This window comes from Streptomyces sp. NPDC002018 (assembly GCF_042890865.1).
Taxonomy (GTDB): Bacteria; Actinomycetota; Actinomycetes; order Streptomycetales; family Streptomycetaceae; genus Streptomyces.
The window spans coordinates 57,672-115,342 of the sequence record NZ_JBIASO010000024.1; the positions used below are offsets into that span (position 1 = coordinate 57,672).

The following is a 57,671-nucleotide window of genomic DNA, read 5'->3' on the forward strand; positions in this document are numbered from 1 at the left end:
ACCTCGTACGGCGGCGCCCCGACGGCAACCTGGACTTCCTCGGCCGTACCGACGACCAGGTCAAGGTGCGCGGATACCGGGTCGAACTCGGTGAGATCGAGACCGCCCTGACCCAGCACCCGCAGGTCGCCCAGGCCGCCGTGATCGCGCGTGAGGACCCGTCCGCGCCCGGCACCCAGCGTCTGGTCGGCTATGTCGTCCCGGCCGAACTCGGCGCCGAGCGGCGCGAGGAGGCCGAGCGCGAGCAGATCGGCGAGTGGCAGGAGATCTACTCCGCCGAGTACACCGAGATCAGCACCGCCGTCTTCACGGAGGACTTCGCGGGCTGGGACAGCTCGTACGACGGCACGCCCATCCCGCTGGAGCACATGCGCGAGTGGCGGGCCGCCACGGTCGAGCGCATCACCGAACTGCGGCCGCGCCGGATCCTGGAGATCGGCGTCGGATCCGGTCTGCTGCTCTCCCAGCTCGCCCCGGCGGCCGAGGCGTACTGGGCCACCGACTTCGCCGAACCCGTCATCCGCAAGATCGGCGAGGACCTGCGGCAGGACCCCGCGCTCGCCGCCAAGGTCGAGCTGCGTGCCCGGCCCGCCCACGACCTCGACGGGCTCCCCACCGGATTCTTCGACACCGTCGTGATCAACTCGGTGATCCAGTACTTCCCGAGCGTCGGCTATCTGACCGATGTCATCACCCGCGCGATGGCGCTGCTCGCCCCGGGCGGGGCGCTGTTCGTGGGCGATGTGCGAAACCTCCGGCTGGCGCGTGCCTTCCAGTCCGCCATCCAGCTCACCAAGGCCGAGGAGGGCACCGACCCGCTGACCGTACGGCGGGCCGTGGACCGGGGCATGGCGCTGGAGAAGGAACTCCTCGTCGACCCGGACTACTTCACCACCCTGGGCTTCTCCGTCGACCTGCGGACCAAGGCGGGACGCCACCAGAACGAACTGACCCGGCACCGCTACGACGTCGTCCTCCACCACGGCCACGGCGACGCCCTGGAGCTCGCCGACGCCCCGGTGACCGCGTGGACGGGGCAGGACGCCCTGGCCGCGCTGCTCGAAGAGCGGCGCCCCGAGCGGCTGCGTGTCGTCGACGTGCCCGACGCCCGTACGGCGGGCGAACTGGCCGCCGCGCGCGCCCTGGACGAGGGCCGCCCGCACGGTGTCGTGGAGGAGGGCGTCGAGCCCGACGCGCTGCGCGAGCTGGGCGCCCGCCTCGGCTACCGCGTCCTCACCACCTGGTCCGCACGGCTCGGCAGCTACGAAGCCGTGCTGGTGCGGGAGGGCGACGCCGGATTCCGGGTGACCACCGGTCTCTACCGCCCGGCGGAGGGTGTCGCCCCGTACGCCAACGAGCCCACCACCGCGCGCGGTGCGAACGGCCTCGTACGGCGGCTCCGGGAGGACCTCAAGCAGCGGCTGCCCGACTACATGGTGCCGGCCGCCTTCACCGTGCTGCCCCGGCTGCCGATGAACGACAACGGAAAACTCGACGTGCGGGCGCTGCCCGAGCCCGAGCCGGCCGTCGCACAGGGCTCGGGACGCGGTCCGCGCACCCCCCGGGAGGAGATCCTGTGCCGGCTGTTCGCCGAGGTGCTCGGCCTGCCAGGGGTCGGCGCGGAGGACAACTTCTTCGATCTCGGCGGCCATTCCCTGCTCGCCACCCGGCTCATCAGCCGCGCCCGCAACGAGCTGGGCGCCGAACTCGCCATCCGTGATCTCTTCGAGGCCCCGACCCCGGAACTGCTCGCGGACCGGACCGGCGGCGCACAGCCCGTGCGCCCGGCCCTGGAGCCGGCGGCGGCGCGGCCCGAGCGCCTTCCGCTGTCGGCCGCGCAGCGGCGGCTGTGGCTGGTGCGGCGCATCAGCGAGGACGACGGCGTCGCGTACAACTTCCCGCTGGTCGTCCGGTTGCGCGGCACGCTCGACCTGGCCGCGCTCAGGGCCGCGCTGCGCGATGTGGCGGGGCGCCACGAGGCGCTGCGTACCCGGTTCGAGGAGCACGAGGGCGAGCCGTACCAGCGGATCGTCCCGGCCGACGAGGCCGAGCCCGCGTTCACCGTGACCGACTGCGCCGAACAGGACGTGGCCGCACGTGTCGAGGAGATCCAGCGGCGCCCGTTCGACCTCAGCGCCGAACTGCCCCTGCGGGCCGAGGTCCTGCGGCTCGGCCCCGCCGACCAGGTGGTGGCCCTGGTGCTGCACCACATCACCACCGACGAGTGGTCGGACCGCCCCTTCCTCGCCGATCTCGCCTTCGCCTACGCCGCACGGGCCGCCGGCCGGGCGCCGGAGTGGGAGCGGGACCTGCCCGCCCAGTACGCCGACTACACGCTCTGGCAGAACCGTCTGCTGGACGAGGTCGGGGAGCGGCAGCTCGCCTACTGGACCGAGACCCTGAGCGGTCTGCCCGAGCGACTGGAACTGCCGCTGGACCGCCGGCAGCCGGACCGGTTCACCGGCCGGGCGGGGACGGTACGGGTGGAGCTGCCCGCCGCCACCGGCACCGCCCTGCGTGAACTGTCCGGCGCCCAGGGCGTCAGCATGTTCATGCTGTTCCAGGCCGCGACCGCCGCTCTGCTGCACCGGCTCGGCGCCGGGGACGACATCCCCCTCGGGGCCCCCATCGCCGGCCGCACGGACTCCGCCCTGGACGATCTGGTCGGCTTCTTCGTCAACACACTGGTCCTGCGCACGGATCTGTCCGGCGACCCGACCTTCGTCGAACTGCTCTCCCGGGTCAGGGAATCCGCGCTGGCGGCCTTCGAGCACCAGGACATGCCCTTCGACCGGGTCGTCGAGGCCGTCAACCCGACCCGGGTGGCGGACCGCAACCCGCTGTTCCAGGTCATGATCGGCTACCACTACCGCCCCGACGGAGACCCGGACCTCTTCGGCCTGGACACCGAGTGGTTCGACATGGACACCGGCATGGCCAAGTTCGACCTGGACTTCACCTTCGTCGATCACGGCGGTGACCGTCCTCTGACCCTGCTCCTGGAGTACGCCGCCGACCTGGTCGATCCCGGCACCGCGGACCTGCTGGCCGAACGGCTGGTGGCCCTGCTGGAACAGATCGCGCGGACCCCCGAACGGCCCGTGGGGGCGCTGCGGGTCCTCACCGACGCCGAGGACCTGGCCGCACGGACCACCTGGAACGACACCGGGCGGCCGGTCGAGTCCCGTACGGTTCCCGAGCTCTTCGCCGAGACGGTACGCGCCAGGCCCGACGCCACCGCCCTGGTCACCTCCGGCGGCCGGCTGACCTTCGCCCAACTGGCCGCGAGGGCCGACGGCATCACCCGTGCGCTGCGGCGCCGGGGAGCCGCTCCCGAGACGGTCATCGGCCTGGCGCTGCCGCGCGACGAGATGGTGCCCGCGATCCTCGGCGTGCTCGCCTCGGGCGCCGCGTATCTGCCGCTCGATCCCGACTATCCCGCGCACCGGCTGGAGTTCATGCTGTCCGACGCGGCGCCCCGGTGCGTGCTCACGACCGCCGCCCTCGCGCGCAAACTGCCGGACGGGCAGGAACTCGTCCTGCTGGAGAGCCTCGGGGAGGACGAGCCCGACGGGACCGGAGGCGCAGCGGCGCCGGCGCCGCACCCCGCGTCGGCCGCGTACATCATCTTCACCTCCGGTTCCACCGGCACCCCCAAGGGCGTGGTCGGAACCCATCGCGGCCTCAGCAATCTCTACGGCTCGCACCACGAGGACCTGATCCTGCCCGCCGAACGGGCCACGGGCCGGTCCGCCCTGCGCGCGCTGCACGCCGCCTCGTTCAGCTTCGACGGCTCCTGGGAGCCGATGCTGTGGCTGCTCGCGGGCCATGAACTGCATGTCGTGGACGAGGCGACCATGACGGACCCGGCCGCGCTGCTCGGCCGTCTGACGGCCGACCGGATGGACTTCGTCGACTTCACCCCGACCTATCTGGGCGAGCTGACCCACCACGGATTCCTCGACCCCGGTGGGTATGTGCCCGCTGTCGTCGCGGTCGGCGGCGAAGCCACCCCGCCCCCGGTGTGGGACCGGCTGCGCGCGCTGCCCGGCACCACCGTCCACGATCTGTACGGGCCCACCGAGTGCGCCGTCGACTCCTACGGCTGGCACGGGGAGGCGGACGGCGGCACCTGGGCCGCGCCGCTCGCCAATATCCGCGCCCATGTGCTGGACGCGGCGCTCCGGCCCGTCCCGGCCGGAGTGGCCGGCGAGCTGTATCTCGCGGGGGAGGGCCTGGCACGTGGCTATCTCAACCGGCCCGCGCTGACCGCCGAACGCTTCACCGCCGACCCGTCCGGCCCTCCCGGCAGCAGGATGTACCGCACCGGTGACCTCGCCAGGCGCCGCGCCGACGGCACCCTGGAGTTCCTGGGCCGGGCGGACGACCAGGTCAAGCTGCGCGGGCTGCGTATCGAACTGGGCGAGATCGAGTCCCGCGTCGGAGCGCACCCCGGTGTGGCCACGGCGGCCGTGATCGTACGGGAGGACACCCCCGGCGCGCCCCGCCTGGTCGGGTACGCCGTCCCCGCGCCCGGACACACCCTGGACCCGGCCGAGCTGCGCGCCCACACCGCCGCCGCACTGCCGGCGCACATGGTCCCCGCCGCCTTCGTCACCGTGGCGGCACTGCCGCGGACCGTCAGCGGCAAGCTCGACCGGGCCGCCCTGCCCGCGCCCGACCTCACCGCGGCCCCGGCGGGCCGACGGCCGCGCACCCCGGCCGAGGAGATCCTCTGCGAGCAGTTCGCCGAGGTGCTCGGCGTCGAACGGGTGGGCATCGACGACAACTTCTTCGAACTCGGCGGCCATTCGCTGCTGGCGATGCGTCTGGTGGTCAAGGTCCGTGCCGCGCTCGGCGCGCACATCTCCCTGCGCACGGTCTTCGACGCCCCGACCGTGGCCCGGCTGGCCCTGGCCCTGGCCGAGGCGACCGGCGGGCAGCGGCCCGCGCTCACCGCGGGGGAGCGGCCCGAGCGGCTGCCCCTGTCGTCCGCGCAGCGGCGGCTCTGGGTGCTGTACCAGGTCGAGGGCGCGGGCCCCACGTACAACATCCCGTCCGCCTGGCGGCTGTCCGGCGCGCTCGACACCGACGCGCTGCGCGCCGCCGTGGGCGACCTGGCCGAGCGGCACGAGACACTGCGCACGGTCTTCCCCGAGGAGGCCGGCCAGGCGTACCAGCGGATCCTGCGCCAGGGCGAGTACGAGATCCCGGTGGAGGTCGTCCCCGCCGACGAGGGGAGCCTCGCCGGACTGCTGGCCGACGCGGCGGCGTACGGCTTCGCGCTGGACCGCGAACCGCCCCTGCGGGTGGGGGTGTTCCGGCTGGCCGAGGACGAACACGTCCTGCTGGTGCTGGTGCATCACATCGCGGGGGACGAGTGGTCCGAGCAGGCCCTGACCAGGGACCTGGCCACCGCCTACGCCGCCCGCGCGGCGGGCCACGCGCCGCAGTGGGCTCCCCTGCCCGTGCAGTACGCCGACTACACGCTGTGGCAGCGGGCCGTCCTGGGCGACGAGAAGGACCCGGACAGTCTCGTGTCCCGGCAGCTCGCGTACTGGAAGGAGACCCTGGCCGGTCTCCCCGAGGAACTGGCGCTGCCCACCGACCGGCCGCGCCCGGCGGAGAGCAGCTACCGGGGCGGCGCCGTCGACCTGTCGCTCTCCCCGGAGCTCGCCGGTTCGCTCCGTGAACTGGCGCGCGGCGCCGGGGTCAGCATGTTCATGCTGATGCAGGCCGCCGTGGCCGCCCTGCTGACCCGGCTCGGGGCCGGGACGACCATCCCCGTCGGCAGCCCGATCGCCGGACGCCAGGACGAGGCGCTGGAGGACCTGGTCGGGTTCTTCCTCAACACCCTGGTCCTGCGCACGGACACCTCCGGCGATCCGGGCTTCCGCGAGCTGCTGGCCCGCGTCAGGGACGCCGACCTCGCCGCGTACGACCACCAGGACGTGCCCTTCGAGCGCGTGGTGGAGGTGCTCAACCCGCCGCGCTCACTGGCCCGTCACCCGCTCTTCCAGGTGATGGTCGTCTATCTCGCGGCGGGCCCCGCGGGCCCGGCGCTGCCCGGACTCGACTCGCGCGAGGAGGAGGTGGGCCAGGGCACCGCGAAGTTCGACCTGTCCTTCGACTTCGTGGAGCACGCGGAGGGCGGCGGTGTCCACGGAGTGCTGGAGTACAGCGCCGATCTGTACGACCCGGCCACCGCGGAGGCGATCGCGGAGCGTCTGCACCGGGTGCTGCGCGCGGTCGCCGCGGAGCCGGACCTGTCCATCGGCCGGATCGACATCCTCGGCGGGGACGAGCGGGACCGGATACTGCGGCGGTGGAACGCCCGTGAGCTGACCGCCGCGCCGGCCACCGTGCCGGAGCTGTTCGAGCGGCAGGCGCGGCGCACCCCCGACGCCCCGGCCGTGGCCTCCGACGGGATCGAGCTGACCTACGCCGAACTCGACGCGGAGGCCAACCGGCTGGCCCGGCTGCTGATCGAGCGGGGAGCGGGGCCCGAGCGGATCGTCGCACTGGCGCTGCCCCGTTCCGCCCGTACGCTGCTCGCGATCCTGGCCGTGCAGAAGGCGGGGGCCGCGTATCTGCCGGTCGACCCCGATGTCCCGGCGGCGCGCACCGCAGGCATGCTGGCCGACGCGCGTCCCGTACTGGTCCTGACCACCCGGGCGCTCGCCCCGCTGCTGCCCGGATCCACGGTGCCGGTGCTGGCGGTGGACGATCCGGAAACCGTGGACGCGCTCGCCGCCCACGACCCCCGGGAGGTGACGGACGGGGACCGCACGAGCCCGCTGACCCCCGGCCATCCCGCCTACGTGATCTACACATCCGGCTCGACAGGCCGGCCGAAGGGGGTCGTCATCACCCATGAGACGGTCGGCAACCTCTTCCACAGCCACCGGGAGACCCTGTACGAACCGGCCGTCGCGGCCACCGGCAGGCGGCGGCTGCGAGCGGGGCACGCCTGGTCGTTCTCGTTCGACGCCTCCTGGCAGCCGCAGTTGTGGCTGCTCGACGGGCACTGTGTCCATGTCGTGTCCGAGGAGACGCGACGCGACCCCGAACTGCTCGCGGCGGCCGTCGTCGAGCACGGCTTCGACTTCCTCGAAGTGACACCGTCGTTCTTCGCGCAGATGGCCGACACGGGCCTCGTCTCGGACGGCGCCTGCCCCCTCGCCGTGATCGGCGTCGGCGGTGAGGCCGTACCGCAGGCGCTGTGGGAGAAGCTGCGCGGACTGCGCGGCACGGAGGCCTTCAATCTGTACGGGCCCACCGAGTCGACGGTCGACGCCCTGGTGGCGCGCGTACGCGACAGCGACCGGCCCCTGGTCGGCCGCCCGGTGGCGGGCACCCGGGCCTATGTGCTCGACGACTTCCTCCGGCCCGTACCGCCGGGAGTGCCCGGTGAGCTGTATCTCGCGGGAGGCGGTCTGGCCCGGGGCTATCTGAACCGGCCGGCACTGACCGCCGAACGCTTCGTGGCCGACCCGTTCGGTCCCCCCGGCTCCCGGCTCTACCGTACGGGCGACCTCGCCCGGTGGACGGCGGACGGGACGCTGGACTATCTGGGCCGGGCGGACGACCAGGTCAAGGTCCGTGGATTCCGGATCGAGCTGGCGGAGATCGAGGACGTACTGGCCGCTCACCCCGAGACCGGGGAAGTGGTGGTGACGGCCCGTCAGGACGGTTCGCGCACCCAGTTGGTGGCGTATGTGGTGGCGGCCGCCGGGCAGGCGCCCGACGCGGGCGCACTGCGCGCGCATGTGGCGCGGCATCTGCCGGACTACATGGTTCCGGCGGCGGTGGTCCCGCTGGACCGGCTGCCCACGCTCCCCAACGGCAAGCTCGACCGCAAGGCGCTGCCCGCGCCCGACTTCACCGCCGTCTCGTCGGGGCGCGCACCCCGCACGCCTCGGGAGAAGCTCCTGTGCGCCGTCTTCGCCGAGGTCCTGGGACTGGAGCGGGTGGGTGTGGACGACGACTTCTTCACGCTCGGCGGCGACAGCATCATGGCGATGCGACTCGTCAGCCGGGCACGCGCGGCCGGGGTGCGGATCACGCCCCGGCTGGTCTTCCGGCACCGCACCGTGGCGGGCCTGTGCGCCGTCGCCGCCGAACAGAGCGCCGTCACGAAGGACGCGGCGCGCACCCCGTACGACGGCACGGGCAGCGTCCCCCTGACCCCGGTCATGCACTGGCTGCGCGAGCTGGGCGGCCCCTTCGAGGGCTACCACCAGGCGGCGCTCGTGCAGACCCCGGCGGCGCTGGACCGCCCGAAGCTGGTGAGCGTGGTGCGGGCCCTGGCGGACCGGCACGACATGCTGCGGGCACGACTGGTGCGGACGGGCCGGGACGACTGGCATCTGGAGGTCCCGCCCGTGGGCACGGTCGACGCGGCCACCTGGATCGAACGGGTCGACGCGACCGCCATGGACGGGGACGCCCTGCGCGCGTCCGTCGCGGAGCGGGCCCGCGCGGCCAGGGAGTCGCTCGATCCGGAGGCCGGCGAGGGGGTCAGGGCGGTGTGGTTCGACGCGGGCGAGCGTCCTGGCCGACTTCTGCTGATGGCCCATCACCTGCTGGTCGACGGTGTCTCCTGGCGGGTGCTGCTGCCCGATCTGGCGGTCGCCTGGCAGGACGTGTCCCAGGGCCGGCCACCCGCGCTCGCCCCCGTCGAGACACCGTTCCGGCAGTGGGCGAACCACCTCACGGAACTCGCCGGGCAGCCGGACCGCGAGGCCGAACTGCCCTTCTGGACCGGTCTTCTCGACGGCGCGCAGCCGCTCCCGCTGGTCCGCCCGCTGGACCCCGGGCGGGACACGGCGGGCACCGTGCGGGAGCTGGAACTGCGGCTGGACCCGGAACGCACCGGGCCCCTGCTGTCCACCGTGCCCGCCGTCCTCGGCGGCAGCGTCAACGACGTCCTGCTGACGGGGCTCGGGCTCGCGCTGACCGACTGGCTGCGGCGCCGCGGCACCGGCGCCGAGAGCGGGGTGCTGGTCGATCTGGAGGGCCACGGCCGCGAGGAGGAGCTGGCCGAGGACGCCGATCTGTCCCGTACCGTCGGCTGGTTCACCAGTGTCTTCCCGGTCCGGCTCGACCCGGGCCCGGTCGACCTGGCCGACGCCCTCGCCGGCGGCCCCGCCGCCGACGAGGCACTGCGGCGCGTGAGGGAACACCTGGGCTCCCTGCCCGCCAACGGTGTCGGCTACGGCATGCTCCGCCATCTCAACCCGCGGACGGCACCGGTCCTCGCGGCACTGGAGGCACCGCGGATCGAGTTCAACTATCTGGGACGCTTCGACGTTCCCGAGGCGACCGACTGGTCCTACGCGCCCGAGGAGGACGCGGCGGACATCGGCTCGGAGCCGGCGATGAGGGAGGGCCACGCACTGGGCATCAATGTCGTCACGGAGGACCGCCCCGGCGGTCCGGTCCTGGCCGCCAACTGGTCCTGGCCGGCGGCCGTGCTGGAGGAGAAGGACGTCAGGGACCTCGCGCAGACCTGGTTCCGGGCACTGGAAGCGCTGGTGGCTCGCGCCACGGCACGTAACGAGGAGAAGTGAACATGAGCAGCAACCCGTTCGAGAACCCCGACGGCGTCTACTCGGTGCTGGTCAACGACGAGGGACAGCACAGTCTGTGGCCCGACTTCGTGGACGTCCCGGCCGGCTGGACCCGCGCCCACGGTCCCGCGCCGCGTCAGGAATGCCTGGACTACGTCGAGACCAACTGGACGGATCTGCGCCCCAGGAGCCTCCACCAGCAGTGAGATGAGGCGCGGTGCGCGCGCGGACGGGCCGGCGGGCCGGAGTGCACGGCCCGCCGGCCCGTCCGGCGTTCGGCGCTTCGCTTTCGGCCCCCGGCGTCCGGCGCTTGGAGACCGGGGTGGCGGAGCCCGGACGGCGGAGCCCCGGGCAGGACAGCGTGAAGGGCCCGGACCGAGGCGGTCCGGGCCCTTCACGCCGTGCGTGCCGTGCGCGCCATGGCTACGACGCCGGCTGCTCCACCTTGGTCGCCGGGTCGCCGTCCACCGCCGCCGCGAGCATCGGCGCCAGCCGGTCCATCGCGTACGGCAGGCTCAGCACCGTCCCCATGGACAGCGCGTTCCCGAAGTCGCTCGTCTCGGCGACGAAGACCTCACGGCCCTGCTTCACCACGTCGAGATCCCGGTACGTCGGGTCCTTGTGCAGCTTCTCCGCGTTCTTGGTGACGTCCTCCACGAACCACACCGCCACCTTCTGGTTCAGCAGATCGGTGCGCTCCTTGCTGATGTTCGCGCCGAACTTGTCACCGATCGCCTTGTCGAGCCCGGCCGGCAGTGTGAAGCCGTAGGACGTCAGCAGCCGTGAACGCGGGTCCTGGCTGCCGAAGACGAACATCCCCTCGTACGGGGTGGCCATCACACCGGAGGCCCCGGCGAACTCCGGATTCTCCTCGCGCGCCGCGGCGAACTTCGCCTCCACCCCGTCGACCAGCTTCTTCGCCTCGGCCTCCTTGCCGAGCGCCTTGCCTATCGTCTCCGTCTGGAGCTCCCAGGGAATGCCGTAGTCGTTGTACTGCTTGGGCTGCGCGAGGACCGGCGCGAACTTCGACAGCGTCGTGTACTGCTCCTTGGTGAGCCCGGAGTACAGCGCGATGATCAGATCCGGCTTGAGCGCGGCGATCCGCTCGGTCTGGGGTCCGGTACCGGTGTCCTTCAGCAGCGTGGGTGTCGCGCCGCCGTTCAGTTCGGCCGTGGCCCAGGGCCCCAGCGCGCCCTTGTACGCGCCCAGCCATTCGGTCGTCCCGACCGGGACCTTGCCCAGCGCCAGTACGGGGTCCTGGTCGGTGAGGCCGACCGTGACGATCCGCTTCGGCTCGGAGTCGACGGTCGTGCTGCCGAACTTGTGGGCGATGGTGACGGGGTACGATCCCGCCGCCGCCGAGTCCTTCCCCTGCGCCGCCGAATCCGGCTTCCCGTCCGGGTCCGAATCGGAACCGCACGCGGTGGCGGCGGCGAACAGCAGGAGTACGGACGCGGACGCGGCGGCGAGCCGGTCGGCGCGGAGAGTGCGGGCCATCAAGGGGTCCTTCGTGTCCGGTGCTTCTCTGGTGGATGGATGCGGGGGGTGGCGGTGTGCGGTTCGGGGGTCCTGGCTCGGGGGTCCTGGCTTGAGGGTCCTGGCTTGGGGTCATGGCGCGGTGTCGTGGCGGTACGACCACGCTTCCCACAGCGCCGCGTACGGGCCGTCGGCCGCGAGCAGTTCGTCGTGTGTGCCGGACTCGGCCATCCGCCCGGCGTCCATGACCACGATCCGGTCCGCGCTCGCGGCCTGTGTCAGACGGTGGGCGACGATCAGGGCCGTACGGCCGTCCACGGCGCGGGCGGCGGCCTTCTCCAGTGAGCGCGCCCCGGCGCTGCCCGCCTCCGCGGTGGCCTCGTCGAGAATCGCCACCGGCGGGTCGGCCAGCACCAGCCGCGCCAGGGCGAGTTGCTGCGACTGCGCGCCCGTGAGCCGGTGCCCGCCCTCGCCGACGACGGTCGCCAGACCGTCCGGCAGAAGAGCGGCCCAGCTCAGCGCGTCCACGCGGTCGAGCGCCGCGCGCAGTTCCGCGTCGGTGGCGTCGGGACGGGCGAGCCGCAGGTCGTCGGCGAGCGGGCCGGCGAAGACATGCACGTCCTGGGTGATGAGGGCGACGGTCCGGCGGACCGCGGCCCCGCCGAGCGCGTCCAGTTCCGCGCCGCCGATCCGTACCGTGCCCTCGGACGGCCGGTGGATACCGGCGGTGATCTTCGCCAGCGTGGTCTTCCCCGCCCCGCTCGCCCCGACCAGCGCGACCCGCTCCCGGGGCCGGACCGTCAGCTCCACCCCGTGGAGGACGGGATGCCCCGGCCGGTACGCGTGAGCGATCCCGTCGAGGGCGATCGACGCGTCGCGCGGCACGGCCGTCCCCTCCGCCCGCGCGGGGGGCAGATCGACCACCCCGACGAGCCTGGCCAGACCCGCCGTCGCCGACTGCGCGTCGTCGATCAGCATCAGCGCCGAGTTGACCGGGGTGAAGAGGCTGTGGAAGTAGAGGGCCGCGGCCGTCGCCGTACCGATCGTCACGGCGTCGGCGCGCACCAGCAGGAAGCCCGCCACCAGTACGGCCGCGAGACCCGTGAACTCGGCCAGATGCAGCCGGCTGTAGAAGCGCAGGACCAGCTGGACACCGCGCATGGTCAGTGCCACCACGGACCGGGACCGCTCGGTGACCCGCTCGGTGTGCTCCTTCTCCAGCCGGAAGGCCCGTACGGTCCGCGCCCCGCCGACACTGTCCAGAAGCTGCTGCTGCTGGGCCCCGTAGGCGATGCGCTGCTCGGCGTAGAGCGGTGCGGCGTTCCGCGTGTACCAGCGCGCGGTGTACGCCTGTACGGGGACGGCGAGCAGCGCGGCGAGAAGGAACCGCCAGTCGAGCAGGGCCAGCGCGCCCAGGGTGAGGACGATCGCCAGCGCCGAACGGGCCAGCTCGGGCAGTGCGTTGCGGACCGCGTCGGCGATCAGCGACACATCGCCGGTGACACGCGCCGTCAGATCCCCCGAGCCCGCGCCCTCCACCTGCTCCAGGGGAAGATTCAGGGCGCGGTCCACGAACCGCTCGCGCAACCGGGCGAGTACGGTCTCGCCGAGCCGGGAGACCAGCGAGAGCCCGAGGCCGGTGGTGGTGCCCTGGACGGCGGCGACGACGGCCAGCAGCACCACGGGTGCGACGAGCGCGTCGGCCGGCCGGCCCTCGGTGACCACGTCCACGATATGGCCGAGGACCGGCTGCACCACCAGTCCGACGGCCGTCGCGGCCACCATCGTGACCAGGGCGGCGAGCGCCAGCGGCCGGTGGGGACGCAGGAGTTCGCGTACCGCCGCGCGGGTGCGGCGGGCTGAGGCGGTGGGCAGCAGCGCCCGGCCGTCCGCTGCCCCGGTCCGGTCGTCCCCCGCCTTGGCCCGGTCGTCCGCTGCGGTGATCCGGTCCGCTGCCCCGGTGCGGTCCGCTGCCCCGGTCCGGTCGTCCGCCGGGGCGTGGGCGTCCGCCCTGGTGTGGTCGTCGTTCACGCGAAGACCGCCGTCCGGTAGCTCTCGTGGCGCTGTACGAGGTGGGCGTGGGACGCGGCGTCGGTGACGCGTCCGCCGTGCAGGAACACCACCCGGTCGGTCACCGCGAGCAGCGCCGGGCTCGTGGTGACCAGAATCGTGGTGCGTCCCCGCCGGAAGTCCCTGAGCGCGTCGGCCATCCGGGCCTCGGTGACGGTGTCGACCGCTGTCGTCGGGTCGTGCAGGACCAGCACCGGGGCCTCGGCGGCCAGCGCGCGGGCCAGGGCCACGCGCTGGCGCTGGCCGCCGGACAGGGACCGTCCGCGTTCGGTGACCGCCGTCGCGGCGCCATGGGGAAGAGCCTCGGCGACCTCGTCCGCGCCGGCCGCGGCCATCGCCGTCGCGATGATCCCGGGGGGACCTCCGGCGCCCTCGGGAGACCGCCCCACGGCGGCCGACACATTGCTGGCCAGCGTGCCCTCGAACAGGTCGGCGTCATGCCCGGCGACCAGCAGCACCCGCCGGATCTCCGCCGGGTCCAGGGCGGTCAGGGCCAGCCCGTCCAGCTCCACGGTCCCGGCGTCCGGATCGGCCACCCGCTCCAGACAGCCGAGCAGGGCCAGCGCGTCGGCCGGGTCGGCGGCCACCACTCCCAGCAGCTCACCGGGCGCGGCCTCCAGATCGACGTCACGCAGCGCCGCGTAGGAGACGCCGCGCAGCCGTACATGGCCACGGACCGGCACCGGCAGCGCGCTCGATCCCGGCGTCACCGCCGCGGGGGCGCCGAGCACCTTCGCGATACGCGCCGCGGACGAACGGCCCTGCGCCCACTCCGCGTTCACCCAGCCGACCACTTCGAGCGGCCCGAGCAGGAACAGCGCCAGCCCGACGGCCGAGACCAGCCCGCCCAGACTGATGTCGCCACCGACGGCCAGCCGGCCGCCGATCAGGGCGACCAGCGCGATGAACACACCCGTCAGCCCGAGCGTCATTCCCTTCTGCCAGGCCTGCGCCCGGGTCGCGCGGAGGGTGGCGCCCAGCGAGGCACGGCTGGCGGACCGGTAGCGGGCGACGGCCGCCGACTCGGCGCCGATGCCCTTGAGCACCCGCAGACCGGCCACGAGATCGGCGGCGACCGCGGACGCCTGCCCGGCCCGCTCCTGCTCGGCCTCGCTGCGCCGCTCCAGCGGCTTGCTCAGCAGATGGCCCAGCCACAGCAGCAGGGGCGTGCCCAGCAGCACGACGAGGCCCAGTGGTACGGAGATCCAGAGCAGGGCCGCCGCGCTGACGCCCAGCGCGGCCAGCGCGGCCGCCGCCTCCATCACCGCGACGTTCACGGCCCCGACCCGTTTGGCGTCCTCGGTCGCGGTGTTCACCAGGGCCCCGGGCAGTCCGAGCGCCTCGGTACCGCCCCCGGGATGCAGTACCCGGCCGACCAGCGCGATCCGCAGCTCGTGCGCGGCCGCGACGGCGGCACGCTCCGACAGCCGCGCACCGGTGCGGAAGCTGACGGAGAGTCCGACGTACACGGCGGCCAGCACACCGATCCACAGCCAGAGCGCGGTCCCGTCGCCCTCGGCGACGGCCTGGTCGATCACCAGGCCGATGAGCACCGGGATGAGCGCCTCTCCCGCCTGGTGCCCGGCCGCGAGGAGGGACGACAGGGCGACATCGCGCCGTTGCCCCTTCACCGCACGTCTCAGGACATCCCGCCCCGCTGGGCCTTGAGCCCCCACCGCACTCCTCCGGCTCCTGAGATCCCCGCCCATTGAGCAGGCACAAAAACTTAGGTAAGGCTATACTAAGTGGCTGTCGACTGGCCACCCGGCCGGCGGAGCACGGCACCGCTCACCGCCGCTCCGTGAGCGGTCGTACGCTGGAGACGTGGCTGTAGCGGCAGGCGAGTACGAGATCGGCCCGGAGACCGGCCGACTGCTCGTACGTGTCTTCCGCCGGGGCGTGGCCGCGAAGGTCGGACACGACCTGCTCATCGAGGCCACCCGGTGGGAGGGCCGTGTGAGCGTACCGGCCGACCCCGCCACCCCGCCGACGGTGACCGTACGGGCGGACCTGGGCGCGCTGGAGGTCCTGGAAGGCACGGGCGGCGTGAAGCCGCTCAGCGAGGGTGACAAACGGCAGATCCGGCAGAACGCGGACAAGGTGCTGCGTACGGACCACTACCCGCGGGCGGACTTCACCTCCACGGCCGTCGAACCCCATGACAGCGGCGCGACCGTCGAGGGCGATCTCACCCTGGCCGGGCAGACCCATCCGCTGCGCCTGGAGATCCAGCAGCGGGACGAGTCGACCCTCACCGGCTCCGCGAGCGTGGTCCAGTCCCGGTGGGGCATCAAGCCGTACTCCGGCTTCTTCGGCGCTCTCAAACTCCGCGACGCGGTCGACGTGGAGTTCACCGTCACCCTGCCGACGAGCTGACAGCCGACGAGCTGACACCGCCCCGGGCACGGCCCGTCGGCGCGCTCCAGGCCCCCTCGCCATATCGACGGGCGATCGACGAACGCGTGCCACCGAGCCCGTCCCGTCTCGTCCCGCCCCGTCCCGTCAGGCGCCTGCGACGAGACGCCGGGCCCCGGTTCACCCCATCGGGCCCGCGTCGGTTCACCCCATCGGGCCTGCGTCACAGAAGGTGGGCAGTGCCCGCACCAGGTCGGAGGGAAGGGCGAGGCCCTCGTCGGTGGACGGGTTGACCGCCAGCCACAGGCCGTCCGCCGGCCAGTGCTCGGCCAGCTCGACGACGGGGATGCGCAGCGCGGTGTCGGGGTCGCCCCCGGCTTCCACCAGTGCGTCCTCGGACGTGAAGACGGGGACGTACCGATTGCCGTCCTGTTCGATCACCGGCAGGGCGACAGCGCCGTCGGGAGGCTCCTCCTCGCCCTCGACCGGCGGCGCCTGCGGCAGCAGTGCCATGCTGTTCGCGAGATCGGTCAGGGCGATCTGGGTGTCCGCGGCGGCCTGGCTCTCCGCCGCCTCGGCCGCGGCCTGGATCTCCTCGGCGGAGGGCGACCCCATCGGGGGTGCGTGTCCGTCCGGATTCGGGGTGCTCATGGCCAGTCCTCTCCTTCGGCGTCGCTCACCGCCCACCCGCTGGTACGGGCGGGCACGGTTGCCGCAGTCGCCGCCGGATGCCGCCCAGCGGCACGGGGCCGGGGCAAGCGTGGCAATACCACCCAGGCTATGCGTCCGACACCCTCGGCGCAGTTCTCGCCGAAAGAAATCGCCGCCGATCGTGACCCGGCCTCCTGCCTGGGACGATCGGGCCCCGGGGCCGGCACCAGGATCAGGCCACCCGCCCGCCGGTACGGACGTGTGGGCGGCGGTCCGGGAGCGGCGGGGCGGGTGCGGCGTCGTCCGGGTGAGCTGGGGACACGGGAGGGTCTGCGGCGAGGGGACGGGCAGGCCCGCAGGGCTGCGTACCGACGGAATTAAGTCAGTCGCTTGCTTTACAGTAGCAATGGCGGTTGACTGATCACGTGCTCGGCCCGGCCTCGGGGAGGATGCGCGATGGGTCATGACGAGAGTGATCAGGCGGTGGGTCGTGAACTTCCGGGCGCGACCGCGCTGGAGCCGCCGGTGGAGTGGGCGGACCTGCGGGACCGATGTCCTGCCGTCCCGGCGCGGGAGCTACGCCCGGTGGAGGGCCTCGTGGGCGGGCCCCGCGAAGTCCCGGTGGGGTGGTGAGTGTGACGGGCAGGATCGTGCGTACGGATCGGGCCGACGCGACACGGGAGCTGATCCTCACCACGGCGGAGCGGCTGTTCGCCGAACACGGCGTGTTCGCCGTTTCCAATCGTCAAGTCAGCGTAGCCGCGGGGCAGGGCAACAACGCAGCGGTCGGGTACCACTTCGGCACCAAGGCGGATCTCGTACGGGCGATCGCACGCAGACACGCCGAACAGGTCGAACAGCTCCGCGCGGGGATGGTGGCCGAGGCCGGCGGTTCCACGGACGTACGGGACTGGGTGGCCTGCCTGGTGCGCCCCGTCACCGACCATCTCGCCGCCCTGGGCCGCCCCACGTGGTACGCCCGGTTCTGTGCGCAGGCGATGACCGATCCCGCCCTGCGCGGCATCATGATCCAGGAATCGCTCAGCGCGTCCTCGCTGTACCGGATCATCGAGGGGCTCGACGCGTGCCTTCCCGATCTGCCGCCCGAAGTGCGGGCCGAGCGCGGTGACATGGCACGTCAGCTGATGGTGCACATGTGCGCCGAGCGGGAACGGGCGCTCGCCCTCGGCGCCGCCACCCCACGGTCGAGCTGGCGCGACGCCGGGACCGGTCTGATCGACGCGATAGTCGGGCTGTGGCTGGCCCCCGTCTCCCACCCCTGATCACAGCTCACCCTCCCCGGGGCCGGCATCACGGTCCCGCGACCCGGCGGACCCCGGACGTTCCTTCCTGACGCACAGACGGAGGAGTAGTGAAGTGACGAGGAAAGCAACGGTGGACGAGGACAAGTGCCGCGGCGCGGGTCAGCGCGTACTGCCCGCCCCGGACGTGTTCGACCCGCGTGACGAGGACAGGGACGTGTTCGACCGGCGTGACGAGGACAGGATCGTGGTCCTGCTCGACGCGACCCCGCCGGAGCCGGCGCACCCCACGGTCCGCGAGGCCGCCGTCATGTGCCCGGCCGCCGCGACCGAGCGGAGTGAGAGCGAGTGAACGCCCCCGCCGGTGTGCTGGTGGTCGGCGCGTCCGCCGCCGGTCTGACCACGGTGGAAGCGCTCCGGCGCCACGGCTACGCCGGGCCCGTCACCGTGCTGGGCGCGGAGACCCATCCGCCCTACGACCGGCCCCCGCTGTCCAAACAGATTCTCTCCGGTGCCTGGCAGCCGGACCGGGCCCGGCTGCGCCCGCGGGAGGCGCTGTCGGCGCTGGGCGCCGAGTTCATCCTCGGTGACCCGGCGGTCGGCCTGGACGCTACGGCACTCGCCGTGCACACCGCGTCCGGACGGACACTGCGCGCCGGCGCGGTCGTCGTGGCCACGGGAACACGCCCCAGGATCCTTCCCGGGCAGGCCGCTCTGGCCGGGGTCCATGTGCTGCGCACACTCGACGACGCGCTGGCGCTGCGGGCCGCCCTGCTGACATCCGCACGCCTGGTGGTCGTGGGCGACGGTGTGCTCGGCGCCGAAGTCGCCGCCACCGCACGGACCATGGGACTGGACGTCACCGTCGTGGGGCCGCAGCCGGCCCCCATGGCGAACCAGCTCGGCCACCCCGTCGCCGGGCTGCTCGCCGAGCTGCACACCGGACACGGGGTGCGGCTGCGTCCGGGAAGCGGTGTCCGCGGCCTGACCGGCGGCGGGGGGACGGTCACCGGTGTGAGCCTGGACAACGGTGACACGCTCCCGGCCGACCTGGTCCTGGTGGCGATCGGAGCCGATCCGGTGACCGGCTGGCTCCACGGCAGCGGCCTGCGGGTGGACAACGGCCTGGTGTGCGACTCCCGTTGCCGGGCCGCCGAGGGGATCTATGCCGTCGGGGACGTGGCGCGATGGCATCACGACCGGCTCGGCGCGCTGCTGCGGCTGGAGAACCGGACCAACGCCACCGAGCAGGCCATGGCCGTCGCGGCCGGCCTCCTCGGCGGCGAGCGGCCCTACACACCCGTGTCGTACTTCTGGACCGATCAGTTCGACGCGAAGATCCAGGTGTACGGCGTCGTTCCGGCCGACGCCGAGATGTCCGTCGTGGACGGCGACCCGGCGACCGGACGTTTCGTCGCCCGCTTCCGCCGTGAGGGCGCGGTCACCGGCGTGCTCGGCTGGAACATGCCCAAACAGGCCCGCCTGCGCCGCCAGGAGGTCGCCGACGCGCTCGGCGGCCCCGCTCCCGCACCGCGCTGACCGGCACCCGGGGCGTCCCCCTCGGCCGGTGCGCGCCCGTCCAACGGGACCTGACCGGGGCGTACCCCTCGACCGCGGCGTACCCCTCGACCGGGGCGTACGCCTCCCCCTCCCCACACCACCCCTGACCGCGAGAAAGCCCCGACACACCCCCTTGGAGCAGACCATGACCAGTACGGTCGAACCGGTCGGCGAGAGCCTCGCCGGATTGCCGCGATTCCCGATGGCCAGGGCGGCGGGCTGCCCGTTCGACCCGCCCCCGACCGCGGTGACCAAGCAGAAGGAGGCCGCGCTCAGCAGGGTCGGTCTGTGGGACGGCAGCACTCCCTGGATGGTGACCCGGTACGCGGAACAGCGGGCCCTCCTCGCCGACCCCCGGGTCAGCGCCGACATCAACCGGCCCGGCTACCCGCTCCAGACACCGCTGCCCCCGGGCGGCGGGTCCGCCAGCTTCATCCTGATGGACGACCCCGAGCACGCGCGGCTGCGGCGCATGGTGACCGCGCCCTTCGCCATCAAACGGGTGGAGGCCCTGCGCCCGGCCGTCCAGACGATCGTCGACGAGCTGATCGACGACATGCTGGCCGGTCCGAAACCGGTCGATCTGGTCGACGCGTTCGCCCTGCCGGTGCCCTCGCTCGTGATCTGTGAACTCCTCGGAGTCCCCTACGGCGACCACGACTTCTTCCAGGACAACAGCCAGATCGTCATCAAGCGCGACACCGAGCCCGAACAGCGCGTCGCCGCCCAGCGCGCGCTGCTCGGCTATCTGGACGAACTCATGGGCGAGAAGATCGCCGCCCCCGCCGACGATCTGCTGTCCGGTCTGGCCGAGCGGGTGAAGGCGGGGGAGCTGACCCGGAGCGAAGCGGCCCAGATGGGGGTGCTGCTGCTGATCGCCGGTCATGAGACGACCGCGAACATGATCGCGCTCGGCACGCTGGCCCTGCTCGAACACCCCGGCCAGCTGGCGCTCCTGCGTGACTCCGACGATCCCAAGCTGGTCGCCTCGGCCGTGGAGGAACTGCTGCGCTACCTCAATATCGTCCACAACGGCCGACGGCGGGTCGCGCTGGAGGACATCGAGATCGGGGGTGAACTCATCCGCGCGGGCGAGGGCCTGATCATGGCCAACGATGTCGCCAACCGCGACCCCGACGCCTTTCCGGAACCCGACCGCCTGGACATCGAGCGCGACGCCCGTCACCACGTGGCCTTCGGCTTCGGTGTGCACCAGTGTCTGGGCCAGCCCCTGGCCCGGCTGGAACTCCAGGTCGTCTACAGCACCCTCTACCGGCGCATCCCCACCCTGCGGCTGGCGGCCGATCTCGATCAGATCCCGTTCAAGCACGACGGATCCGTCTACGGGGTCTACGAGCTGCCCGTCACCTGGTGACCCCGGCCCGCCGACCGGCCACCCCCTGAGTACGCGCCGACCGGCCACCCCCTGAGTACGCGCCGACCGGCCGCCCCCCCGAGTGCCGGCTGACCGGCCACCCCGGAGCGTCCGGGCCCACCACAGCCGGCCCCCCATCTCCTGCACATCTCTTGCGAACAACGGCACGACCGAAGGAGTTCTCATGAAGGTCACCCTCGACCAGGACAAGTGCGTCGCGTCAGGACAGTGTGTGGTCGCCGCGGCCGATGTGTTCGACCAGCGCGACGAGGACGGCATCGCCGTACTCCTGAACCCCAGCCCCTCGGCGGAGCTGGCCGACGACACCCGCCACGCCGCGGCCGTCTGCCCGGCGCTGGCCATCCACATCCAGGACTGACGCCCCGTCCGGCGGGACGCCCTCGTACGCACGCCCCCGCTCCGTGCCGTGCACGGGTGGGGGCGTGGCCGTAACGGTCACCGGGCAGGGGCGACCGGCGCCGGACACCACCGACGACGCCGCGCGTGTGCGGGCCGGGCGCCGCAGGCCGGGCGGGATGTGTCGGACAGCCCTTAGGGTGGTCATGGGGATGACCACGGCTCTCACGGCCCCGGCGTCGACGGGTGGCGTCCATGAACGAAGAGGTCGCTGAGCGGCAGGGGGACCTCGCCCGTCTGCTGCTGCACCATATCCACGCACCTCTCACCGGCGCCCTGTACATCCGGGGCATCCTTCCCGTACCACCGCCCGCCGAGGCCGTCCGCGTCGTCACCGGCGGCGGCGCGGACACCGCCCTCGCCCCGGAGCGGCTGACCGCGTACGAGATGCCCCTGCGCCTGGACGACGACCCGGTCACCGCGGACGAGGTGACCGGCGTCCTGCGGGCCCTGCACGCCGGTGCCCGCCCCCGCCCCGGCGACAGCGTCGGCACCCTGATGGGCATGCCCCTCGTCCAGGTGGACCCGGTGGCCGTGGACCGGGCCGCCGCCACGTCCGACGACCACGCCCTGACCATCCTGCGCGGGCTCGCCTGCCCCTTCACCGAGGAACAGCCCGACCCACGGCTGCGGGGATTCCTGCTCCTGGCCCCGGACCGGCTGCGTCTCTACCTCGACACCGAGGACATCCCGGGGGTGATCGCCGCGGACGTACGCCCCTCGGGAGCCGTCAGCGCCCTGCTGGCGGCCCTGCCGTCCCTCATCACCGAGGAGGACCGTATGACGGCGGACGACACGGACCCCCACTGCTCCCGTCTGGTGGACCTCATGGACTGGTGAGCGGGGCGGTCCGGTCCGCCCCGCTCACCACGGCCCGCGTCCGCGACCGCGCCGGTGTCCGCCCGGAAAGTGTTCGCCCGGCCGGTGTCCGCGTGAAGGGGCGTCAGCGCGGCTTGAGTGCTCTGCCGTCGATGACGAACGAGGCCGGGGCCCGGGACCCGGCCGCGTCGATCCGGCCCCCGAGCCCGGTGCCGTCGGTCCTCAGCCGGTGGTGGCCGGGACGGCCTTCTCCGCCCGCCGTGGGTCCGCGCTGACGAGGATTCCCACCAGGAGGGCGCCCACCACCAGGACACCGGCCGCCCAGCCGCACGCGACGGCCATGCCGTGGACCGTGGCCCCTTGGCGCCCCGCACCGGAGTGCGAGGCGAGATAGGCGGCCGAGGCGGCTGCCGCGACGCTGTTCAGCAGCGCGGTCCCGATCGAGCCGCCGATCTGCTGAGAGGTGTTCACGAACGCGGAGGCGACGCCCGTGTCACGGGGGTCCGACACGGTGGTCGCGGTGCTCATGATCGGCGCGACGAGGAGCCCCACGCCGATGCCGAACAGCAGCAGGGCGGGCAGGACCGAGGTCGCGTAACCGCTCCCCGGCGTCATCCTGGTGAGGAAGAGCAGGCCGCAGCTCTCGATGAGGAGCCCCGCCGTCAGCAGCACACGGGGCCGTACGAGCGGCATGATCCGCCCGGTCACCCGGGTCGAGACCGCCGCCGCGACCACGACGTACGGCAGGAACGCCAGGCCGGCCTTGAGGGACGAGTACCCCATGACGTCCTGGAACTGGAAGGTCATGAACAGGAACATGCCGAGCATCGCGAAGGTGGAGATCACGATCGCGAGGAAAGCGCCCGCCCGGTTGCGGTCGGCCAGGACCCGGGGCGGCAGCAGGGGGTGGGCCACCGTGGCCTGCACCACGCCGAAGACGCCCAGCAGAACCACGCCCCCGGCCAGGGAGCCGATGATCACGCCGGAGCCCCAGCCCTGGGCCCCGGCCTCGCCGAAGGCGTAGATACAGGCCACGATCCCCGCGCAGCCGAGAGCCGCCCCGGCGATGTCGAGCGGCACCCGCGGCGGTTTCGGGGGGTCGGGGAAGAGGCGCAGGCCGCCGACGATGACGACCAGCGAGAGGGGCACATTGACATAGAGGGTCCAACGCCAGTCCAGGTACTGGGTGATGGCGCCGCCGAGCACGAGCCCCACCGCTCCTCCGGACATCAGCGCGGCCCCGTACACGCCCAGTGCCTTCGCGCGCTCCCGGCCCTCGGGGAACACGCTGGTCAGCAGGGCCAGGGTGGAGGGTGTGAGGAGCGCGGCGAAGACGCCTTGCAGGGCGCGGGCGGTGATGAGCGTGGTGGCGCCGGTCGCCGCCCCGCCCAGGGCGGAGGCCGCGGCGAAGCCCGCCACTCCGATCAGCACCGTGCGCCGGCGCCCCAGCACATCGCCGAGCCGGCCGCCGAGCAGGAGTAACCCGCCGAAGGCCAAGGTGTAGGCGGTGACGACCCATCCCCGGGAGGCGTCGCTGAGACCCACCTCGGCCTGGGCGGTCGGCAGGGCGATCGAGACGATCGTCATGTCCAGCGCCACCATCAGTTGCGCGCCGCTGAGCATGGCCAGCGCCCACCAGCGTCGTCTCGCGCCCTCCCGTCGCGCCGTGGCATCCGAAGGAGCGTCGCTTGCGGCTGTCTCCGTCATTGAGACCCCATATCTGGACGGATTCTGTCCACTTCGTGGCCTACGGTACAATGAACGGACGGAAATCGTCCAGATCGATCTTGGGTCGGGGAGGGGTGGTGCTCGTGGTGGGGCGAACGGGGGAGACCGTCGCAGGTGCGGAGCCCGCGGGCCTGCGGGCCGACGCCCGGCGCAACAGGGAGCGGATCGTGGCGGCGGCCCGCGAGCTGTTCATGACGCAGGGCGTGGATGTGCCGATGGACGAGGTCGCCCGGCGCGCGGGGGTCGGCAAGGGCACGCTCTACCGCCGCTTCCCCGACCGTGACCTCCTCCTGGAAGCCGTGGCCTGGGACATCTACGAGCGTCTGATCGTCATGGCGCGACGGGCCTGGGAGGAGGGCCCTGACGCCTGGAGCCGGCTGAACGCCTTTCTCCACGAGTGGGCCGCGTTCCGCTTCGGCCTGGCCAACTCCCCGCTGTGCCACCCGATGCGCGAGGCGCTGAGATCGAACGAGCGGCTGCGCGAGGCCCGCGACGTCTGGCTCGATCTCTTCGAACGCATGGTGCGTGAGGCGCAGGACGACGGGGTGCTGCGGCGGGACATCGGCTGCGGCGACATCGTGATGTTCATGGACCGGCTCGTCCAGGAGACCGGGGCGCCCGCCGGTCTCGCGGAGACCGTACCGGCCCGTCTTCTGGAACTGCTGCTGGACGCCCTGCGGGTCCAGCCCGGTTCCGTGCTCCCGGGCCGGCCCATCACCGGAGCCGACCTGAACCGGCCCGTGTCCGCCCCGTGAGCGCCGGCTCCCGGCAGGAGGCGCGCGCCGCGCGAAAGGACGCCCCGCTCCGGTACGCCCCCATCCCGTCACCGGGAAATCGCCGGTCGACTCCGTTGTCCCGCAGAGCGATTGACAGTTCCGGTCAAAATGAGTCCCAGGTGCCCCATCAGTTGTCGGCCGAGGGAATTTATAGGGCGACGAGCGAATACGCAACGGGATTTTTTTCGGCCAGGAGGATCGCCGGGCGTGGGGCGGCGATTCCCGGGTGCGCGGGACATGAACTGCGCCTTCACCAAAGGGAGGCGGCCAGGCCGATTGGCCACCGGGGCACTGTGAATTTCCTGCCGGATACCTTTACGCTGGGTGCCGTGGTCTTGCGGCGGGGGCAATAGGAGTGCGGCCGGGATCCTGTCTTCGGCAATGGCGCCTGTCGGCCGGCGCTCGACGCCGAACCCGGCCCGGAACGGACGACTCCCCGCGTGACCATTGGTCCGACGAAGGAGTGAGGAGGTAAGGCCCGCCCCGGGCTCGCCCCGGCGGCATGAACGGGAACGACGTTTTCACGCACCATCACTCGCTTTCACGCACATTCATTCGTTCAAGCCATTCAGCAGCCGACGTGCACGCGATCCCGACGACGACGTCGCGGCGCCGCGTGCGGGCCCAGGGGGGACAATGACCGGTCTGCCCATGCGTGTGGCCACCGGCGTAGCCATGGCAACGCTCGTACGGGGGACAGAGAATGACACGTCATGTGTCAGGAGCCGCGGCGCGCCAAGCGCTGCTCGGCTATCTGGCCGAAGTCCATGCGGAGACCGGCCGGTTCGTTCTGATGACCGGTTCCGTGCTGTCGGGAAAGACCACTCTGGTCACTGAGTTCGCCCACGCCTCCCGGACCCGGGGCGCACGGGTCCTGAGCGCCACCTGCTCCAGATTCAGCCGCAGCGATCCGCTCGGCGTGCCCAGACAACTGCTGCGCGACCGCCGCTGGGCCGACCCGCACGAACCGTCGGCTCCCGCCTCGGAGTCCTCCTCACTCGCCCAGGCCATCGAGACCGCGGTCTTCGACGTCCTGCGGCTGGCCGCCGCCGGCCCGCTGGTCGTCTGCGTGGACGACATCCGCCACGCGGACCCGGCCTCCGCGCGCTTCGTGGAATCCCTCGCGGCGCGCGTCCGCCACCATCAGGTGCTGCTCGTCGTCACCGATCAGACCAACGCCTCGCACGGCTCGGTCCGGCTGCGGCGCCGCCTGAACGGCGAACAGCACGTACGCGGCCTCGCCGTCGTACCGCTGTCGGAGTCCGATGTGGCCGACCTCGCCCGCACCGAGTTCTCCCTGCGCCGCGTGGACCGCTTCGCCGTACGGCTCCGTCAGCTCTCGGGCGGCAGCCCCCTCCTCACCAAGGCCCTGCTCCACGACCACGCCGCCTGCTGCGGCTGCCACGGCGAACTGGAGGACCTCAGGGGCCCGGTCACCGGCGCCGCCTACCGGCAGGCCGTCCTCGACTGCCTCCACCGGCTCGACCCGGATATCCGGGACATCGCGGAAGCGCTGGCGGTGGCGGACGGCTTCGGAGCCCTGGAGGTCATAGCCGAACTCACCCGCCTCGACCTGCGCGCGGTCGAGGAATCCACCGAAGAACTGAGCGCCTGCGGGCTGTTGCACGCCGGCGAATTCCGCCATCCCGCCGTACGCGAGGTCATCCTCGGCGACATGCCGCGCAGCCGGCGCACCGAGCTGAGCGGCCGGGCGGCCGCGGTCCTCAGGGCCGCCGGAGCGCCCATGGAGGACGTGGCGCGCTGGCTGAGCGCCATGGACGACGCCGACCGCGCCGGAAGCCGTACACCGCGCGCACTGCCCCGGGCGGAGCACGGGCACGACGGAGGCCGGTCCGCCGTGAGCCGGGCACCGGCACTGGTGGCCAGGCCCCGGACCGAGGAGGCGGGCACCGGCAGGACGGCCGGGGGCGGGGAGCACCGTGCGCCGGGCGGCGGGGAAGGGAGACCGCGCGCGCGGCGCGGCCGCACGGATGACGTACCGCCGCCCGAGCCGCCGCCGGGATCCGGATCGCCGCCGGGACCCGGCTCTCCGTCCGTACCCGGATCGCCGTCCGCGGCGTCCGGGACGCCGGGGGAGCCCGGGGAGCCCCGGACCCCCGGGGGGCTCGGAGTGTCCGACGGGGCCGGGACGTCCGGCGCTTCCGCCGTGTCCCGCTCCGTGCGCGGCGAGGGCGACTCCCTCGCCGCTTCGCTCACCGGCCGCCACGAGGAGGCCGAATCCGGGCCGGGCTCCCTCCAGGAGGACCACCACTCGCTCTGGCTGGCCAGAGGCGAGCTGTGTCTGCTGGACCACCGCATCGCCGCCATCGGCCGCCGGGAGAGCCCCGAGCACCTCGAACTCCTCGCACGCCGGCTGCTCATCGCCTGCGAATTCCCCGGCCTGCTGCGGGAGGTGGGCCGTAAGGAGCGAGTGACCGGGCGGACTCTGGAGGACCGCCTCACCCGCTCCCCGCGCTACGCGGCGGCCTGGGCCCTCTCCGGCACCCTCACCGAGGGCGGCCCCGACGGGCAGGAACTCGTGCGGGCGACCAAGCGGGCCCTGTACGGCTGTGACGCCACCGCGGAGAACCTGCCCGCCATCATGGCCGCGCTGGCCGCGGTGGTCCGGCACGACAACCCCGGCCAGGCGTCGTTCTGGCTGGAGCGCTTCGCCCGCGCCACGGACGGCCGGCTCGCCTGCGGGCAGGCCCGCTTCCGGGTCGTCCGCGCCGAGATCGCGCTGCGCGGCGGTGACCCCGCCACGGCGGCGGAGGAGGCGGAAGGGGCCCTCGGCCTGCTCCCCGCCCGGCTCTGGGGCATGTGCATGGCCGAGCCCCTGGCCTGCGCGATCCTCGCCCATGTCGCCGAGGGCAACCCCGCCGCGGCGGCCGTCCTGCTCTCGCACCAGGTGCCCGACTCCCTGTTCGACACCCGCTACGGACTCGACTACCTCTACGCCCGGGGCCTGTACCGCCTCGTCGTCGGGGAATCCCTGGCGGGACTGGCCGACTTCCTGCGGTGCGGCGGACTGATGGCCGACTGGGGCACCGACCGGCACAGCCTCGTCCCCTGGCGACTGGCCGCGGCAGCGGCGTACGTGACCATGAACGAGTACGGGAAGGCCGTCGACCTGATCGACGCCACCCTCGACCGGATCCACGCGGACGCCCCCCGCGGCGGTACGAAATGGGGGGACCTCCACGCCCGTACCCGGACACCCGCGGACCGCGCCAAGTTCGGCGAGGGGGTGTTCGCGAAACTCCGGGAATCGGCCGGGACCCCCGGCCTGTTCGACCTGCTGGAGAGCTTCCGTACCGGCGAGGCCGCCCTGGAGAAGAAGCCGGACGTTCCCCGCTACAAGATCTACGACCGGCACTCCACCTTCCTGGAGAAGCTGAGCCCTTCGGAACAGCGGGTGGCCGTCCTGGCGGCCAAGGGACGTACCAACCAGCAGATCGCCCATGACCTGTCCATCACGGTCAGTACGGTCGAACAGCACCTCACGCGTATTTACCGCAAACTCCAGCTCGCCGGGCGCAACGAACTGCGCGCCAAACTGGGCTGAACCAGCTGAGCCATCTCAACCAGCTGAAACGGCTGAACTGGCTGAAGCAGCTGAAACGGCTGAAACGGCTGAACTGGCTGAACTGGGCTGGGAGAAGCCGGTCGGCCCCCGGGCCGCCGAGGACAGTGGCCGCAGCACGGCGGGGCCGGCCGGCTTCCGTACGCCCGAAGGAGAGGACCCACCATGGCAATGCCCGAGAACAACACCGCCTTCCGCGCGGGCCAGGTCGCTCTCGTCACCGGCGGCGCGGGCGGGATAGGCGCCGCGGTCGTCGAACGCCTGGTCGCGCGCGGCGGTCACGTCGTCGTCGCGGACATCGACACCGAGCGCGGCGAGGCGGTCGCCGCACGCACCGGCGCCCTGTTCGTACGCACCGATGTGGGGAGCCTCACCGACAACGAGGCGGTGGTCGAGGCGGCCGTGTCGAGGTTCGGCCGTCTGGACGTCGTGCACCTCAACGCCGGTACGACCGGCCGCACCGCCATCGGCGACGGCTTCGCCCCCGACAGCTACCGCGCCCTCGTGAGCGTCAACCTCGACTCGGTGGTCTTCGGGATCCAGGCCGCCCTGCCGCACCTGCGCCGCACTCATGGATCCATCGTCGTCACCGCCAGCGCGGCGGCGCTGCGGCCCTCGATCGAGGTGCTGTACTCGGCGACCAAGAGCGCGGTGATCGGCCTCGTCCGGTCCCTCGCGCCCTCCCTCCACCGTGACGGGGTGTCGCTCAACGCCCTCTGCCCCGGCCTGGTGGACACCCCGCTGATCGCCGGACGCCGGACGGCCATCGCCGAGGCGGGCATCGCCGTGGCGAGCACCGAGCAGGTGGCCGACGCGTTCGAGACGGTGCTCGGCGACAGCCGTACGGGGCAGGCCTGGCTCGTCATGGCGGACCGGCCGGTGGCCCCTTTTCCCTTTGCCGAACTGCCGGTACCGGGAGCGGAGAAGCTGATCGGCCACACCCCGTCGGGATGAACGACGGATGAAGGCCGGCATGAAAGGGGCAACAGCATAGGGGTTGTTTAGGGGGTCGGGTGGAACGCCCCCTCGTTAGCCTGAATCGCGTAAATGCATGATGCAGTTGATGTGCTGGAATTGCTGCTACTGCTGGCGGGGCGGGCTATGAACGAAACGGCGGGCGCCGAGTACAACAACGTCGAGTACGACGCTTCCTCGGGGCGCGAGGAAGCGATAGCGGTGGTGGGGATCTCCTGCCGGTACCCGAAGGCTTCCTCGGCCCAGCAGTTCTGGAACCTGCTCCGGGGCGGTCGGCACACGGTGACCGAGGTTCCCGAAGGACGCTGGAACGCCGAGGAATTCTACGACCCGTCACCATCGGCCCCCGGCCGTATGAACTCCCCATTCGGCTCTTTCCTGGACGGGATCGATCTCTTCGATGCCGACTTCTTTCATGTCTCGCCCCGTGAGGCGGAGTACATGGATCCACAACAGCGGCTCATGCTCGAACTCGGCTGGGAGGTCCTGGAGGACGCCGGTGTCCTCCCCGGAACAGTGGGCGGCACCAGGCTGGGTGTCTTCGTCGGAGCGATCTGGGACGACTACGCCCGGATGGTGCACGGAGCCGCGGGAACGGCCGGGAACGGCGCCCAGCACGCCATGACCGGTATCCACCGCGGCATCATCGCCAACCGCCTGTCGTACTTCCTGCGGGCCCAGGGCCCCAGCCTGACCGTCGACACCGGCCAGTCCTCCTCCCTCGTCGCTCTCCATCTGGCCTGCGAGAGCCTGCGCAAGGGAGAGTCCGACCAGGCGATCGCCGGCGGGATCAACCTCAGCCTGCTGCCGGAGAGTTCCGTCATCTCCGCCAAGTGGGGCGGACTGTCCCCACAGGGCCGCTGCTTCACCTTCGACTCCCGCGCCGACGGCTATGTGAGGGGTGAGGGCGGCGGTGCCGTACTCCTCAAGCCCCTGACGCGCGCCCTCGCCGACGGTGACCGCGTCTACTGCGTCATCCACGGCAGCGCCATGAACAACGGTGCTGGCACCGGTATGACCACCCCCAGCGCCGCCGCCCAGCAGGCCGTGCTGCGCGCCGCCTGCGCACAGGCCGGAGTCCGGCCCGCGGACGTTCAGTACGTGGAACTGCACGGCACCGGGACGAAGGTCGGCGACCCTGTCGAGGCCACCGCCCTGGGCGCGGCGCTGGGCACGGTGGCGGGGCGGCGCGGTCCCCTGCGCGTGGGCTCCGTCAAGACCAACGTCGGCCACCTGGAAGGCGCCGCGGGAATCACGGGATTCATCAAGGCCGCCCTGAGCCTGAGCCACCGGGAACTCCCCGCCAGCCTCAACTATGAGACCCCCAATCCGCACATCGACCTCGACGGGCTGAACCTGCGCGTGCAGGCGGAGCTCGGCCCCTGGCCGCAGGACGAGCGGCCTCTGATCGCGGGAGTCAGCTCCTTCGGCATGGGCGGCACCAACTGCCATGTCGTACTCGGTGAGGCGCCGACCGGGGAGGCGGCGCGTTCCGGGGGCGCGCCGGCCCAGGTGGCCGCGCCGGCGGCGGCTGCGGCGGCTGCGGCGGCTGCGCCGGTGGCTGTGTCCGTCGTGCCGTGGGTGATCTCGGGCCGGTCGGATGGGGCGTTGCGGGGGCAGGCGGAGCGTTTGCGGGTGTTCGGGGCCGGCGGTGGTGTTTCGGCGGTGGATGTGGGGTGGTCGTTGGCGTCGTCGCGGTCGGTGTTCGAGCGGCGTGCGGTGGTGCTGGGGGAGGGGCGGGAGCAGTTCGTCGCCGGTCTTGAGGCTTTGGCCGGTGAGGCGGCTGCCGGGTCTGTGCCTGGTCCTGGTGTGGTGTCGGGGTCGGTGGTTTCTGGTCGTTTTGGTGTGGTGTTTACGGGTCAGGGTGCGCAGCGTGCGGGGATGGGTCGGGAGCTGTATGAGGCGTTTCCGGTGTTCGCCGGGGCGTTTGACGAGGTGTGCTCGTACTTCGACCCGTCGGTGCGGGAGGCGGTGTGGTCGGGGGAGGGTCTGGATGGGACGGGTGTGACGCAGCCGGCGCTGTTCGCGTTGGAGGTGGCGCTGTTTTGTTTGGTGGAGTCGTGGGGTGTGGGGCCGGATGTGGTGGCTGGTCATTCGGTGGGGGAGATTGCTGCCGCTCATGTGGCGGGTGTGTTTTCGCTGGAGGATGCGGCTCGGTTGGTGTCTGCGCGTGGCCGGTTGATGCAGGCGTTGCCCGCTGGTGGGGCGATGGTGTCCGTACAGGCGGCCGAGGATGAGGTTGTGCCGCTTCTCGCCGGTCGCGAGGACCAGGTGAGTGTTGCGGCGGTCAATGGTCCGAGGTCCGTGGTGATCGCGGGTGAGGGTGACGCGGTCGAGGCGATCGCTGTTTCCCTGGCTGAGCAGGGCCGGAAGCTCAAGAAACTGGCGGTGAGTCATGCGTTTCATTCGCCGTTGATGGAGCCGATGCTCGCGGACTTCCGTGCCGCGATCAGCGACATCTCCTTCTCCGCGCCGCGCCTGGCGATGGTCTCGGCCGTGACCGGGGAGTTGGTCGGCGGTGAGATCGCCTGCGCTGATTACTGGGTGGACCATGTGCGGCGTCCGGTGCGGTTCGCCGACGCGGTGCGGGCCATGGAGGGTGAGGGTGTCCGTACGTTCCTGGAGCTCGGTCCGGATGGTGTGCTGTCCGCGCTGATCCCGGAGTGTGTCAGCGATCCCGCTGCCTCCGCCGCCGTTGCTCTTCTGCGTCGTGACCGTCCCGAGCCGCTGACGGCCGTAACGGCTGTCGCACAGGCCTTTGTCCGGGGTGTGGGTGTCGACTGGTCGTCGTTCTTCGACGGGAGCGGCGCCCGGCGTGTGGATCTGCCGACGTACGCCTTCCAACGGGAACGGCACTGGCTGCCGCTGACGGCCGGACCCGATGCCACTACGGCCGTTCTGCCGTCCGCCCCCGCTCCGGACAGTACGCGGGTGGTGGTGCGAGGCGGTTTGGCGCAGCGACTGTCCGGCCTTTCGCGCGATGAGCGGAAACGTATGGTGGCCGAGGTTGTCTCCTCGCACGTGGCCGTGGCGCTCGGCTATCCGGCTGCCAAGGTGGTCGAGCTCAGGGCTCCCTTCTCGGAGCTCGGTTTCGACTCGATGACCGCCGTCGAATTCCGCGACGCGCTTGCTCGGGCGACGGAGCTTCGTCTGCCGAGCGGACTGCTCTTCGACCACCCGACTCCGGGCGAACTGGCGGCATATCTCCTCTCGGAGTTGGCGGTGGATTCCGATGCCGCCACGGCCGCGTGGCGCCCCGCCGCCGTCTCCGTGGACGAGCCGATCGCGATCGTCGGCATGGCCTGCCAGTTCCCGGGCGGAGTGTCCTCCCCCGAAGAACTCTGGCGGCTCGTGGCCGAAGGCGGAGAGGCGCTGACGGACTTTCCGGCGGACCGCGGCTGGGACCTTGAAACCTTGTACGACCCGGATCCTGACAGCTCCGGCAGGACCTATCTCACCCGTGGAGGATTTCTGTCCGCGGGAGATTTCGACGCCGAGTTCTTCGGTATCTCACCGCGTGAGGCGTCGGCGATGGATCCGCAGCAGCGGTTGCTGCTGGAGACCGCGTGGGAGGCCTTCGAACGGGCCGGTATCGACCCTGAATACCGGAGGGGCAGCGAGACCGGCGTCTTCATCGGCGCGACCGCGCAGGACTACGGGCCGCGCATGCATCAAGCGCCGGACGGTGTCGAAGGGCATGTACTGACCGGCGGTACGGCAAGCATCATGTCGGGGCGGATCGCCTACCAGCTGGGTTTGGTCGGCCCTGCGGTCACCGTCGACACCGCCTGCTCGTCCTCCCTGGCCGCGCTCCATCTGGCGGCGCAGGCGCTGCGGTCCGGCGAGTGCTCGATGGCGCTGGCCGGAGGCGTCACGGTGATGTCGACACCAGGAATGTTCATCGAGTTCAGCCGGCAGCGTGGGCTTGCGGCTGATGGCCGGTGCAAGGCGTTCTCGGCTGCGGCCGACGGGACGGGTTGGTCCGAGGGCGTGGGGATGCTGCTGGTCGAGCGCTTGTCGGATGCGCGCAGGAACGGCCACTCGGTGCTTGGGCTCGTCCGAGGCTCGGCGATCAACCAGGACGGTGCCAGCAATGGACTCACGGCACCGAACGGTCCGTCGCAGCAGCGGGTGATCCGGCGGGCGTTGGCCAGTGCCGGGTTGTCGGCCACTGATGTGGATGCCGTGGAGGCGCATGGTACCGGGACGCGGCTGGGCGATCCGATCGAGGCCGAGGCGCTGCTCGCGACCTACGGGCAGGGGCGGGATGCGGAACGTCCGCTCTGGCTGGGGTCGTTGAAGTCGAACATCGGTCATACGCAGGCGGCGGCGGGTGTCGCGGGTGTGATCAAGATGGTGATGGCGATGCGGGAGGGTGTGCTGCCCCGCACGATGCACGTGGACGAGCCGTCGCCGTTCATCGACTGGTCGTCGGGCGCACTGGAACTGCTGCGTGAGGCCCGTGAGTGGCCGGAGACGGGTCGCCCCCGGCGGGCGGCGGTCTCGTCGTTCGGTATCAGCGGCACGAATGCGCATGTGGTGATCGAGCAGGCACCTGCTGTGGAGGATGAGGAGGAGACGACTGTGTCTGCTCCTCCGCCTGGGCTTGTGCCGTGGGTGGTGTCGGGCCGGTCGGATGCTGCGCTGCGGGGGCAGGCGGAGCGTTTGCGGGTGTTCGCGGCTGGTGGTGGTGCTTCGGCCGTGGATGTGGGGTGGTCGTTGGCGTCGTCGCGGTCGGTGTTCGAGCGGCGTGCGGTGGTGCTGGGGGAGGCGCGGGAGCAGTTCGTCGCCGGTCTGGAGGTCTTGGCCGGTGATGCGGCTGCCGGGTCTGTGCCTGGTCCTGGTGTGGTGTCGGGGTCGGTGGTTTCTGGTCGGTTTGGTGTGGTGTTTACGGGTCAGGGTGCGCAGCGTGCGGGGATGGGCCGGGAGCTGTACGAGGCGTTTCCGGTGTTCGCCGGAGCGTTCGACGAGGTGTGCTCGTACTTCGACCCTTCTGTGCGGGAGGCGGCCTGGTCGGGGGAGGGTCTGGATGAGACGGGTGTGACGCAGCCGGCGCTGTTTGCGTTGGAGGTGGCGTTGTTTCGTCTGGTGGAGTCGTGGGGTGTGGGGCCGGATGTGGTGGCCGGTCATTCGGTGGGGGAGATTGCCGCTGCTCATGTGGCGGGGGTTTTCTCGCTGGAGGACGCCGCTCGGTTGGTGGCTGCGCGTGGTCGGTTGATGCAGGCGCTGCCCTCCGGTGGGGCGATGGTGTCCGTCCAGGCGGCCGAGGATGAGGTTCTGCCGCTCCTCGTCGGTCGTGAGGACCGGGTGAGTGTTGCGGCGGTCAACGGCCCGAGGTCGGTGGTGATCGCGGGGGTTGAGGCGGCGGTTCTTGAAGTCGCCGGTGAATTGGAGGCGTTGGGGCGTAGGACGAAGCGGTTGGCGGTGAGTCATGCGTTTCATTCGCCGTTGATGGAGCCGATGCTCGCGGACTTCCGTGCCGCGATCAGCGGCATCTCGTTCTCCGCGCCGCGTTTGGCGATGGTGTCCGCCGTGACCGGTGAGTCCGTCAGCGGTGAGATCGCCTCCGTCGATTACTGGGTGGAGCATGTGCGGCGTCCGGTGCGGTTCGCCGACGCCGTACGTGCCATGGAGGGTGAGGGTGTCCGTACGTTCTTGGAGCTCGGTCCGGACGGTGTGCTGTCCGCGCTGATCCCGGAATGTGTCAGCGATCCCGCTGCCTCCGCCGCCGTTGCTCTTCTGCGTCGTGACCGTCCCGAGGCACTGACAGCCGTAACGGCTGTCGCTCAGGCCTTTGTTCGGGGTGTGGGTGTGGACTGGTCGTCGTTCTTCGACGGCACGGGCGCCCGGCATGTCGATCTGCCGACCTACGCCTTCCAGCGGGAGCGGTTCTGGCTGGAGACGCCGGAGGACCGTGGCGATGTGGCCTCCGCCGGGCTCAGCGCCGTCGGCCATCCTCTCCTCGGCGCCACCGTGGAGCTTGCGAATGGCGAAGGGGTGGTGCTGACCGGGCGGCTGTCCCTGAAGACACATCCCTGGCTCGCGGACCACGCCATCCTCGATACGGTTCTCCTGCCGGGGACCGCCTTTGTGGAACTGGCACTGCGCGCGGGTGACCATGTCGGATGCGACCGTCTCGACGAACTCACTCTCACCGCGCCCCTCACCCTCCCCCAACAGGGCGCCGTACAGCTCCAGATCGGCCTCGGTGCCCCCGATGACGCAGGCCGTCGTCAGCTGAGCATCCACTCCCGGCCCGAGCCTCCCTTGCCGTCCATGTCGCCCTCGTCCCCGGCCGACCACAGTGACAGTGACAGTGACACCGGCCTCGGCGCGGACTGGGTGACGCATGCCCACGGCACACTCGGCACCGCCGAAGCCGTGGCGTCCGAGGAAGCCGACTCCGCGCTGTCGGTGTGGCCTCCCGCCGACGCACTGGAACTCGACACCGACACGATGTACGACCGGCTCGCCGAGCGTGGCTACGGCTACGGACCCGCGTTCCAGGGGGTGCGCCGGATGTGGCGGCGCGACGGGCAGATCTTCGCCGAGGTCGAACTGCCGGAGGAGGGGACGACCGGCACGGAGGAGTACGTACTCCACCCGGCCTTGCTGGATTCCGCCCTGCACCCGCTGCTCCTCCCCGGTGCCGACGGGACCGGGGGAGCCGACGGTGACGCCCTTGCCGGCCATGGGCTGGACCTGCCCTTCTCCTGGGCGGGAGTGAGTGTCCGGACCGCAGGCTCCTCGACTCTGCGCGTACGCCTCGTCCGTACCGCCCCCGACACCGTGGCGCTGGACATCGCGGACGGCACCGGTAGGCCGGTCGCCGCCGTCGAATCCCTCGTCTGGCGTGAGATCCCGAGCGACGCGCTGCGTGCCTCGGCTCCCCAGCACTCCGCATCGCTCTTCCATGTGACCTGGAAGAAGCACGCCCGGCCCCGGCTCGACGTCCGAGCGGCCGGTGGGACGCCCGCTGCCATTCCACTGTTCCGCGATGTCCGGTCGCTGCTGTCCTTTCTGCACGACGGTGACGTCACAGCGCCGGGGGCGCCGGGAGTACCAGGAGCACCGGAAGCACCGGGAGCACCGGAAGCACCTGAGGCACCTGAGGCACCTGAGGCACCGGGAGTTCCGGAGGTGTCCTCGGTGGTGGCGTTGGCGTTGACCGGACCCGTCGCCGACGAAGACGGTGGCGCCCGTGTGGACGCGGCCGAAGCGGCGCGCGGCCTCACACGGCAGGCACTGGAGCTTGTGCAGACCTGGGTGTCCGACGAACGGTTCGCCTCCGCCAGGCTCGTACTGATGACCCGGGGCGCCGTGGAAACCGCCGCCGGTACGGGGGCGGCCCCGGCCCTCGCGGCGGTCTGGGGCCTGCTGCGGACCGCTCAGACGGAGCACCCCGGCCGATTCGTGCTGCTGGACGTGGACGACGAGCTGTACGTGGACGACGCCGTGGACGCGGACTCTCCGCAAGCGTTCCGCGCATTGCTGTCCGCCGTTCTGGCTACCGGCGAGCCGCAGGTCGCGGTACGGGACGGCGAGATCCATGTACCGCGCCTGGCCCGGGTACCGGCCCCCTCCCGTCCCGCACCTCCCCTCGCCCTCGAAGGCACGGTACTGATCACCGGTGCGACCGGACAGTTGGGCGGGCTGCTCGCCCGTCACCTGGTACGCACGCACGGTGTACGCCGTCTGTTGCTGCTCAGCCGCCGCGGAGCCGAGGCGCCGGGCGCGCCGGAGCTGCGCGACGAGCTGACCGCGCTCGGCAGCCACGTCACGCTGGCCGCCTGCGATGCCGCGGACCGCGAGCAGTTGGCCGATGTCCTCGCCCTGGTGCCCCCGGAGCACCCATTGACCGCCGTCGTGCACACCGCCGGTGTTCTGGACGACGGAATCGTCACCGCCCTCACCCCCGAGCGGCTGGACGACGTCCTGCGTCCCAAGGTCACCGCCGCGTGGAATCTGCATGAACTGACCCGCTATCTGGACCTCTCCGCCTTCGTCGTCTACTCGTCGATCTCCGGCCTCATCGGCGCCGCGGGGCAGGCGAACTACGCCGCCGCCAACGCCTTCCTCGACGCCCTCGCCGCGCACCGGCGGGCACAGGCCCTGCCCGCCCTGTCGCTCGCGTGGGGTCTGTGGGAGCAGACCGGAGCCGCTGGAGCTGCCGGAGCCGCTGGAGCTGCCGAAGGAACCAGGGGCATGGCCGACGGGCTCGCGCGTCAGGACGTGGCGCGCATGGCACGTACCGGCGTGGCGCCTCTGCCCGAGGAGGACGGCCTGGCGTTGTTCGACGCCGCCGTTGGCACGGGCGAGCAGGGCGCGGCGAACACGACCTCCCTGCTGGTGCCCATGCGCCTCGACATGACGGCGCTGCGAACCAGGGCGGCGTCGGACGATGTCCCCGCCTTTTTCCAGGACCTCGTCGGCCCGGCGCGCAGGCGTGCCGAGAGGCGTACTGCGAAGCGTGACGAGAACGGGCGCCGAGGGACGGTCGGCTCCCTCCCCTTCGTACAACGGCTGTCCGCGCTGGCCGAGCCGGAACAGCGGCGGGCCCTGCGTGCACTGGTGCGGGAACACGCGGCTGCCGTACTGGGCCTCGCGGGAGCGGGTGCGGTGGCCGCCGACCGCGCGTTCAAGGAGATCGGGTTCGACTCCCTGACATCGGTCGAGCTTCGCAACCGGCTCAACGCGGCGACCGGACTCACGTTGCCGACAACGCTGATCTTCGACTACCCGACCACCGACGCCGTCGTCGGTCTGTTCATGGAGCGGTATCTCGACACGCACACCGCCGAGGACGCCGAGGCCGCGAAGGCGGCGGGGGCGGGGGCGGGAACCGCGGGGGCACCGGCGGTACGTTCCACCGCCGACGAACCGATCGCGATCGTGGGCATGGCCTGCCGCTACCCGGGCGGGGTCTCGTCCCCCGAGGAGTTGTGGCGGCTGGTGGCCGACGGTACGGACGCCATCTCCCCGTTCCCCACCGGCCGTGGCTGGGACGAGGAGCTGTACGACCCCGACCCCGACCGGGCGGGCAAGAGCTATGTGCGGGAAGGCGGGTTCCTGCACGAGGCGGGGGAATTCGACCCGGAGTTCTTCGGTATCTCGCCCCGCGAGGCCCTGGCCATGGATCCGCAGCAGCGGCTTCTGCTGGAGACGGTCTGGGAGACCTTCGAAGGGGCGGGCATCGACCCCGCCCTCCTCCGGGGCAGCCGGACCGGGGTGTTCGCCGGCCTCATGTACCACGACTACGCACCGCCCGTGCATGCGATGCCGGAGGAACTGGAGGGCATCCTGCTCACGGGTAACACCGGCAGTGTCCTCTCGGGCCGTCTGGCCTACACCTTCGGTCTTGAGGGCCCGGCGGTGACGGTGGACACGGCGTGTTCTTCGTCGTTGGTGGCCCTGCATCTGGCGGCGCAGGCGCTGCGATCCGGCGAGTGCTCGATGGCGCTGGCCGGCGGCGCGACGGTCATGTCCACCCCCGGCACCTTCGTGGAGTTCAGCCGCCAGCGCGGGCTGTCCCCCGACGGCCGCTGCAAGTCCTTCTCCTCGGCGGCAGACGGCACGGGCTGGGGTGAGGGCGTGGGAATGCTGCTGCTGGAACGGCTGTCGGACGCACGTAGGAACGGCCACTCGGTGCTCGCGCTCGTCCGGGGCTCGGCGGTGAATCAGGACGGTGCGAGTAATGGGCTGACGGCGCCGAATGGTCCTTCGCAGCAGCGGGTGATTCGTGAGGCGTTGGTGTCGGCGGGTCTTGGTTCGGGTGATGTGGATGTGGTGGAGGCGCATGGTACGGGGACGCGGTTGGGTGATCCGATCGAGGCCGAGGCGTTGCTCGCGACGTACGGGCAGGGGCGGGATGCGGAGCGTCCTTTGTGGTTGGGGTCGTTGAAGTCGAACATCGGTCATACGCAGGCGGCGGCGGGTGTCGCGGGTGTGATCAAGATGGTGATGGCGATGCGGGAGGGTGTCCTGCCCCGCACGCTGCACGTGGACGAGCCGTCACCGCATGTGGAGTGGTCCTCGGGTGCGGTCGAACTGCTGCGTGAGGCCCGGGATTGGCCGGAGACGGGCCGCGCCCGGCGGGCGGCGGTCTCGTCGTTCGGTATCAGCGGGACGAACGCGCATGTAGTGATCGAACAGGCTGAAGTTGATGCGGCCGAAGAGCCTGGGAGCGACGCCCCTGAGCCGGCGGTGACGCCCTGGGTTCTCTCGGCACGGTCGGACGACGCGCTGCGCGCTCAGGCAGAGAAGCTTCACACGCTTGTGGCTGCTGATCGTGGTGTGGGTGTGGGTGTGGGTGTGGGTGTGGTGGATGTGGGTTGGTCGTTGGTGTCGTCGCGGTCGGTGTTCGAGCATCGTGCGGTGGTGCTGGGTGGGGGTCGTGAGCGGTTGGTGTCCGGGGTGGAGGGGCTGGGCTCGGGGCGTGCGGTGGCGGAGGCGGTGGTGGGGTCCGCGTCGGGTGTGCGTTCGGGTGTGGTGTTTGTGTTTCCTGGTCAGGGGTCTCAGTGGGTGGGGATGGGGGCTGGTCTGTTGGGTGAGTCTCGGGTGTTTGGGGAGTGGATGGGGCGGTGTGAGGAGGCGTTGGCGCCTTTTGTGGATTGGTCGTTGAGGGAGGTGTTGTTGGGGGGTGGTGGGTTGGATCGGGTGGATGTGGTGCAGCCGGTGTCGTGGGCGGTGATGGTGTCGCTTGCGGGGTTGTGGGGTTCGTTGGGGGTGGTGCCGCGGGTGGTGGTGGGTCATTCGCAGGGGGAGATTGCGGCTGCTGTGGTGGCGGGTGTGTTGTCGTTGGAGGATGCGGCGCGTGTGGTGGTGTTGCGTTCGAGGGTGATTGGTCGTGAGCTTGCGGGGTTGGGGGGTATGGCGTCGGTTCCGCTTGCGGTGGGGGTGGTGGAGGAGCGGATCGGTGCTGATGGTCGGGTGAGTGTGGCGGCGGTGAATGGTCCGCGTTCGACGGTGGTGTCGGGTGATGCGGAGGCGATCAGCGCACTTGTGGCTGAGTTTGAGGGGGAGGGGGTGCGGGCTCGTCGTATTCCGGTTGATTACGCCTCCCACTCGGCCCATGTGGAGCGTATCGAGGCCGAGTTGAAGGAAGCTCTCGCGCCGATCCAGCCTCGTCCCTCCCGGATCCCGTTCCACTCGACGGTCGATGGCGCGGTGATCGACACCAGCGTGATGGACGCCGACTACTGGTTCCGGAATCTGCGGCAGCGGGTCCGTTTCGGTGAGGCTGTCGAGGCGCTGCTCGGGCAGGGGCATGACGCCTTCCTGGAGATGAGCGCTCATCCGGTGTTGACGTATGGGGTGGAGGAGTCGGTCGAGGCGGCCGGGTCGGATGCGGTGGTGGTGGGTTCGTTGCGTCGGGACCAGGGTGGTCTGGAGCGGTTCCTGTCTTCGGTGGCGGCGGCGTGGGTGCGGGGTGTGGAGGTGGACTGGGCGCGGCTCTTCTCTGGCAGTGGTGCGCGGCGGGTGGATCTGCCGACGTATCCCTTCCAGCGGGAGCGTTTCTGGCTCAGTGCGCCCGAGGCGAAGGGTGATGTGGCGACGGCCGGTCTGCGGGCTGCCGGGCATCCGTTGCTGGGTGCGGCGGTCGAACTGGCCGACGGTGGCGGTGTGGTGCTGACCGGCCGGCTGTCCCTGCGGACGCATCCATGGCTCGCTGATCATGCCGTTCTCGACACGGTTCTCCTGCCCGGTACGGCTTTTGTCGAGCTTGCCGTGCACGCGGGTGACCAGGTGGGATGTGACCTTCTCGAGGATCTGACCCTCGCTGCGCCGCTTGTTCTGCCGGAGGGGTCGGCGGTGCGGTTGCAGGTGGTGGTGGGTGCGGAGGACGGGTCGGGGCGTCGGGACGTGAGTGTCCACTCCCGGCCCGACACCGACGCCGACGCCGGCTGGACCCGGCACGCCACCGGCATCCTCACCCTCGCCGCCGACCGGCCCGCCCTCGTTCCTTCCGGCGCGTGGCCTCCTCCCGGAGCCGTGGAAGTCGGACTCGAAGGCGCCTACGAACGGCTCGCCGAGCAGGGGTACGGCTACGGTCCTGCCTTCCAGGGGCTGCGCCGGGCCTGGCGGCGCGGGGACGAGGTCTTCGCCGAGGTCGCCCTGCCCGACGAACAGAGCAGTGAGGCGGGCTCCTTCACCCTCCACCCCGCACTCCTCGACGCCGCACTGCACATGCTTCTCCCCGGCGTGGCCGATCAGGAGGGCGACACGGGACAGGCAGTGCTGCCGTTCTCCTGGACCGGTGTACGGATTCACGCCTCCCACGCCTCGACACTGCGGGTACGGCTCGCCGTGTCCGAGGCCGGCGCCCTGGAGACGGAGAACGTGTCGGTGATTGTGGAGGTCATGGACGCGACGGGCGCCCCCGTGATGACTGCGGACGCCTTGACCCTGCGCCCCCTGGACCGGAAGGCGTTGCTGCCGGAGCGTACCGGCATCGAACACGAGGCTTTGTACCACCTGGACTGGGTCGCCGCCGCCGCGCCGACCGATACGGAGCCTGCCCCCTCGGACGCGGACGCGCCGGAAGGAACCTCCTCCTGGGCGGTTCTGGGCGACGACACCCTGCGGCTTGCCGACGCCCTGAGCGGCGGCAGCCGGGAAGGGCGTCCCGCCTCCTACGCGGACCTGGCTGCCCTGGCCCAGGCGGTCGAGGCCGGAGCCCCCGTACCACCCGTGGTGCTGCTCTGCGCGGCCCCGCTTCCCGACGGCGGCGACCATGCCCTCGGGCTCACGGTCGGGGACATCCCCGAGGCCACACGGACGGTGGCCCACCGTCTGCTGGGCGCCGTCCGGTCCTGGCTGGCCGACGAGCGTTTCGCCTCGTCCCGGCTGGCCGTGGTGACCCGGGGTGCGGTCGCCGCGTCACCGGGCACCGGCGATGTGACGGACCTGCCGCACGCGGGTGCGTGGGGTCTGGTCCGTACCGCGCAGACGGAGAATCCCGGCCGTTTCGTTCTCCTCGATGTCGACGCGGCGCCCGCCTCACTGGAGGCGCTGCCGACCGCCCTCACCGGCGACGAGCCGCAGTTCGCCGTCAGGAACGGCGAGATCCGTACGCCCCGGTTGGCACGGGCGGTCCAGAGCCGGGCCGGGGCAGGGGTCGGGGCCGGTACTCCCCAGAGCCGGGCCCAGGCCCGCGCGGCCCTCGAACCGCCCGCCGGGGCGCCGGAGTGGCGTCTGGTCCTGACGGAGAAGGGATCGCTGGAGAACCTGGAGATCGTGCCGTGCCCGGAGGTCACCCGGCCCCTCGGCCCCGGCCAGGTCCGTATCGGCGTCCGTGCGGCCGGACTGAACTTCCGCGATGTGCTCATCGCCCTGGGCATGGTGCCCGAACAGCACGCGCTGATGGGCGCGGAGGGCGCGGGCGTGGTTCTCGAGACCGGCCCGGGGGTGACGGACCTCGCGCCGGGCGACAGGGTCATGGGCTACTTCGACGGCGCGTTCGGACCCGTCGCCGTGGCCGACCGCAGGCTGGTCGCCCGTATCCCCGACGCGTGGTCCTTCACCCGGGCCGCGTCGGTGCCGGTGGTGTTCCTGACCGCCTACTACGGCCTGGTCGACCTCGGCCGGGTCCGACCCGGCGACTCCGTGCTCATCCACGCGGCGGCCGGTGGTGTGGGCATCGCGGCGGTCCAACTGGCCCGCCACCTCGGTGCGGAGGTCTACGGCACGGCCAGTCCGGGCAAGTGGGAAACCTTGCGCTCCCTCGGTCTCGACGACGCCCATATCGCCAACTCCCGGACCCTCGATTTCCACGACCGGTTCCTGGAGGCGACCGGCGGCAGGGGCGTGGACGTGGTGCTCAACTCCCTGGCCGACGAGTACATCGACGCCTCGCTCCGGCTGCTGGCCGACGGCGGCCGTTTCCTGGAGATGGGCAAGACCGACATCCGCGAGACGCAGGCGGTGGAAGCGGCACACCCGGGAGTGAGCTACCAGGTGTACGACCTGACCGCGCTCGCCCGGACCGAACCGGGCAGCGAGGGCGCGGTGCCGGAACGCCTCCAGGAGATCCTGGCCGAGGTGCTGGCGCTCTTCGAACAGGGAGTGCTGCGACCGCTGCCCGTGACCACCTGGGACGTACGCCGGGCACCCGAGGCGTTCCGGCACCTCTCCCAGGCCAAGGGGGTGGGGAAGGTCGTCCTCACCGTGCCCGCTCCCCACGACCCCGACGGCACGGTCCTGGTCACGGGCGCCACGGGCGTCCTGGGGACACTCGTCGCCAGGCATCTCGCGGCCGAGCACGGCGTACGGAACCTGCTGCTCGTCAGCCGCCGTGGTGACCGGGCGCCCGGAGCCGCGGAACTCACCGCGGAGCTGACCGCATTGGGCGCGAGGGTGACCGTCGCCGCCTGCGATGTCGCCGACCGCGACGCGCTGGCCGCACTGCTCGCCACCGTACCGGCCGAGCACCCCCTCACCGCCGTCGTCCACACCGCGGGTGTTCTCGACGACGGCGTCGTGGCCTCGCTCACGCCCGGCCAGTTGGACACGGTCCTGCGGCCCAAGGTCGACGCGGCCTGGCATCTCCACGAACTGACCCGGGACCACGACCTCGCGGCCTTCGTGCTCTACTCGTCGTTCGCGGGCCTCCTCGGCACACCCGGTCAGGCCAACTACGCCGCCGCCAACGCGTTCCTCGACGCGCTCGCCACCCACCGCCGGGCACAGGGCCTGGCCGGCACCTCGCTCGCGTGGGGACTGTGGGCCGAGGCCAGCGGTATGACCGGGCACCTCAGCGACACCGACCGGCAGCGCATGACCCGCAGCGGGCTGCTGGCACTGTCCTCCGAGGACGGAATGGCCCTGTACGACGCGGCCCGGCGGCTCGGCACACCCGTCGTGGCACCCACCCGGCTCGACACCACCGCGCTACGGGCCCAGGGCGACGCCCTGCCCGTCGTGCTGGCCGAGCTGGTCCGTACGGATACCGGAGGCCGGGGTGGCGGCCGGCGGACCCGTAGGTCGGTGGCGGGCGAAGCGGGCGGCGGCGAGGGCGCGGCGGCGAACCTGCGGCAGCGGCTGGCGGGCCTGCCCGAGCAGGAGCGGGCACGGGTCCTGGTGGACCTGGTACGGGCACAGGTCGCCACGGTCCTCGGGCACAGCAGCCCGGAGAGCGTGGACCAGGACCGCGCGTTCAAGGAGCTGGGGTTCGACTCGCTCACGGCGGTCGAGCTGCGCAACCGGCTCGGCGCGGTGACCGGGCTCCGGCTGCCGGCCGGCTTGGTGTTCGACCACCCGACCGCCGCCGAGGCCGCCCGTCATCTGCGCCGGCAGCTCGTCCTCGACGAGGTCTCCACCACGTCCTCGGCACTGGCCGACATCGAACGGCTGAAGATGTCGCTGTCCGCCGCGATCGCCGACGCGGACGACGAGACCGGCAGGGACCGGTTGCTGAGCGGGCTCGGTGAACTCCTCGCCATCTGCGGCGAAGGCGGCGGCGGGCGCCCTGGGACCAGGAACGGCGGCGGCGCGGGACGTGGAGCCGCCGTCGGCACCGGTGCGGCCGGTGCCAACGGTGCGGCCGGTGCCGACGCTGCCGACGAACCCGATATCGAATCCGCGAGCGACGACGAGCTGTTCGCGCTCGTCGACGACCTCGGCTGACACCCACATCCGCGAGCACACCGGTTACTTCAGGGGGAAGACGTGGCAGACGAGGCGAAACTCCGCGACTATCTCAAGCGGGCCGTCTCCGACGCCCGCGAGGCGCGCAGGCTGCTGCGAGAGGCGGAGGACAGGGAACACGAGCCCGTCGCCGTCGTGGGTATGGGGTGTCGTTTTCCGGGTGGGGTGGGGTCGCCGGAGGATTTGTGGCGGCTGGTGGCGGACGGTGTGGACGCGGTGTCGGGGTTCCCGGTGGACCGGGGGTGGGATGTCGACGGGTTGTACGACCCGGACCCGGGGCGGTCGGGGCGTTCGTACGCGAGGGAGGGTGGCTTCCTCCACGGCGCGGCGGACTTCGACGCGGGGTTCTTCGGTATTTCGCCGCGTGAGGCGTTGGCGATGGATCCGCAGCAGCGGTTGCTGCTGGAGACGGCCTGGGAGACCTTCGAGCACGCGGGTATGGACCCGGGCTCGGCCTCGGTACGCGGCACAGCGACCGGCGTCTTCATCGGGGCCACGGGCCAGGACTACGGCCCCCGCATGCACGAGGCACCGAAGAGCGTCGAAGGCCTGATGCTGACCGGCGGCACCGCCAGTGTCATGTCCGGTCGGATCGCCTACCAGTTGGGCCTGGTCGGCCCCGCGATCACGCTCGACACCGCCTGCTCGTCATCGCTCGTCGCCCTCCACCTCGCGGCACAGGCATTGCGCTCCGGCGACTGCACCCTGGCACTGGCGGGGGGTGTGATGGTGATGTCCACGCCCGGGACGTTCGTCGAGTTCAGCCGCCAGCGTGGCCTGTCCGCCGACGGCCGGTGCGCGTCCTTCGCCGCCGCCGCCGACGGCACGGGGTGGGGCGAGGGCGTGGGGATGCTGCTCCTGGAGCGGCTGTCGGACGCCCGCCGGAACGGACACCGGGTCCTGGCGGTGGTACGTGGTTCCGCGGTGAACCAGGATGGCGCGAGCAATGGGCTCACGGCGCCGAACGGCCCGTCGCAGCAGCGGGTGATCCGGCAGGCCCTGGCGAACGCGCAACTGTCGGCCGCCGATGTGGACGCGGTGGAGGGGCACGGTACGGGGACGCGGCTGGGTGATCCGATCGAGGCCGACGCGCTGATCGCGACCTACGGGCAGGGGCGGGACGCGGACCGTCCTCTGTGGCTCGGGTCGGTCAAGTCGAACTTCGGGCATACGCAGCACGCCGCCGGTGTCGCCGGTGTGATCAAGATGGTGATGGCGATGCGGAAGGGCGTGCTGCCCCGCACGCTGCACGCGGATGAGCCGTCACCGCATGTGGACTGGTCGTCGGGTGCGGTCGAGCTGCTGCGTGAGGCCCGTGAGTGGCCGTCGGCGGAGGGGCGGCCCCGGCGGGCCGGCATCTCGTCCTTCGGCGTCAGCGGGACGAACGCGCATGTGGTGATCGAGCAGGCGCCTGCTGCGGAGGTTGAGGAGACGACTGTGTCTGCTCCTCCGCCTGGGCTTGTGCCGTGGGTGGTGTCGGGCCGGTCGGACGGGGCGTTGCGGGGTCAGGCGGAGCGGTTGCGGGTGTTCGGGGCCGGCGGTGGTGCTTCGGCTGTGGATGTGGGGTGGTCGTTGGCGTCGTCGCGGTCGGTGTTCGAGCGGCGTGCGGTGGTGCTGGGGGAGAGCCGTGACCAACTCCTGGGCGGCCTGGAGGCTTTGGCGGGTGGTGCGGCTGCCGGGTCTGCGCCTGGTTCTGGTGTTGGTGTGGTGTCGGGGTCGGTTGTTTCTGGTCGTTTTGGTGTGGTGTTTACGGGTCAGGGCGCGCAGCGTGCGGGGATGGGTCGGGAGCTGTATGAGGCGTTTCCGGTGTTCGCCGGGGCGTTCGATGAGGTGTGTGCGCACTTTGGCCCGTTGGTGCGGGAGGCGGCCTGGTCGGGGGAGGGCCTGGATGGGACGGGTGTGACGCAGCCTGCGCTGTTTGCGTTGGAAGTGGCCCTGTTCCGGTTGCTGGAGTCGTGGGGTGTGGGGCCGGATGTGGTGGCTGGTCATTCGGTGGGGGAGATCGCGGCGGCGCATGTGGCGGGGGTGTTTTCGCTGGAGGATGCGGCTCGGTTGGTGGCTGCGCGTGGCCGGTTGATGCAGGCGCTGCCCGCTGGCGGGGCGATGGTGTCCGTACAAGCCGCCGAGGATGAGGTTCTGCCGCTTCTCGTCGGTCGTGAGGACCGGGTGAGTATTGCGGCGGTCAACGGTCCGAGGTCCGTGGTGATCGCGGGTGACGGTGACACGGTCGAGGCCATCGCTGTGTCTCTGGTCGAGCAAGGCACCAAAGTCAAAAAGCTGGCGGTGAGTCATGCGTTTCATTCGCCGTTGATGGAGCCGATGCTCGCGGACTTCCGTGCCGCGATCAGCGATATCTCGTTCTCCGCGCCGCGTTTGGCGATGGTGTCCGCCGTGACCGGAGAGTCGGTTACCAGCGAGATCGCCTCCGCTGATTACTGGGTGGAGCATGTGCGGCGCCCGGTGCGATTCGCTGACGCCGTGCGGGCCATGGAGGGTGAGGGTGTCCGTACGTACCTCGAACTCGGTCCGGACGGTGTGCTGTCCGCGCTGATCCCGGAATGTGTCAGCAACCGGGAGGAGACGGCCGCCATCGCTCTTCTGCGCCGTGACCGTCCCGAGCCACAGACGGCCGTCACGGCTGTCGCTCAGGCGTTCGTCCGGGGTGTGGGTGTGGACTGGTCGTCGTTCTTCGGCGGCACGGGTGCCCGGCGTGTCGATCTGCCGACGTATGCCTTCCAGCGGGACCGGTACTGGCTGCTCCCGCAGGCGTCCGCCACATCCGCCGCCGACCCCTGGCAGTACCAGGTCGTCTGGAAGCCGATCGGTGAGCCCGCCAGGACGACGACAGCGTCCGGGACCTGGCTGGTGTGTGTGCCGGAGGGGTACGAAGAGGCCGCCGAAGCACGGGGCGTCGTCGAGGCCCTCGGCGCCCTTGGCGCGCGTGCTGTGGTTGTGGTCCTCGGCGCAGCCGGTCTCGATACGGAGTTGATCACGGCCGGGGCAACGGACGAGGCCCCGGTCCGTGGTGTGATCTCGCTGCACGCGCTTCTGGCGGACCGGCCGGGACCACGTATCGCGACCGCTGCTCTGAATCTGATCGAGACGGTCGAACAGGCCGGGCTCGCGATTCCGGTGTGGTGTGTGACGCGGGACGCCGTCTCCGTTCACGCGGACGACGCGGTGAGTGAACCCGCCCAGTCGGTCCTCTGGGGTCTGGCGAGGGTCCTCGCCTGGGAGAGGTCACGGACCTGGGGCGGCGTGGTGGACATCCCGGCCCTTCCTCGCACGAGGGACTGGGCGCGTGTGGTCGCGGTGATCACCGGTTCGGCCGACGGCGAGGACCAGGTGGCCGTACGGCGATCGGGCAACTACGCCCGTCGCCTTGCTCATATGAACCGGTCCCCCGAACCGTCACCGACCGAGGAGGAGTCCGCACCGACTTGGGCACCGCACGGAACCGTGCTGGTCACAGGTGCCACCGGCAGAACGGGGCAGGCATGGGCACGCCGACTTGTGGGCCAGGGAGTCGAGCACCTGCTCCTCACGGGCCGCGACGCCGCCGGCGCCACCGCCCCCGGCCTGGCGGAGCTGGCGGACGAACTGAGTGAACTCGGCGCCGGTGTCACGGTGTTGTCCTGTGACGAGACCGACCGTGCCGCCCTCGCCCAGGCGCTTGCCCTGGTGCCCGCGGAGCGTCCCCTGACCGCCGTCTTCCATGCCGCGGGCCTCGCCGAGGACGAGGAGAAGGAGGACGAGAACGGGAACGGGAACGGGAACGCTGGGACCGGGAGCGCGGAGGCCGGGAACTCGGAGGCCGGGAACGCGGAGGGCACCGCCCCGGCCGCTCAGTCCCCGGGCCCCCAGCAGATCGGCCAGGTGATCAGCGCCCGTACCGACGCGGTGTGGAACCTGCACGAACTCACCCGGAACACCGACCTCTCGGCGTTCGTCCTGCTTTCATCGGCGGCCACCATCATCGGCAGCCCCGGGAGGAGCAGCGCGGCGGCCGCCCAGGCCTTCGCGGACGCGGTGGCCTGCCACCGGCGCGCCCAGGGTCTGGTGGCCACCTCCGTCTCCTGGGGACCTACCGCCTCCGACGCCGTGGATGCCGTGGACGCCACGGACAGCTCCGACGTCTCCGAGGCCCCGGACCTCACCGAGACCTCCACCCTGGGCGACCGCCCCGACCAGGGGCTCGTACCCATCCCCGCCGAGAGCGCCTTCTCCGTCCTCGACACCCTGATGAGGCAGCGACAGGCGTGTGTCACGATCGCCCACGTCGACTGGGAACGGGTCCTGGGCCTGGGCATCCCGCCCCGTGTCCGCCGGACGGTGGAGGACCTGCCGGAACTCCGCACCGCTCTTGCCGCCTCGGAGCGTACGGACGAGCCGCTGGACGGAGACGGTAGGGCAGCCGCGCTGCGCCGCGAGATCGCAGGACTGCCCGAGTCCGAACAGGATCGCTTGCTGCTGAACCTCGTACGCACCGAGGTGGCGTCGGTCCTCGGCTACGCCACTCCCGAGTCGGTCGAACCCCGGCAGAACTTCGGTGAACTGGGTCTTACCTCGCTCACCGCCGTGGAGGTGAGGGACCGGCTCAACGCCTCCACGGGGTTGCGCGTTCCGGCGTCCGTCGTCTTCGACCACCCGACTCCCCGTGCCGTCGCCGACCATCTGCGGAACGAACTCCTCGGTGCCCACGCGACACTGCCGGCGGCCGGGGGACCGGGATCGTCCACGGCTGTCGGCCTCGACGAGCCGATCGCGATCGTGGGGATGGCCTGCCGCTACCCGGGTGGCGTGTCCTCTCCCGAGGACCTGTGGCAACTCGTGGCCGACGGCACCGACGCGGTGTCCGGGTTCCCGGTGAACAGGGGCTGGGACGTCGAGGGACTGTACGACCCCGACCCGGAACGTTCGGGTACGACGTACGCGCGGGAGGGCGGATTCCTCCATGAGGCAGGGGAGTTCGACCCTGGTTTCTTCGGTATCTCCCCGCGCGAGGCGCTGGCGATGGATCCGCAGCAGCGGTTGCTGCTGGAGACCGCGTGGGAGGCCTTCGAACGCGCCGGCATCGACCCGGAGACCGTGCGCGGCACGCAGGTCGGGGTCTTCGCGGGAGGTAACGGCCAGGACTACGCCACGATGATGACGCGGGCCCCGAAGGACATCGACGGCTACCTCATGACGGGCAACGCGGCGAGTGTGGTCGCGGGCCGTATCGCCTACACCCTGGGACTCGTCGGCCCGGCGCTGACGGTGGACACGGCGTGCTCGTCGTCGTTGGTGGCCCTGCATCTGGCGGCCCAGGCGCTGCGGTCCGGCGAGTGCTCGATGGCGCTGGTCGGGGGCGTGACGGTGATGTCGACCCCCGGCACCTTCATCGAGTTCAGCCGGCAGCGTGGGCTGGCGGCCGATGGCCGGTGCAAGGCGTTCTCGGCTGCGGCCGACGGGACCGGTTGGTCCGAGGGCGCGGGGATGCTGCTGGTCGAGCGGCTGTCGGATGCCCGCAGGAACGGGCACCGGGTGGTGGCGCTGGTGCGTGGCTCGGCGGTCAATCAGGACGGCGCGAGCAATGGGCTCACGGCGCCGAACGGTCCGTCGCAGCAGCGGGTGATCCGGCAGGCATTGGTTTCCGCGGGGCTGGCCACCACCGATGTGGACGCGGTGGAGGCACATGGTACGGGGACGCGGCTGGGCGATCCGATCGAGGCCGAGGCGCTGCTCGCGACCTACGGGCAGGGGCGGGATGCGGAACGTCCGCTCTGGCTGGGGTCGTTGAAGTCCAACATCGGGCATACGCAGGCGGCCGCCGGCGTCGCGGGCCTGATCAAGATGGTGATGGCGATGCGGGAGGGTGTGCTGCCCCGCACGCTGCATGTGGATGAGCCGTCGCCGTTCATCGACTGGTCCTCGGGTGCGGTGGAACTGCTGCGTGAGGCCCGGCAGTGGCCGGAGACCGGCCGGCCCCGGCGGGCGGCCGTCTCGTCGTTCGGCGCGAGCGGAACGAACGCGCATGTGGTGATCGAGCAGGCCCCTGAGCTGGTGGCGGAGACCGAGGATCTCGCAGACGGGGCCGCTCCGGTGGTGGGGGCGGTACCGGTGGTGCCGTGGGTGGTGTCGGGCCGGTCGGACGGGGCGTTGCGGGGTCAGGCGGAGGGACTACGGGCGTTTGCGGCCGGTAGCCGTGCCTCGGCCGTGGATGTGGGGTGGTCGTTGGCGTCGTCGCGGTCGGTGTTCGAGCGGCGTGCGGTGGTGCTGGGCGAGAGCCGCGACCAACTCCTGAGCGGCCTGGAGGCTTTGGCCGGTGAAGCGGCTGCTGGGCCTGGTCCTGATCCTGCGCCTGGTTCTGGTGTTGGTGTGGTGTCGGGGTCGGTGGTTTCTGGTCGTTTTGGTGTGGTGTTTACGGGTCAGGGTGCGCAGCGTGCGGGGATGGGTCGGGAGCTGTATGAGGCGTTTCCGGTGTTCGCCGGGGCGTTTGACGAGGTGTGTGCGTACTTCGACCCGTTGGTGCGGGAGGCGGCCTGGTCGGGGGAGGGGCTGGATGGGACGGGTGTGACGCAGCCTGCGCTGTTTGCGTTGGAGGTGTCCCTGTTTCGGCTGGTGGAGTCGTGGGGTGTGGGGCCGGATGTGGTGGCTGGTCATTCGGTGGGTGAGATCGCTGCCGCTCATGTGGCGGGGGTGTTTTCGCTGGAGGACGCCGCTCGGTTGGTGGCTGCGCGTGGCCGGTTGATGCAGGCGTTGCCCTCCGGTGGGGCGATGGTGTCCGTACAGGCGGCCGAGGATGAGGTTGTGCCGCTTCTCGTCGGTCGTGAGGACCGGGTGAGTGTTGCGGCGGTCAACGGCCCGAGGTCGGTGGTGATCGCGGGGGTTGAGGCGGCGGTTCTTGAAGTCGCCGGTGCATTGGAGGCGTTGGGGCGTAGGACGAAGCGGTTGGCGGTGAGTCATGCGTTTCATTCGCCGTTGATGGAGCCGATGCTCGCGGACTTCCGTGCCGCGATCAGCGATATCTCGTTCTCCGTGCCGCGCCTGGCGGTGGTCTCGGCCGTGACCGGGGAGTCCGTCAGCGGTGAGATCGCCTGCGCTGATTACTGGGTGGAGCATGTGCGGCGTCCGGTGCGGTTCGCTGACGCCGTGCGTGCCCTGGAGGGTGAGGGGGTCCGTACGTTCCTGGAGCTCGGTCCGGATGGTGTGCTGTCCGCGCTGATCCCGGAATGTGTCAGCAACCGGGAGGAGACGGCCGCCATTGCTCTTCTGCGCCGTGACCGTCCCGAGCCGCAGACCGCCGTCACGGCTGTCGCTCAGGCCTTTGTTCGGGGTGTGGGTGTGGACTGGTCGTCGTTCTTCGACGGCACGGGAGCCCGGCGTGTGGATCTGCCGACGTACGCCTTCCAGCGGGAGCAGTACTGGCTTCAGCCGTCCGCCGACGTGGGTGATGTGGCGTCGGCTGGGCTGAGTGCTGCCGGGCATCCGCTGCTCGGCGCCACCGTGGAGCTTGCGAGCGGCCAAGGGGTGGTGCTGACCGGGCGGCTGTCCCTGAAGACACATCCCTGGCTCGCGGACCACGCCATCCTCGGCACGGTCCTGCTGCCTGGGACGGCCTTCGTGGAACTGGCGCTGCACGCGGGCGATCACGTCGGATGCGACCGCCTCGACGAGCTCACTCTCACCGCGCCCCTCACCCTCCCCCAACAGGGTGCCGTACAGCTTCAGCTCACTCTTGACGAGGCCGACGAGGAAGGAGGGCGCCGTGCGTTCGCCGTGTACGCGCGGCCCGAATCCGGCGACACCGGCGACGAACCGTGGACCCGGCACGCCACGGGCACGATCGTGCCGGGTGGGTCGTCGGCCGGGGCGCCTGCCGCCACGGCGACGGCATCGGGCACGGCGCTGACCGAGTGGCCTCCGCCCGGTGCGACCGAGGTGGAGCTCGAACCCACCGAGATCTACGGCTCCCTCGCCGATCAGGGGTATGCGTACGGTCCGGCGTTCCAGGGGCTGCGTCGCGTCTGGCGGCGCGACGACGAGATTTTCGCCGAGGTGGTCCTGCCCTCCGGGGCCGGCGGCATGGGCGGCGGCCGTGACGGCCAGGCGAACGGGCCCGAGCGGCCCGAGGGGCCCGAGGGGCCCGGGGCATTCGCCCTGCACCCGGCGCTCCTGGACGCGACCCTGCACGCGCCCATGCTGACGGCGCTGGAGGACGCGGCAGCCCCTGCTCTGCCGTTCTCCTGGAGCGGTGTCCAGCTCCATGCCACAGGCGCGTCGGCGCTACGGGTGCGATTCCGCCCGACCGGTACGGACACGGTGTCGGTGACGGCTGCCGACAGCACGGGCGCGCCGGTGCTGACGGCGGACTCGCTTCTCTGGCGTGAGGTCTCCACCGAGGCTCTGCGGAGCATGCGCACCGCGTATCACGACGCGCTGTTCCGGCTCGACTGGGTCTCCGCCCCGGTACCTGCTCCGGCATCCGCCCCGGCCGTCGCCGGTTCCGGAACGGCTGCCACAGCGACGGCCGCGACATCCGCGACGGCCGCGCTCCCGGACGAGCCGGAGGCATGGGCTCTCCTGGGGGCCGACGAGTTGGGGGTGGCCGGACGGCTCGGTGGTACTCCTCCTTCGTACGAGGACAGTGGCTCGCTGCTGGCCTCGCTGGATGCCGGTGACTCCGTACCCGCCGTTGTGTTCGCCTCGCTGCCCGCCGCGCCGGACAGCACGGCGGAGAGGCAGGGGAGCGCCGACGAGGTGCGGGTTCTGACGCACCGCGTGCTGCGCCTGGCCCAGGAGTGGCTTGCCGACGAACGCCTCGACGCGTCACGGCTCGTCGTTGTCACCCGGGGTGCCGTCGCCACCGACGCCGACGCCCCCGCTGGCCTCGCGCTGGCGTCGGCGCTGGGACTGCTGCGGACGGCACAGACGGAAAGCCCCGGCCGGATCGCACTGGTGGACATCGACGGCAACGACGCGTCGTGGCAGGCACTGCCCGCCGCACTTGCTGTGGGAGAGCCCCAGGTGGTCGTGCGTGACGGTGACCTCCGTGTGCCCAGGCTGGCCCGGCTGGCACAGGCCGCCGAAACGAGCACGGACGCCGAAACAAGCACGGCCACAAGCACGAGCACGGACGCCGGCGCAAGCGCAAGCGCAAGCACAAGCACAGGCACGGGCAGCGACACCGGCACATCCCCGGCGGAGCCACGCGGCACCCTCCTGCGTGGCGCGTCCCACGAGGGAACGGTACTGATCACCGGTGCCACGGGTGTGCTGGGCGGACTGCTGGCCCGGCATCTCGTCAGCGCGCACGGCGTACGTCATCTGCTCCTGACCGGCCGCCGTGGGCCGGCCGCCGCCGGGGCCGGGGAACTCCGCGCCGAACTGGAGGCACTCGGGGCACAGGTCACCCTCGTATCCTGCGATGTCGGCGATCGTGCGGCGGTGGCGGAGTTGCTGGCCGCCGTTCCCCCGGAGCATCCACTGACGGCGGTCGTCCACACCGCCGGTGTGGCCGACGACGGTGTCATCGGTTCCCTGACCCCGCAGCGGATGGACGGCGTACTGCGCCCCAAGGCCGACGGCGCGTGGCATCTGCACGAACTCACCAGGGACCAGGGGCTGTCCGCCTTCGTCCTGTTCTCCTCGGCGGCGGGGGTCTTCGGCGCCCCGGGCCAGGCGAACTACGCGGCTGCCAACGCCTTCCTCGACGAACTGGCCCGTCACCGGCGGGCCCAGGGGCTCCCGGTGACCACCCTCTCGTGGGGCCTGTGGGCCCGGAGCAGCGGTATCACCGGGCACCTCGGGCAGGCGGATCTCCAGCGGATGGCGCGCGCGGGACTGGTGCCGCTGACGACGGAGGAAGGGCTGTCGCTCTTCGACACCGCTGTCGCCACCGGGGAGCCCTGGACCCTGCCCATGCGCCTGGACCTCAAGGCGCTGCGCACACAGGGCGAGGCGCTGCCGGCGGTGCTGCGCGGCCTGGTGCGGACCACGCCCCGCCGTGGTGCCGCCGCTGCCACCGCGCCCGGAAGTGCCGACTCGCTGACCCGACGGCTGGCGGGCCTTCCGCAGCAGGAACAGGAGCGGCTCCTCACGGATCTGGTGTGCGGCCAGGCCGCCACCGTACTCGGCCATGCCGACCCGAACGCCGTCGACCGCGACCGGGCGTTCAACGAGGTCGGCTTCGACTCGCTGACCGCCGTGGACTTCCGCAACAGGCTGACCACGGTGACCGGACTGCGGCTCCCGGCCAGCCTGATCTTCGACTACCCGACGCCGCAGGCGCTCGCCGACCATCTCAGGGCCGAACTGGTCGACGCCGGCGCGTCACCCGAGAAATACGTACTCGATCACATCGAACAACTCGAATCCGCCCTGGCAGCGGTCGAGTTGGACGACATCGCGAGGGCTCAGGCGAAGGTGCGCCTGAAGAACCTTCTGACGCGGTGGGACGAGAAGAGCGAACAAGAGACGACGACACGGGTCGTGGATGTCACCGAAGGCCTGCAGTCCGCGTCCGCAGACGAGATCTACGACTTCATCGGCAAGGAATTCGGGATCGCCCTCGACTGAACAGCCGTACGGGCGTGGGCCCGCGGAACACGATGAGTGACGATGAGTGGGGGAAGCCGCGAGATGGCCAACGACGACAAGCTCCTCGGATACCTGCAGCGCGTGACAGCCGATCTCTACGAGACCCGGCACCGCCTCCAGGAGCTCCAGGACCGGAACCAGGAGCCGATCGCGATCGTCGGCATGGCCTGCCGCTACCCGGGCGGGGTCGCCTCCCCGGAAGACCTGTGGCGGCTGGTGGCCGGTGGTACGGACGCCATCACCCCCTTCCCGACCCGGCGCGGCTGGGACGACGACCTCTACGACCCGGACCCGGACAGCACCGGCCACAGCTACACCCGCGAAGGCGGATTCCTGCACGACGCCGATGCGTTCGACCCCGCGTTCTTCGACATGAGCCCGCGCGAGGCACTGGGCACGGACGCTCAGCAGCGTCTGCTCCTCGAAGTCGCCTGGGAGACGTTCGAACGCGCCGGCATCGATCCCGCCACCATGAAGGAGACCCCGGTCGGTGTCTTCTCCGGTGTCATGTACGGCGACTACGGAATCCGGCTGCACAACATTCCCGACGGATTCGAGGGCTACCTGCTGACGGGCAGCGCGGGCAGCGTCGCCTCCGGTCGCGTCGCCTACAACCTGGGCCTGGTGGGTCCCGCGGTGACGGTGGACACCGCGTGTTCTTCGTCGTTGGTGGCGCTGCATCTGGCGGCGCAGGCGCTGCGGTCCGGCGAGTGCTCGATGGCGCTGGCCGGCGGTGTGACGGTGATGTCGACACCCGGGACGTTCGTGGAGTTCAGCCGCCAGCGGGGACTGGCCCCGGACGGCCGCTGCAAGTCCTTCGGCGCGGGGGCCGACGGAGTCGGGTGGGGCGAGGGCGTCGGGATGCTGCTGCTGGAGCGGCTGTCGGACGCCCGCAGGCACGGCCACCCGGTGCTCGCGGTGGTCCGGGGCTCCGCGATCAACCAGGACGGCGCCAGCAATGGCCTCACAGCGCCGAACGGCCCCTCACAGCGCCGCGTGATTCGCCAGGCACTGGTGGCGGCAGGCCTCGCCGCCACTGATGTGGATGCGGTCGAGGCCCACGGTACGGGGACGCGGCTCGGTGATCCGATCGAGGCGGAGGCGCTGCTCGCGACGTATGGGCAGGAGCGCGACGCCGACCGTCCTTTGTTGCTGGGGTCGTTGAAGTCGAATATCGGGCATACGCAGGCGGCGGCGGGTGTCGCTGGTGTGATCAAGATGGTGATGGCGATGCGGGAGGGCGTGCTGCCCCGCACGCTGCACGCGGATGAGCCGTCACCGCATGTGGACTGGTCGTCGGGCGCGGTCGAGCTGCTGCGTGAGGCCCGTGAGTGGCCGTCGGCGGAGGGGCGGCCCCGGCGGGCCGGCATCTCGTCCTTCGGTATCAGCGGGACGAACGCGCATGTGGTGATCGAGGAGACGCCTGCTGTGGAGGATGAGGATGAGGGGACGACTGTGTCTGCTCCTCCGCCTGGGCTTGTGCCGTGGGTGGTGTCGGGCCGGTCGGATGCTGCGTTGCGGGGTCAGGCGGAGGGACTGCGGTCGTTTGCGGCCGGTAGCCGTGCCTCGGCCGTCGATGTGGGGTGGTCGTTGGCGTCGTCGCGGTCGGTGTTCGAGCGGCGTGCGGTGGTGCTGGGGGAGAACCGTGACCAACTCCTGAGCGGCCTGGCGGCTTTGGCCGGTGAAGCGGCTGCTGGTCCTGGGCCTGATCTTGGGCCTGGTGTGGTGTCGGGATCGGTGGTTTCTGGTCGTTTTGGTGTGGTGTTTACGGGTCAGGGCGCGCAGCGGGCGGGGATGGGTCGGGAGCTGTATGAGGCGTTTCCGGTGTTCGCCGGGGCGTTTGACGAGGTGTGCTCGTACTTCGACCCGTCGGTGCGGGAGGCGGTGTGGTCGGGGGAGGGTCTGGATGGGACGGGTGTGACGCAGCCTGCGCTGTTCGCGTTGGAGGTGGCGTTGTTCCGTTTGGTGGAGTCGTGGGGTGTGGGGCCGGATGTGGTGGCCGGGCATTCGGTGGGTGAGATTGCGGCGGCTCATGTGGCGGGTGTGTTTTCGCTGGAGGATGCGGCTCGGTTGGTGGCTGCGCGTGGCCGGTTGATGCAGGCGCTGCCCGCTGGCGGGGCGATGGTGTCCGTACAAGCCGCCGAGGATGAGGTTCTGCCGCTTCTCGTCGGTCGTGAGGACCGGGTGAGTATTGCGGCGGTCAATGGTCCGGCGTCTGTGGTGATCGCGGGTGCTGGTGATGCCGTTGATGAGGCCGCGGTGTTGCTGCGGGAGCAGGGCCGCAAGGTCAAAAAGCTCGCGGTGAGTCATGCGTTTCATTCGCCGTTGATGGAGCCGATGCTCGCGGACTTCCGTGCCGTGATCAGCGATATCTCGTTCTCCGCGCCGCGTTTGGCGATGGTGTCCGCCGTGACCGGGGAGTCCGTTACCAGCGAGATCGCCTCCGCTGATTACTGGGTGGAGCATGTGCGGCGCCCGGTGCGGTTCGCCGACGCCGTACGGACCATGGAGGGTGAGGGGGTCCGTACGTTCCTGGAGCTTGGTCCGGATGGTGTGCTGTCCGCGCTGATCCCGGAGTGTGTCAGCGATCCCGCCGCCTCCGCCGCCATTGCTCTTCTGCGCCGTGACCGTCCCGAGCCGAAGACTGCCGTCACGGCTGTCGCGCAGGCCTTCGTTCGGGGTGTGGGTGTGGACTGGTCGTCGTTCTTCGACGGCACCGGCGCCCGGCGTGTGGGTCTGCCGACGTATGCCTTCCAACGGGACCGGTACTGGCTGCTTCCGCCCGTCGGTGTCGGTGATGTGGCCTCCGCCGGGCTCAGCGCCGTC

General features: G+C 71.5%; 19 protein-coding genes and 1 pseudogene (2 of these 20 cut by a window edge). 15 read left to right on the plus strand and 5 right to left on the minus strand.

What is annotated here, in order from left to right; all coding sequences use genetic code 11:
* On the plus strand, positions 1-9,572 hold the 3' portion of the coding sequence (locus ACFYYH_RS30195; RefSeq protein ID WP_388557609.1) for an amino acid adenylation domain-containing protein. The gene continues 9,595 nt to the left of window position 1, outside the view; 9,572 of the gene's 19,167 nt are visible here — the last part of the coding sequence; its start codon lies off the left edge, out of view; it ends in the stop codon at positions 9,570-9,572.
* A gap of 2 nt (positions 9,573-9,574) precedes the next feature.
* A complete protein-coding gene (locus ACFYYH_RS30200; protein WP_388557612.1) occupies positions 9,575-9,778 on the plus strand; it encodes an MbtH family protein in 204 nt (67 codons plus the stop codon).
* Positions 9,779-9,995: 217 nt separating this feature from the next.
* Here the strand turns inward: ACFYYH_RS30200 and ACFYYH_RS30205 are convergent, their stop codons facing one another.
* The 3 genes from ACFYYH_RS30205 to ACFYYH_RS30215 form a co-directional block, all read right to left on the minus strand.
* Positions 9,996-11,069 carry an iron-siderophore ABC transporter substrate-binding protein gene (locus ACFYYH_RS30205; protein ID WP_388557616.1) on the minus strand — a complete coding sequence of 358 codons (1,074 nt, stop codon included), beginning with the start codon at positions 11,067-11,069 and terminating at the stop codon, positions 9,996-9,998.
* 111 nt (positions 11,070-11,180) lie between these two features.
* Complete coding sequence (locus tag ACFYYH_RS30210) at positions 11,181-12,992, minus strand: ABC transporter ATP-binding protein (RefSeq protein WP_388557676.1); 1,812 nt, start codon at positions 12,990-12,992, stop codon at positions 11,181-11,183.
* A gap of 83 nt (positions 12,993-13,075) precedes the next feature.
* Positions 13,076-14,827, minus strand: a complete 1,752-nt coding sequence (locus ACFYYH_RS30215) for an ABC transporter ATP-binding protein (RefSeq protein WP_388557619.1) — start codon at positions 14,825-14,827, stop codon at positions 13,076-13,078.
* Positions 14,828-14,942: 115 nt separating this feature from the next.
* On the opposite strand from ACFYYH_RS30215, the gene ACFYYH_RS30220 reads away from it, so the two are divergent.
* Positions 14,943-15,494, plus strand: coding sequence for a YceI family protein (locus ACFYYH_RS30220; RefSeq protein ID WP_388557622.1), 552 nt, complete (start codon positions 14,943-14,945; stop codon positions 15,492-15,494).
* 183 nt (positions 15,495-15,677) lie between these two features.
* On the opposite strand, the gene ACFYYH_RS30225 is transcribed toward ACFYYH_RS30220, so the two are convergent.
* Complete coding sequence (locus ACFYYH_RS30225; protein ID WP_388557625.1) at positions 15,678-16,124, minus strand: SseB family protein; 447 nt, start codon at positions 16,122-16,124, stop codon at positions 15,678-15,680.
* Between the two features lie 635 nt (positions 16,125-16,759).
* On the opposite strand from ACFYYH_RS30225, the gene ACFYYH_RS30230 reads away from it, so the two are divergent.
* The 6 genes from ACFYYH_RS30230 (at position 16,760) to ACFYYH_RS30255 (ending at position 21,578) form a co-directional block, all read left to right on the plus strand.
* Positions 16,760-17,407 carry a TetR/AcrR family transcriptional regulator gene (locus tag ACFYYH_RS30230; protein WP_388557629.1) on the plus strand — a complete coding sequence of 216 codons (648 nt, stop codon included), beginning with the start codon at positions 16,760-16,762 and terminating at the stop codon, positions 17,405-17,407.
* A gap of 94 nt (positions 17,408-17,501) precedes the next feature.
* Complete coding sequence (locus tag ACFYYH_RS30235; RefSeq protein ID WP_388557632.1) at positions 17,502-17,738, plus strand: ferredoxin; 237 nt, start codon at positions 17,502-17,504, stop codon at positions 17,736-17,738.
* Positions 17,735-18,925: an NAD(P)/FAD-dependent oxidoreductase gene (locus ACFYYH_RS30240; RefSeq protein ID WP_388557634.1), complete on the plus strand. Its 1,191-nt coding sequence runs from the start codon at positions 17,735-17,737 to the stop codon at positions 18,923-18,925. The genes ACFYYH_RS30235 and ACFYYH_RS30240 overlap by 4 nt, the downstream gene beginning before the upstream one ends.
* Before the next feature lie 166 nt (positions 18,926-19,091).
* Positions 19,092-20,321 (plus strand): cytochrome P450, encoded by a 1,230-nt coding sequence (locus tag ACFYYH_RS30245; protein WP_388557637.1) that lies wholly within the window; start codon positions 19,092-19,094, stop codon positions 20,319-20,321.
* Between the two features lie 184 nt (positions 20,322-20,505).
* Positions 20,506-20,700, plus strand: coding sequence for a ferredoxin (locus ACFYYH_RS30250; protein WP_388557641.1), 195 nt, complete (start codon positions 20,506-20,508; stop codon positions 20,698-20,700).
* Between the two features lie 233 nt (positions 20,701-20,933).
* Positions 20,934-21,578, plus strand: coding sequence for a hypothetical protein (locus tag ACFYYH_RS30255; protein ID WP_388557644.1), 645 nt, complete (start codon positions 20,934-20,936; stop codon positions 21,576-21,578).
* 201 nt (positions 21,579-21,779) lie between these two features.
* On the opposite strand, the gene ACFYYH_RS30260 is transcribed toward ACFYYH_RS30255, so the two are convergent.
* Positions 21,780-23,264: an MFS transporter gene (locus ACFYYH_RS30260; RefSeq protein ID WP_388557646.1), complete on the minus strand. Its 1,485-nt coding sequence runs from the start codon at positions 23,262-23,264 to the stop codon at positions 21,780-21,782.
* A 104-nt stretch (positions 23,265-23,368) separates the two neighbouring features.
* On the opposite strand from ACFYYH_RS30260, the gene ACFYYH_RS30265 reads away from it, so the two are divergent.
* From ACFYYH_RS30265 to ACFYYH_RS30290, 6 genes and pseudogenes are all read left to right on the plus strand, one after another.
* On the plus strand, positions 23,369-24,040 hold the full coding sequence (locus tag ACFYYH_RS30265) for a TetR/AcrR family transcriptional regulator (RefSeq protein WP_388557649.1): 672 nt from the start codon (positions 23,369-23,371) through the stop codon (positions 24,038-24,040).
* 724 nt (positions 24,041-24,764) lie between these two features.
* Entirely contained in the window at positions 24,765-27,626 is a 2,862-nt protein-coding gene (locus ACFYYH_RS30270; RefSeq protein ID WP_388557652.1) for an AAA family ATPase, read from the plus strand.
* A 183-nt stretch (positions 27,627-27,809) separates the two neighbouring features.
* Complete coding sequence (locus tag ACFYYH_RS30275) at positions 27,810-28,598, plus strand: SDR family NAD(P)-dependent oxidoreductase (RefSeq protein WP_388557655.1); 789 nt, start codon at positions 27,810-27,812, stop codon at positions 28,596-28,598.
* A gap of 93 nt (positions 28,599-28,691) precedes the next feature.
* The gene (locus ACFYYH_RS30280) at positions 28,692-44,243 is read left to right on the plus strand and encodes an SDR family NAD(P)-dependent oxidoreductase (protein ID WP_388557658.1); all 15,552 of its coding nucleotides are present in this window, start codon (positions 28,692-28,694) and stop codon (positions 44,241-44,243) included.
* Between the two features lie 60 nt (positions 44,244-44,303).
* A pseudogene (locus tag ACFYYH_RS30285) lies at positions 44,304-54,824 on the plus strand (SDR family NAD(P)-dependent oxidoreductase); the annotation flags it as partial.
* 42 nt (positions 54,825-54,866) lie between these two features.
* Positions 54,867-57,671: part of a type I polyketide synthase coding region (locus tag ACFYYH_RS30290; protein ID WP_388557660.1), annotated on the plus strand (this coding region is incomplete at its 3' end). Its footprint extends 4,430 nt past the window's final position; the window shows 2,805 of its 7,235 annotated nt.

Coding starts and splice junctions, on each gene's coding strand:
- ACFYYH_RS30200 (WP_388557612.1), top strand. CDS start 9,575: ATGAGCAGCAACCCGTTCGAGAACCCCGACGGCGTCTACTCGGTGCTG.
- ACFYYH_RS30205 (WP_388557616.1), bottom strand. CDS start 11,069: ATGGCCCGCACTCTCCGCGCCGACCGGCTCGCCGCCGCGTCCGCGTCC.
- ACFYYH_RS30215 (WP_388557619.1), bottom strand. CDS start 14,827: ATGGGCGGGGATCTCAGGAGCCGGAGGAGTGCGGTGGGGGCTCAAGGC.
- ACFYYH_RS30225 (WP_388557625.1), bottom strand. CDS start 16,124: ATGAGCACCCCGAATCCGGACGGACACGCACCCCCGATGGGGTCGCCC.
- ACFYYH_RS30245 (WP_388557637.1), top strand. CDS start 19,092: ATGACCAGTACGGTCGAACCGGTCGGCGAGAGCCTCGCCGGATTGCCG.
- ACFYYH_RS30250 (WP_388557641.1), top strand. CDS start 20,506: ATGAAGGTCACCCTCGACCAGGACAAGTGCGTCGCGTCAGGACAGTGT.
- ACFYYH_RS30255 (WP_388557644.1), top strand. CDS start 20,934: ATGAACGAAGAGGTCGCTGAGCGGCAGGGGGACCTCGCCCGTCTGCTG.
- ACFYYH_RS30260 (WP_388557646.1), bottom strand. CDS start 23,264: ATGACGGAGACAGCCGCAAGCGACGCTCCTTCGGATGCCACGGCGCGA.
- ACFYYH_RS30270 (WP_388557652.1), top strand. CDS start 24,765: ATGACACGTCATGTGTCAGGAGCCGCGGCGCGCCAAGCGCTGCTCGGC.
- ACFYYH_RS30275 (WP_388557655.1), top strand. CDS start 27,810: ATGGCAATGCCCGAGAACAACACCGCCTTCCGCGCGGGCCAGGTCGCT.
- ACFYYH_RS30280 (WP_388557658.1), top strand. CDS start 28,692: ATGCATGATGCAGTTGATGTGCTGGAATTGCTGCTACTGCTGGCGGGG.